This is a genomic window from Pseudomonas sp. WS 5078, assembly GCF_012985745.1.
Taxonomy (GTDB): Bacteria; Pseudomonadota; Gammaproteobacteria; order Pseudomonadales; family Pseudomonadaceae; genus Aquipseudomonas; species Aquipseudomonas lundensis_A.
Map to the genome: position 1 here is coordinate 457,644 of NZ_JAAQWX010000001.1, position 57,671 is coordinate 515,314.

General features: G+C 56.4%; 47 protein-coding genes and 3 pseudogenes (2 of these 50 cut by a window edge). 20 read left to right on the plus strand and 30 right to left on the minus strand.

The features are described 5' to 3' along the window. Nucleotides 1–895 carry the start of a DNA helicase Rep gene (gene rep / locus HBN68_RS02170; protein WP_094991836.1) on the minus strand. The gene continues 1,115 nt to the left of window position 1, outside the view, so only the first 895 of its 2,010 coding nucleotides appear in the window; its start codon is at nucleotides 893–895; the stop codon falls past the left edge of the window. A gap of 263 nt (nucleotides 896–1,158) precedes the next feature. Between rep and HBN68_RS02175 the strand changes: the two genes are divergently transcribed. Beyond that, nucleotides 1,159–2,826, plus strand: coding sequence for a bifunctional diguanylate cyclase/phosphodiesterase (locus HBN68_RS02175; RefSeq protein WP_094991837.1), 1,668 nt, complete (start codon nucleotides 1,159–1,161; stop codon nucleotides 2,824–2,826). Nucleotides 2,827–2,847: 21 nt separating this feature from the next. On the opposite strand, the gene HBN68_RS02180 is transcribed toward HBN68_RS02175, so the two are convergent. Beyond that, the gene (locus tag HBN68_RS02180; protein WP_094991838.1) at nucleotides 2,848–4,233 is read right to left on the minus strand and encodes a NorM family multidrug efflux MATE transporter; all 1,386 of its coding nucleotides are present in this window, start codon (nucleotides 4,231–4,233) and stop codon (nucleotides 2,848–2,850) included. 152 nt (nucleotides 4,234–4,385) lie between these two features. On the opposite strand from HBN68_RS02180, the gene HBN68_RS02185 reads away from it, so the two are divergent. Further along, the gene (locus HBN68_RS02185; RefSeq protein ID WP_094991839.1) at nucleotides 4,386–5,306 is read left to right on the plus strand and encodes a LysR substrate-binding domain-containing protein; all 921 of its coding nucleotides are present in this window, start codon (nucleotides 4,386–4,388) and stop codon (nucleotides 5,304–5,306) included. Nucleotides 5,307–5,338: 32 nt separating this feature from the next. Here the strand turns inward: HBN68_RS02185 and HBN68_RS02190 are convergent, their stop codons facing one another. From HBN68_RS02190 to HBN68_RS02245, 12 genes and pseudogenes are all read right to left on the minus strand, one after another. Next, complete coding sequence (locus tag HBN68_RS02190; RefSeq protein WP_169962382.1) at nucleotides 5,339–6,571, minus strand: VWA domain-containing protein; 1,233 nt, start codon at nucleotides 6,569–6,571, stop codon at nucleotides 5,339–5,341. Nucleotides 6,572–6,634: 63 nt separating this feature from the next. Further along, nucleotides 6,635–7,138: a hypothetical protein gene (locus tag HBN68_RS02195; protein ID WP_169962384.1), complete on the minus strand. Its 504-nt coding sequence runs from the start codon at nucleotides 7,136–7,138 to the stop codon at nucleotides 6,635–6,637. A 4-nt stretch (nucleotides 7,139–7,142) separates the two neighbouring features. Continuing rightward, nucleotides 7,143–7,877: a hypothetical protein gene (locus HBN68_RS02200; protein WP_169962386.1), complete on the minus strand. Its 735-nt coding sequence runs from the start codon at nucleotides 7,875–7,877 to the stop codon at nucleotides 7,143–7,145. Between the two features lie 33 nt (nucleotides 7,878–7,910). Further along, nucleotides 7,911–9,458 (minus strand): SUMF1/EgtB/PvdO family nonheme iron enzyme, encoded by a 1,548-nt coding sequence (locus tag HBN68_RS02205; RefSeq protein ID WP_169962397.1) that lies wholly within the window; start codon nucleotides 9,456–9,458, stop codon nucleotides 7,911–7,913. Then, a complete protein-coding gene (locus tag HBN68_RS02210) occupies nucleotides 9,448–10,671 on the minus strand; it encodes an ABC transporter permease (RefSeq protein ID WP_094991844.1) in 1,224 nt (407 codons plus the stop codon). The genes HBN68_RS02205 and HBN68_RS02210 overlap by 11 nt, the downstream gene beginning before the upstream one ends. Beyond that, nucleotides 10,655–11,359 (minus strand): ABC transporter ATP-binding protein, encoded by a 705-nt coding sequence (locus HBN68_RS02215; protein ID WP_169962399.1) that lies wholly within the window; start codon nucleotides 11,357–11,359, stop codon nucleotides 10,655–10,657. The genes HBN68_RS02210 and HBN68_RS02215 overlap by 17 nt, the downstream gene beginning before the upstream one ends. A 10-nt stretch (nucleotides 11,360–11,369) precedes the next feature. Then, a complete protein-coding gene (locus HBN68_RS02220; RefSeq protein ID WP_169962561.1) occupies nucleotides 11,370–13,313 on the minus strand; it encodes a vWA domain-containing protein in 1,944 nt (647 codons plus the stop codon). 41 nt (nucleotides 13,314–13,354) lie between these two features. Beyond that, a complete protein-coding gene (locus HBN68_RS02225) occupies nucleotides 13,355–14,410 on the minus strand; it encodes a hypothetical protein (protein WP_169962401.1) in 1,056 nt (351 codons plus the stop codon). 3 nt (nucleotides 14,411–14,413) lie between these two features. After that, nucleotides 14,414–17,122, minus strand: coding sequence for a virulence factor SrfC family protein (locus tag HBN68_RS02230; RefSeq protein ID WP_169962403.1), 2,709 nt, complete (start codon nucleotides 17,120–17,122; stop codon nucleotides 14,414–14,416). Continuing rightward, nucleotides 17,119–20,190 carry a virulence factor SrfB gene (locus HBN68_RS02235; RefSeq protein ID WP_094991848.1) on the minus strand — a complete coding sequence of 1,024 codons (3,072 nt, stop codon included), beginning with the start codon at nucleotides 20,188–20,190 and terminating at the stop codon, nucleotides 17,119–17,121. Before HBN68_RS02235 ends, HBN68_RS02230 begins: the two co-directional genes overlap by 4 nt. Before the next feature lie 18 nt (nucleotides 20,191–20,208). Beyond that, entirely contained in the window at nucleotides 20,209–21,618 is a 1,410-nt protein-coding gene (locus tag HBN68_RS02240) for an SrfA family protein (protein WP_169962405.1), read from the minus strand. Between the two features lie 226 nt (nucleotides 21,619–21,844). Next, nucleotides 21,845–23,140 (minus strand): annotated as a pseudogene (locus HBN68_RS02245) (YifB family Mg chelatase-like AAA ATPase); the annotation flags it as partial. 511 nt (nucleotides 23,141–23,651) lie between these two features. Here HBN68_RS02245 and HBN68_RS02250 point away from each other — a divergent pair. From HBN68_RS02250 to HBN68_RS22085, 5 genes and pseudogenes are all read left to right on the plus strand, one after another. Next, nucleotides 23,652–24,983: a tyrosine-type recombinase/integrase gene (locus HBN68_RS02250; protein WP_169962407.1), complete on the plus strand. Its 1,332-nt coding sequence runs from the start codon at nucleotides 23,652–23,654 to the stop codon at nucleotides 24,981–24,983. Next, a complete protein-coding gene (locus HBN68_RS02255; protein ID WP_038451990.1) occupies nucleotides 24,980–26,614 on the plus strand; it encodes a hypothetical protein in 1,635 nt (544 codons plus the stop codon). The genes HBN68_RS02250 and HBN68_RS02255 overlap by 4 nt, the downstream gene beginning before the upstream one ends. Further along, nucleotides 26,611–28,692 carry a hypothetical protein gene (locus HBN68_RS02260; RefSeq protein WP_156030416.1) on the plus strand — a complete coding sequence of 694 codons (2,082 nt, stop codon included), beginning with the start codon at nucleotides 26,611–26,613 and terminating at the stop codon, nucleotides 28,690–28,692. The genes HBN68_RS02255 and HBN68_RS02260 overlap by 4 nt, the downstream gene beginning before the upstream one ends. Further along, on the plus strand, nucleotides 28,685–29,143 hold the full coding sequence (locus HBN68_RS02265) for a hypothetical protein (RefSeq protein WP_051661125.1): 459 nt from the start codon (nucleotides 28,685–28,687) through the stop codon (nucleotides 29,141–29,143). The genes HBN68_RS02260 and HBN68_RS02265 overlap by 8 nt, the downstream gene beginning before the upstream one ends. Before the next feature lie 2 nt (nucleotides 29,144–29,145). Then, nucleotides 29,146–29,217, plus strand: a pseudogene (locus HBN68_RS22085) (CopG family transcriptional regulator); the annotation flags it as partial. Between the two features lie 583 nt (nucleotides 29,218–29,800). On the opposite strand, the gene HBN68_RS02270 reads toward HBN68_RS22085, so the two are convergent. Then, on the minus strand, nucleotides 29,801–30,214 hold the full coding sequence (locus HBN68_RS02270; RefSeq protein ID WP_038451984.1) for a hypothetical protein: 414 nt from the start codon (nucleotides 30,212–30,214) through the stop codon (nucleotides 29,801–29,803). A gap of 393 nt (nucleotides 30,215–30,607) precedes the next feature. Between HBN68_RS02270 and HBN68_RS02275 the strand changes: the two genes are divergently transcribed. Then, nucleotides 30,608–31,108: a hypothetical protein gene (locus HBN68_RS02275; RefSeq protein WP_169962410.1), complete on the plus strand. Its 501-nt coding sequence runs from the start codon at nucleotides 30,608–30,610 to the stop codon at nucleotides 31,106–31,108. 303 nt (nucleotides 31,109–31,411) lie between these two features. On the opposite strand, the gene HBN68_RS02280 is transcribed toward HBN68_RS02275, so the two are convergent. Together HBN68_RS02280 and HBN68_RS02285 are read right to left on the minus strand one after the other, a co-directional pair. Further along, nucleotides 31,412–31,957: a hypothetical protein gene (locus HBN68_RS02280; RefSeq protein ID WP_038451980.1), complete on the minus strand. Its 546-nt coding sequence runs from the start codon at nucleotides 31,955–31,957 to the stop codon at nucleotides 31,412–31,414. A 582-nt stretch (nucleotides 31,958–32,539) separates the two neighbouring features. Next, the gene (locus HBN68_RS02285; RefSeq protein WP_038451978.1) at nucleotides 32,540–32,998 is read right to left on the minus strand and encodes a transcriptional regulator; all 459 of its coding nucleotides are present in this window, start codon (nucleotides 32,996–32,998) and stop codon (nucleotides 32,540–32,542) included. Between the two features lie 480 nt (nucleotides 32,999–33,478). Here HBN68_RS02285 and HBN68_RS02290 point away from each other — a divergent pair, with 480 nt between their 5' ends. The 6 genes from HBN68_RS02290 to HBN68_RS02315 all read left to right on the plus strand — a co-directional run bounded on the left by HBN68_RS02290 (nucleotide 33,479) and on the right by HBN68_RS02315 (nucleotide 36,670). Further along, a complete protein-coding gene (locus HBN68_RS02290) occupies nucleotides 33,479–33,802 on the plus strand; it encodes a hypothetical protein (protein WP_169962412.1) in 324 nt (107 codons plus the stop codon). A gap of 111 nt (nucleotides 33,803–33,913) precedes the next feature. After that, nucleotides 33,914–34,324 (plus strand): hypothetical protein, encoded by a 411-nt coding sequence (locus HBN68_RS02295; protein WP_038451976.1) that lies wholly within the window; start codon nucleotides 33,914–33,916, stop codon nucleotides 34,322–34,324. A gap of 51 nt (nucleotides 34,325–34,375) precedes the next feature. Continuing rightward, nucleotides 34,376–35,113: a metallophosphoesterase gene (locus HBN68_RS02300; protein ID WP_038451975.1), complete on the plus strand. Its 738-nt coding sequence runs from the start codon at nucleotides 34,376–34,378 to the stop codon at nucleotides 35,111–35,113. Between the two features lie 34 nt (nucleotides 35,114–35,147). After that, nucleotides 35,148–35,480 (plus strand): hypothetical protein, encoded by a 333-nt coding sequence (locus HBN68_RS02305; protein ID WP_038451973.1) that lies wholly within the window; start codon nucleotides 35,148–35,150, stop codon nucleotides 35,478–35,480. Nucleotides 35,481–35,482: 2 nt separating this feature from the next. Beyond that, on the plus strand, nucleotides 35,483–35,875 hold the full coding sequence (locus HBN68_RS02310) for a hypothetical protein (RefSeq protein WP_038451971.1): 393 nt from the start codon (nucleotides 35,483–35,485) through the stop codon (nucleotides 35,873–35,875). Nucleotides 35,876–35,932: 57 nt separating this feature from the next. Then, a complete protein-coding gene (locus tag HBN68_RS02315) occupies nucleotides 35,933–36,670 on the plus strand; it encodes an HAD family hydrolase (RefSeq protein WP_163001094.1) in 738 nt (245 codons plus the stop codon). A gap of 156 nt (nucleotides 36,671–36,826) precedes the next feature. Here the strand turns inward: HBN68_RS02315 and HBN68_RS02320 are convergent, their stop codons facing one another. Then, the gene (locus tag HBN68_RS02320; protein ID WP_038451969.1) at nucleotides 36,827–39,679 is read right to left on the minus strand and encodes an AAA family ATPase; all 2,853 of its coding nucleotides are present in this window, start codon (nucleotides 39,677–39,679) and stop codon (nucleotides 36,827–36,829) included. 253 nt (nucleotides 39,680–39,932) lie between these two features. Here HBN68_RS02320 and HBN68_RS02325 point away from each other — a divergent pair, with 253 nt between their 5' ends. The 3 genes from HBN68_RS02325 (at nucleotide 39,933) to HBN68_RS02335 (ending at nucleotide 43,851) form a co-directional block, all read left to right on the plus strand. After that, on the plus strand, nucleotides 39,933–40,445 hold the full coding sequence (locus HBN68_RS02325) for a hypothetical protein (protein WP_038451967.1): 513 nt from the start codon (nucleotides 39,933–39,935) through the stop codon (nucleotides 40,443–40,445). Between the two features lie 899 nt (nucleotides 40,446–41,344). Beyond that, entirely contained in the window at nucleotides 41,345–42,601 is a 1,257-nt protein-coding gene (locus HBN68_RS02330) for an HAD family hydrolase (RefSeq protein ID WP_038451965.1), read from the plus strand. Continuing rightward, nucleotides 42,598–43,851: a DNA-processing protein DprA gene (locus tag HBN68_RS02335; protein ID WP_169962413.1), complete on the plus strand. Its 1,254-nt coding sequence runs from the start codon at nucleotides 42,598–42,600 to the stop codon at nucleotides 43,849–43,851. The genes HBN68_RS02330 and HBN68_RS02335 overlap by 4 nt, the downstream gene beginning before the upstream one ends. Before the next feature lie 255 nt (nucleotides 43,852–44,106). Here the strand turns inward: HBN68_RS02335 and HBN68_RS02340 are convergent, their stop codons facing one another. The 7 genes and pseudogenes from HBN68_RS02340 to HBN68_RS02370 all read right to left on the minus strand — a co-directional run bounded on the left by HBN68_RS02340 (nucleotide 44,107) and on the right by HBN68_RS02370 (nucleotide 51,289). Beyond that, nucleotides 44,107–45,009 (minus strand): FRG domain-containing protein, encoded by a 903-nt coding sequence (locus HBN68_RS02340; RefSeq protein WP_169962415.1) that lies wholly within the window; start codon nucleotides 45,007–45,009, stop codon nucleotides 44,107–44,109. A 128-nt stretch (nucleotides 45,010–45,137) separates the two neighbouring features. Then, nucleotides 45,138–46,220: a hypothetical protein gene (locus HBN68_RS02345; RefSeq protein WP_038451961.1), complete on the minus strand. Its 1,083-nt coding sequence runs from the start codon at nucleotides 46,218–46,220 to the stop codon at nucleotides 45,138–45,140. Further along, nucleotides 46,210–47,148 carry a hypothetical protein gene (locus tag HBN68_RS02350; RefSeq protein WP_038451958.1) on the minus strand — a complete coding sequence of 313 codons (939 nt, stop codon included), beginning with the start codon at nucleotides 47,146–47,148 and terminating at the stop codon, nucleotides 46,210–46,212. The genes HBN68_RS02345 and HBN68_RS02350 overlap by 11 nt, the downstream gene beginning before the upstream one ends. Continuing rightward, on the minus strand, nucleotides 47,145–49,016 hold the full coding sequence (locus HBN68_RS02355) for a hypothetical protein (RefSeq protein ID WP_169962417.1): 1,872 nt from the start codon (nucleotides 49,014–49,016) through the stop codon (nucleotides 47,145–47,147). The genes HBN68_RS02350 and HBN68_RS02355 overlap by 4 nt, the downstream gene beginning before the upstream one ends. After that, nucleotides 49,003–49,899 (minus strand): hypothetical protein, encoded by an 897-nt coding sequence (locus HBN68_RS02360; RefSeq protein ID WP_038451954.1) that lies wholly within the window; start codon nucleotides 49,897–49,899, stop codon nucleotides 49,003–49,005. The genes HBN68_RS02355 and HBN68_RS02360 overlap by 14 nt, the downstream gene beginning before the upstream one ends. 822 nt (nucleotides 49,900–50,721) lie before the next feature. Next, a pseudogene (locus HBN68_RS02365) lies at nucleotides 50,722–50,928 on the minus strand (magnesium chelatase domain-containing protein); the annotation flags it as partial. 100 nt (nucleotides 50,929–51,028) lie between these two features. Beyond that, on the minus strand, nucleotides 51,029–51,289 hold the full coding sequence (locus HBN68_RS02370) for an accessory factor UbiK family protein (protein WP_094991851.1): 261 nt from the start codon (nucleotides 51,287–51,289) through the stop codon (nucleotides 51,029–51,031). A gap of 415 nt (nucleotides 51,290–51,704) precedes the next feature. Between HBN68_RS02370 and glnK the strand changes: the two genes are divergently transcribed. From glnK to sutA, 3 genes are all read left to right on the plus strand, one after another. Then, entirely contained in the window at nucleotides 51,705–52,043 is a 339-nt protein-coding gene (gene glnK / locus HBN68_RS02375) for a P-II family nitrogen regulator (RefSeq protein WP_002555808.1), read from the plus strand. 34 nt (nucleotides 52,044–52,077) lie between these two features. Further along, nucleotides 52,078–53,415 (plus strand): ammonium transporter, encoded by a 1,338-nt coding sequence (locus tag HBN68_RS02380; RefSeq protein ID WP_094991852.1) that lies wholly within the window; start codon nucleotides 52,078–52,080, stop codon nucleotides 53,413–53,415. Between the two features lie 469 nt (nucleotides 53,416–53,884). Further along, nucleotides 53,885–54,211 (plus strand): transcriptional regulator SutA, encoded by a 327-nt coding sequence (gene sutA / locus HBN68_RS02385; RefSeq protein ID WP_047278851.1) that lies wholly within the window; start codon nucleotides 53,885–53,887, stop codon nucleotides 54,209–54,211. A gap of 122 nt (nucleotides 54,212–54,333) precedes the next feature. Here sutA and HBN68_RS02390 read toward each other — a convergent pair whose 3' ends face one another. The 5 genes in view from HBN68_RS02390 to lysA are tightly spaced (at most 13 nt apart) and all read right to left on the minus strand, a layout consistent with a single transcriptional unit that may run on beyond the window. Next, on the minus strand, nucleotides 54,334–55,023 hold the full coding sequence (locus HBN68_RS02390) for an HAD family hydrolase (protein ID WP_094991853.1): 690 nt from the start codon (nucleotides 55,021–55,023) through the stop codon (nucleotides 54,334–54,336). Further along, nucleotides 55,020–55,916 (minus strand): tyrosine recombinase XerC, encoded by an 897-nt coding sequence (gene xerC / locus HBN68_RS02395; protein ID WP_169962419.1) that lies wholly within the window; start codon nucleotides 55,914–55,916, stop codon nucleotides 55,020–55,022. The genes HBN68_RS02390 and xerC overlap by 4 nt, the downstream gene beginning before the upstream one ends. Before the next feature lie 2 nt (nucleotides 55,917–55,918). Further along, nucleotides 55,919–56,635: a DUF484 family protein gene (locus HBN68_RS02400; RefSeq protein WP_094991855.1), complete on the minus strand. Its 717-nt coding sequence runs from the start codon at nucleotides 56,633–56,635 to the stop codon at nucleotides 55,919–55,921. A gap of 13 nt (nucleotides 56,636–56,648) precedes the next feature. After that, nucleotides 56,649–57,479 carry a diaminopimelate epimerase gene (gene dapF / locus HBN68_RS02405; RefSeq protein WP_094991856.1) on the minus strand — a complete coding sequence of 277 codons (831 nt, stop codon included), beginning with the start codon at nucleotides 57,477–57,479 and terminating at the stop codon, nucleotides 56,649–56,651. Between the two features lie 4 nt (nucleotides 57,480–57,483). Next, nucleotides 57,484–57,671: the 3' end of a diaminopimelate decarboxylase gene (gene lysA, locus HBN68_RS02410; RefSeq protein ID WP_094991857.1), read on the minus strand. It continues 1,060 nt past the right edge of the window; only the last 188 of its 1,248 coding nucleotides appear in the window; its start codon lies beyond the right edge, outside the window; the stop codon is at nucleotides 57,484–57,486.

Here is a 57,671-nt window from a genome sequence, read left to right on the forward strand (position 1 = left end):
CGAACGCGTGCGGGTTGTTGGAAATGAGCACGTTGGCACAACGCAGGATACGGCTGGTGGAGCGATAGTTTTGCTCCAGCATCACCACTTTCAGGGACGGGTAATCGTCCTTGAGCAGCATCAGGTTTTCCGGGCGGGCGCCGCGCCAGGCGTAAATCGACTGGTCGTCATCGCCCACCACGGTGAACTGGTTGCGCGTGCCGATCAGGTACTTGACCAACAAGTACTGGCTGGCGTTGGTGTCCTGGTATTCGTCCACCAACAGGTAACGGACCTTGTTCTGCCACTTTTCGAGGATGTCGGCGTGTTCTTCGAACAGCTTCACTGGCAACAGGATCAGGTCGTCAAAGTCCACTGCGTTGTACGCCTTGAGCGTGCGCTGGTAGTGGGTGTAGACGATAGCCGCCGTCTGCTCTTTGGGGTTGCGGGCGTCTTCAAGGGCTTTGGCGGGCAGGATCAGGTCGTTTTTCCACGAGCCGATCATGTTCTTGATTTCATCGACCCCGTCGTCGCCCGCGTACTCCTTCTGCATGATGTCGGTCATCAACGCTTTGACGTCCGCTTCATCAAAGATCGAAAAACCCGGCTTGTAGCCCAGCCGCGCATGCTCCTTGCGGATGATATTGAGCCCCAGGTTGTGGAACGTACTCACCGTCAGGCCTCGGCCCTCGCCCTTTTTGAGCAATGTGCCGACCCGCTCCTTCATCTCGCGCGCCGCCTTATTGGTAAAGGTCATAGCGACGATGTACTGGGCGCGGATGCCACAGTTCTGGATCAAGTGCGCGATTTTGCGGGTAATCACGCTGGTTTTGCCCGAGCCCGCGCCGGCGAGCACCAAAAGAGGGCCGCCGACGTAGCTCACGGCTTCTTGCTGCCGGGGATTGAGTCGGGACATGACGAGTCAGGGGGTCGTATCTGAAAAGGGCGGGCATTTTAACAGGCTGAGCAAATATTGCTGCCACTCTGCGACAGTGTGACGTAGCACTCTGTCTAAATTTGCTGCTTTTGTTACTTTCGCGCAGGATGCCGGGCGAATTTGCGGCTAACGTTCGATGTAGGCCGCCAACCTGTATTTGATAACCAATGTCATTTGCCAATGATCGTTGGCGCGTCATAATGCCCACCGCCTGAAATTACTGCAGAGTCTAGGGAGCCAGCTTGTCTACGCCTGTCGAACCCTTGCGTTTGCTGCTATTGGCCGAAGAGCCTTCTTGGGCAGCGTTGTTGCGCGAGTGTCTGGCGCCCATAAAAACCGTTGCTGTTCTTGTGTGCGCGCCAAATTGGGAGTCGGTCAGTTATCTGTTCGAAAACGACCGCAATGCATTGCTGCTCACAACCCCGGGTCTACAACCCGCACCCGGCCGCTGCCGACTCGCGACGATCCTGCTGCTGGAGGCTGAACCTGACGTCTCGCCGCAAGGTGTCAGCGACTGGTTCGTCGCGCCCAACCTGACGACCGATGTCGTGAGGCGCAGCCTGCGCCATGTGCGCGAGCGCGGTGTGCTCGAACACACCTTGCAGCGCCTGGCCGAAGAAGACCCGCTGACCGGCATCGCCAACCGCCAGGGCTTTCAGACCTTGCTGGCCGTGCGCCTGGCCGAAAGCGAAGGCCGCGGCATCGCCCTCGGGCATCTGGACCTGGACAACTTTCGCCACGCCAATGACGCCCTCGGCCATCAAGCGGGGGATCGCCTGATCCTGCAAGTGGTGGCCCGGCTCAAAAGTCAGCTGGAAGCGGGCGATCAGTTGGCCAGACTGGGCAGCGATGAGTTCGCCTTGTTGATCGATACCCGCCGCGCACCCGAGCGGGCCGAGCAGATCGCTGAACGTATTACCGAAGCGCTGGCCGAGCCTTACTGGATTGACGGCGAAAGCCTGTTGATCGGTTGCAGCCTCGGCATCGCCCATGCGCGGGCCAACGCGGGGGCCGATCCGTTGATGTGGCATGCGCATATCGCCATGCAACAGGCCAAGAGCACGCAAGGCTGTACGTTTCACCTGTTCAATGAACGTATCAACCGCAACGCCCGCAGCCTCGCAGACCTTGAAAGCGAGTTACGCCGCGCCCTGCGCCGCGACGAGCTGGAGCTGCATTATCAGCCGCGCCTGGACTTGGGCACCCGGCAGATTGTCGGCCTTGAAGCGCTGGTGCGCTGGCGTCACGGTGAACGCGGCCTGTTGGCCCCCAGCGAGTTTGTGCCGCTGGCCGAGCAAAGCGGGTTGATCGTGCCCTTGGGCTATTGGGTGATTTCCCGGGCGCTGCGCGACATGCAAGCCCTGCGCGAGCACGGGTTTGCGCCGCTGCACATGGCGGTCAACCTGTCGTTTCGGCAATTTCAGGACAGCCAGTTGCTCTCCACCCTCAGCCGTTTGATTAGCGAGCGCGGGGTGGAGGCGCAGTGGCTGGAATTCGAACTGACGGAGACCGCCGTGATGCGGCGCAGCGACCTGGTCAAGCAGACGATGGATGCGCTGGGGCGGCTCGGCGTGAGGTTCTCGCTGGACGATTTTGGTACTGGTTTCTCTTCCTTCGTGCACCTCAACAGCCTGCCGATTGCTTTGTTGAAGATCGACAAAAGCTTTGTCGGGGGCATGGAAAGTCGCGAAGAGAACCGCAAGCTGGTGCCAGCCATGATCAACCTGGCGCACAACCTCAAGCTGGAAGTGGTCGCTGAAGGGGTCGAAACCCCCGAGCAACTGGCACTGCTGCGCAGCTTTGGCTGCGATCAGGTGCAGGGCTACTACATCAGCAAGCCCTTACCGCTACCTGAACTGGTGACGTTCCTGACCCACGACACGGACAAGAGCCAAGTGGCCTCGCAGTAACATCGCGGGCCACACCCACCCTTACCATTTGATCGCAGCAGATTGCGCACGCCTGAGCATGCGCCGCATCTTCCACTCAAACGCCAGGGTCAGGCTGATGGCGGCGCACGCCAAGCCCAACGCCAGGCCCCACCACACACCTGCCGGGCCCCAGTCGAAGGTGAACGCAAGCAACCAGGCCAGCGGCGCGCCAATTGCCCAGTAGCAAAACAGGCCGACCAGAAAGGTCGTACGGGCGTCTTTCAGTCCGCGAATCGCGCCCATGGCGATGGTTTGCGCCCCGTCGAACAGCTCAAACCACGCGGCCACCGCCAGCAGGCTCATCGCCAGTTCGAACACCGGGCGGAACGCCAGGTTGTCGTAGTCCAGCAACAAGCCGACCAATTCCTTGGGCCAGAACCAGAACACCACCGAAAAACACAGCATGGTCACGGCCCCGGAGCCAATCCCGACACGGCCCGCCAGCCGCGCACGCAACAAATCCCCTGCGCCGTAATGCTGGCCGATACGCATAGTGATCGCGTAAGACATGCCTGCCGGAACCATGAACGCGGCAGACACAATTTGCAGTGCAATTTGGTGTGCGGCCAGTTGCGTACTGCCCATGGTGCCCATGCACAAGGCCGCAAAAGCGAACAGCCCGACTTCCACCGCGTAGGTACCGCCAATCGGTAAACCCAGGCGCCACAGTTCGCGCAGGTACGTCATATTAAGCCGCGACAAGCCCTTGCGCAGCGGGTAGGCGTCATAAGCGGGGTGCCGGCGAATATGCCAGGCAAGCCCCAGTGCCATGCCCGTGGCCACAATCGCCGTAACCAGGCCGATGCCCATCAAGCCCAGTTTGGGCAGGCCGAACATGCCGGTAATCAGCGCATAGTTGAGCAGGAAGTTGGCCACAGTGCCGATCACGCTGATGACCATGACCGGCACCGGCCGGCCCATGGCGCTGGTAAAACCGCGCAAGGCCATAAAAGTCATGTAACCGGGCAGCGCAAAGGGCAGCAATAGCAGGAACTGGCCAGCCATTTCGACGTTGCTCGGGGTTTGCCCGAACAGCAACAACACCGGCTTGATGTTCCACAGGATCAGCGCAGCCCCCAACGCCAGCGCCCACGCCAGCCAGACGCCTGCCTGCGTGAGGCGGGTAGCACCTTCGATGTCACCCGCGCCCTGACGGATCGACACCAGCGTGCCCACGGAGGCAATTACCCCCAGGCAGAAGATCGACACGAACGAATAGCTGGCTGCCCCCAGACTGCCGCCGGCAAGCGCTTCAGGGCTCAGGCGCGCCATCATCAGGGTGTCGGTGAGGACCATCAGCATGTGCGCCAACTGCGAAGCAATCAGCGGCCCAGCCAACCGCATGATGGCCCGGAGTTCGATACGTGCAGAATGCTGTTTGGTCATCGGCTTGAATTCTTAAGATACGTTGAAAGGCTGGATTCTCGGCGCCTTCAGTGATTTAAGCAAAGGGATAAAAACGATCCATGGCATGATTAAAACTCATGCCAAATACCTTTTTGTCAGTCTGATCCTGTCGCATACATGGAATCCTCCTCATGTCTCGTAGTTTGCCTGCGCTCTATGCCTTGCGCGCCTTTGAAGCGGCCGCGCGTCACAGCTCATTCACCCGTGCAGCGGATGAGCTGTCGATCACCCAAAGCGCCGTCAGCCGTCACATCAAAACATTGGAGGCGCACTTCGCCTGCCGCTTGTTCCAGCGCAACGGCCGCACGCTGCAACTGACCGAAGCTGCACGTTTGCTGGTGCCGGGCGTGCGCGAAGGGTTCCTCGCACTGGAACGCGCCTGCACCACCTTGCGCGCTGAAGATGACATCTTGCGCATGAAGGCCCCGTCGACCCTGACCATGCGCTGGCTGCTGTCCCGGCTCAGCCGCTTCCGTCATTTGCAGGCCGGTAACGAAGTGCAACTGACCAGTGCCTGGATGGACATCGACCACGTGAACTTCAATCAGGAGCCGTTTGACTGCGCGGTTTTATTGAGCAACGGCCACTTCCCGCAGGATTGGGAAGCCACCTTATTGTTCCCGGAGATGCTGATTCCAGTGGGCGCCGCCAACCTGATCGACGACCGGCCCTGGGACGTTCAGCGGTTGGCAGGCACGGAATTACTGCACCCCACGCCTGACCGCCGAGACTGGCGCCGCTGGCTGGACTGCCAGGGGCTGACCGGCCAGGTATCGCTCAAGGGCGGCCAGGTGTTCGACACCCTTGAACTGGGGATGATTGCGGCGGCACGCGGGTATGGCATTTCGATGGGGGATCTGCTGATGGTGGCCGAGGACGTGGCACAAGGGCGATTGAGCCTGCCGTTCCCAACCGCCGTGGCCAGCGGCGAGAACTACTACTTGGTGTGGCCAAAAACCCGGCCCGGCGGCGAGCGCTTACGCCGTCTGAGTGACTTCTTGCAGCAAGAAGTCGAGGCCATGGCGCTGCCCGACGTACAGCGGCTGGCGTGAGGCAGGCGCTCGCAGCCGCGTCTACAACAAGGTCATTGGCATTCTGAAACGGCTTGGGTGGCGTTTTTCAAAGCGTTGACCAGGTCACTGGCGTTACGGCTGGAGTAGATGCTGCCGCCCGTATTTTCCGCAATGCAATTGGACAACGAGCTGTCACCGATATTGACCACATTCACCCGCAGCCGTGGTTGTTCGACAGCAATGCGTTGCGCCACTTTGCAGACGTTTTCATTACAGCCGTCGTCGCCGTCCACAAACATCACGATGACCGCATCGCGGTCCCGGCCATTGACCTGGCGGGCTGCCTTTTTCAGGCTGGAGGCCAGCGGCGTGCCTTCGTTGGCGTGCAGCCCCTGAATCCCGGCGATCAATTGCGGACGTTGTGCCGCACTGAAGACCCCGTGGTCCGGCTGGCGGGCACATCCGGCAAAGGTCATCAGCCGCGTGTCGATATCAGGGTGCAAGTTGTTGATGATCCCGGTCAGCGAGGTTTTCGCTACGTCTAGCCGCGTTTGCGGGGCGAAGATTTTCACGGTCCGCGGGTCGTCATCTTCCGGCTGGGGACGGCTCTTGAAGTACCAGTCCTCATCGTCCTTGGTCGCGTTGATGTTGAGGTTCATCGAGCCGGACGTGTCGAGGATCACCACAAACTCGGGCGGCAACTCGTTGCCTGCCGGGGTTTTCGCACGGCACACAGGATGGCTCTGCACCGACAACAGGTTCATCGGCGGCAAGCGCCAATGCCACAACGCCCACAGCAACAGGCCCAGCAGCAGTAACAGTGCCAGCAGCAGCCACGGCCAGAGACGCCGCGTGCGCTGCACCACAACGGGAGCCGCCACCGGGGCAGGGGGCGGGGTCGCCACCGCAGGTTGTGGCTGCAAACCCCAGCGCACCACCACCGGATCGCCGTTGATGCTGTAGAGGTTATTGACGTCGGGCGCACCTATCAGCGTGCGCAAGCTGGCAGCCTGTTCAGGCTGGCCCCGGGTGACCAGCTCGTCGGCCAGTAACCCAAGGGTTTCCTGCCGTTGGCGATAACGTTCCAGCAGCGCCGCTTGCTGCTCTTCGCTCACGTCATGAAAGCGCATGGGCTGGCCGCCCAGTTCGGTCCACCACTCCACCACGTCACCGCTGCCGATGCGCGGGATCGCGTAGACACTCGCCACCGAGGGCGGAAAGTGCTTGAGGATCAGGGCGATTTTGGCTTTTAGCGCGTCCAGTCCTTGTGGCGTGGCGTGCTCGTCCCGGGTAATGCGCTGCATGCGGTGAATTCCTGAAAAAGACGTCGGCAGCCCTTGGCTGCCGACCGGGTGAACCAGAAGGGCTTATTCGTAACCGAGGCTGAATTGCAGCTGGTTGACCTTCTTTTGCAGAGCCTTGAGCTCTTCCTGCTTGGCGGCCAGTTGCTTGGCGTTGCCTGTGCTGGCGGGCTTGGCTTTCGCGGCGTTGAGCTGTTGCTCAAGTGAGGCGATCTGTTGCTGCACCTGCGCTTTGTTGCCGCTGCGGGTCTTGAGCGAAGCCAGCAGTTGACTCAGGGACTGGTTGAGCGCCGCCTGGGACTTCTGCTGCGCCAACAGATCGGTACGTGACACCGCCTGCTGCGCGGCAATGTCCTGGTACACCTGATGGAACATCGCGTTTTCTTGTTGGGATTTGGCCAGCGCCGCCTCGTTCTGGCGGATTTGCTCGCTGTAGCCGCCGCCCGCGTCGCAGTTCACCTTGGTGAACAGGCTCGCATCGCGGTTTGAGGCATCGCATTCACCCGGCTGGGTGGCGCAACCGGACATCACCAGCAACGCGCCAACCCCTAGCATCAATCGTACGTTCATGGTTTCAACCCAAGGTGATCGCGGAACGCTGGCTGTACAAGCCATCGACTTCTTTTTGCAGGCTGGCCACTTTCTCGTTCATCTTCGAAATATTGGCGTCGATCTGCTTCAATTCGGGGGCATTACCCTGGGCACGCTCGACTTTCACCACGTCGCTGTAGCCGGCGACTTTGGTCTGCATATTTTTGACTTCGCTGCGCAGCTGATCAATGTTGCTGTCGATCGCGGCAATCTGCTTTTGCGCCTGAGCCTTGTCGATTTTTTTGCTCGCCAGGTCGCGCTTGATCTGGGCGATTTGCGCCTTGTCATCGTTGATGACTTGTTGAGCCGTTGCGGTGCGCGTGACGACCTTTTGCGTGTCCAGCTGCACGTCGCTGTTGTACTTCTGCAAGCGCTGGGTGGTGTTGGCGTATTCGCTACGACGTTGATCGACGTAATAGTTGGCCCCCATCGCCACCCCACACGCCGCCACGCCTGCAGCGATCATGCACACTGCTTTATTCCCGGAGTTGGTCAACGCACAGGTCAACACCGCAGCCCCCGCGCCCATGGCGCAGGCCTGATAGCCGGACTTGCTGAAAAACTCGGCATCAGTGCCCTGGGTCAGGCGCGGATCGGGTGCCGGGGCGCCCGCCCCCAACATGCCACTGCCGGTGCTGGCGCAACCGGTCAGCAGCAAGCTGCCCGTGAGCATAAAACTGACCAGTAATTTGGAAGAGGACCACAGGCTGCGCATCATCGTTTTTCTCCTTGTTGAAGCGGTTTTCAGGGCTTATTGGGTGACGGACTTGCAGCTGCTCAGCCAGGCGTCAGTGTCGATCTTCTGCTTTTGCAGGTAGGTCTTCTGATTGGCCCAGTGGGTGCGCAGGTACGGCTTGAGTTCTTGCAGCTGTTTGTTCTGGTTGATGATTTCTTCCATCACCGGCACTTGCGGCTCAAGCAGCGGCTGGCCGTACAAGGACGCGGACTCCACCAGGCTGCTGGCGTAGTAGCGGCTGAGCTTGTGCAGACGGTCCTTTTGCTCGTCGAGCTTGCCCTTGCGCATGTCGCAGCTCGGGTCTTTGTCGTCGGATTCGCAATTGAGCGCGTAGTTTTTCTGCAAGAAGTCCAGGTAACGGCCGTCATCAAGCATCTTGGTGCACAGGAACGCGCCAAGGTTGAGGCTGGCGCGAATGGCTTGGTCGCGGGTTTCTTCCTGCTGCTGATTGCTGGCGCGCAACTGGTTTTCCAGCGCTTGCAGCTTCTCTTTGAGGGCTTTGTCTTCCACGGCGGAGGCGAGGCTGTTCAATTCCTGAACCGTGCCTTTGTCCTGCGATTTGTCCCCTTCCTGGGCGCCGGTGCCGAGCTTTTTCCAACTCTTCTCGATGCTGCCCACGCGCTCGCGGGAGGTCAGGGTCGGTGACACCAGCACCAGCCGCAGGCCGGTGGTTTTGTTTTTTACCTGGCCGTCGGCGTTGTAGTAAGGCTCTTCCTTACGCAGCGCCGTGCGCAGGTCCGCCTGTGGCGTCAGGTAGTTGCCACCGCGCACCACGTAGCCACCGGCCTGACCGTGCTGGCGGTCCAGTTTGTTCAGGCGGAACGGTTCAAACATCATTTCGTCGGCGTTGCCGAGCATGTCGTGCAGGCCCAACGGGTTGGGCTTTTGCAGCCCCGTAAGTTGCAGCTTGCCGTTGGACGACTGCGCGCCGCCAAACCATTCGTAGGCGTTCAGGCCGTCAGGCATCGGGTAGCGCGTGTCGCTAAACTCGGCCGCGCCAACCTCCAACCCGCCACGGGCTGCGAATTCCCATTCGGTTTCGGTAGGCACGCGCAGGAAGCCCAGCGCGCCATCTTCTTTCGGGAGTTTGTCGGCGGCATTTTTACGCAACCACAGGTTGTATTGGTCAGCGGCGTCGATCGCCTGCACCCAACTCACCGAAACGTGCGGCAGGCGCAGTTTGTTCGACGGGGCCGGGCAGGTCTCGGCGGTCAGCGCCTGATACTGCAACTGGCTCATCTCGTACTTGGCCATCAAGTAGTAACGCGACTTGTCGCTCTTGCCGCCGGTGAAGCTGCCAGCAATGAATGCCGGTCGCTTCTGCTCGACATACCCCCAGTCCGGGCTGTCCTGACCAATATTGATCGGGTAATCGTCCAGCGGGCCGGTGACCGGGATGAACACCTTGCGAAACACCATCGAGCCGTCGCACGGCATCGGCAAGACCACGTCACTGGCGTCGGGCGCAGGGTTGAAATACTTCTCGTCCCAGCCTGCCGCCGAAGCATCAAGCAGGTAACCGAAGCTCAGGGATGCGAGCAACACAACACGTTTATAGCTCACGCAAACTCTCCGCAGGTTGGATGCTGATGGCCCGCAGCGCACCGATCACGGCGACCAGTGCAGCGACCAACAGTGCAATCAGCAGGGCAGCCAGCCCGTGCCAGACAGTGATGTGACAAACAAAGGTGCCCGTGGCCTGGCTGCTGCCGAGCAGGTGGTCGAACAGCACGCTGCCGATGCCATAAAAAGCCAGGCCACCGGCATAACCCACAAGGCTCAACAGCAGCGCCTGGACGATGACAAACCCCGCCACCGCCGGGCTGCTGAAGCCGAGCAACCGCAGCACGGCGAGGCTTTTGCGCTTGCGGTCGATGTTGGCCAGAAACGCGCCAATCATCGAGGCAATGCAGCCGATCAGCGCCGCCCCGGCGATCACACCGAAAATCAGCCCCAGTACGTGGTTGATGGCTTTGACGTTGTCGATATCGGCCAGACGGCTGGCGGTTTCGATGTTCTGCCCGTTCAACCAGCGCTCCAGCGGCGCAACGCCATCCACGTCGCGGGCGTACACCCGGGCCCTGGCGTACAGCGGTTGCAGGTTGCCTTGCGGTTTGCCGGTGTCGAGGCCGAACGCGGGCACCTGATAACCGTCGCGAAAACGCTCCAGCGCCAGCAGCAGGGGCGGCGCGACAAACCCTGCGGCCCGGCCGAAGCGGGCAGCATCGAGCACCGCGACCACCTGCAAAGTCAGTTCGCCACGTTCATTGATACCGTCCAGACGACGGGTTGCGCGCAAACGCACGCTGTCACCGACCTTGGCCTGCAAGCGTTGCGCGGCGCGATCGCTGAGGATTACTTGCTGCCCGCCAAGGCTGATCTGCGGCACGTTGAGCAATGGGTCTGCGGCCTCACTGGGGATGATCTCCGCGTTTTCGACAAACCGCTGCATGCCCATCAGCAAGTCGGCCTGCGTATTAAGCGAACGGGTCTGGCCGATGGCAAAGCCGACCTCGGGCTGCTGGCGCAAACGCTCGATCCAGGCCGTGTCGTAGTTGCCACTGCTGAGCATTTTCACTTCGAGGTTGCGCGGGTCGCTGAGCAGTTCGTTCTGCAACTGGCTGACCACGCCATGCTTGAGGCCGAACAACAGCAACAGCGGCGCAATCACCGCCACCAGCGAGGCGGCGATGCAGAACGACACTTTGCGGTCATGCCAGAGGTCGTCGACCGCTAGCTTGCCGAGCAGGCCGAGACGGCTAATCCATAGCTTCAAACAGCGTTTCTCCCTGACGGCTGATCGCGCCCAGATGCGGCAAGCCGAAGTCGCGCACCAGCGCCCAATCGTGGGACACCACCAGCGCGCTCAAGCCCAGTTCGTTGACCAGACTCAGCAACAATTCAAACAAGCGCCGGGCGCTGTGGGGGTCGAGCGCAGCGGTCGGTTCGTCAGCCAGCAACACCTGCGGCTCATGGGCGATGGCCCGCACGCACGCCACACGCTGGCGCTCGCCGATGGACAAGGCCTGCGGCAGTTTGTCGAGCAAGCCGTTAAGGCGCAGCGCCTGCACGGCACGGTCCACCTGCGCGCTCTCAGCAGGCATGCCGAGCAGGCGGCGGGGCAGGCTGATGTTGTCGCGCACGCTCAAGAACGGCAGCAAGCCGCCGCTTTGCAGGATGAAACCCAAGTGCCGCGAGCGCACGGCCGCCAGGCGGGACTGATCATTCGCGGCTAGCATCTGCGCGATGTCCAGTGAAGCCGTCGCCGGGCCGAGGTGAAAGCGGCCCAGTTCCACGGGTTGCAACAGCAAGCCGATGGCTTCCAGCAAGGTGCTTTTGCCGCAACCGCTTTCGCCGGTGATGGCCAGAATGTCGCCGGGCTTGACCTGCAATGTCGGCAAACGCACGTTGTGCGCCTGTGCGCCGCTGCCACGGCGCACCCACATGTTCTGAATATCGAGCATGGGCGCCCCGTTAAGGCATCATTTCCAGCGGCACCGGGTACACGTTGTCCCGCGCATCGCTGTCTTTGGCCAAGGCTACCCAGCGGTCCACGTCCGCGTTGTAACGCTGGTAGTGGCGCAGCTTGGTGCTCAAGTTACGAATGAAGCGTTCTTGCGCCAGACCGTCCCAGCTCTTCCAGGTTTCTTCGTCCAGGTTGAGCACTTCGCTCTGGTACGGCAGATCTTCGAGGTACTCACCGAGTACGCCCATGTCCGCCAGTTTGGCGGTGCCGTTCTGTTTGAGCTGGTTGGGGTCGGCGCCCATGGTCGCGGCCACTGAACGCAGGCGATCGAACATGTCCGTTGGCGAGATCAGCCCCTCGTTGGCCGCGTCCAGAATCTGCTTCATCACGTCGCTCAAATCGCTGAGCTGGGCTTTGGTCAGCAACACCCGCACATCGGTGGTAGGGATGTTTTGCTTGATCAGGTCACGATCCGTGATCCACGCCTGAAACACGGGCGGCGCCTGGCTATTGGTTTTTTCACCCAGATACGCCAGTTGCATGGCATGGCCAATCAAGGCCGCGTCATCAAGCATTTGCTGTTCGGCCGGGTCTTTCTGAGCCGTCACATCCTGTTTGGCATTCAACGCGCTGCCAATGGCGTCTTCACCCATGTAGGCGGCCTTGACCTGCGCGGTGATGGCACCGGCGAGGGCATCGACCTTCTGGCCAAACGCCTGCACATCACCGGCATTGACCGGGTAGTACAGCGACGTATTGGTACCGGGGTAGGTCGACAAGTTCTGGTACTGCGCCTCGGCCTTGCCGTGATCTTTGATCCCGGCCGGGGTTTTCAGGTGCAAGGTGTAAATCGCCACGCCGGGGTTGGCCGCTTCAAGGCGAACTTGATCGGCACTGAGCCCGGTGCTGCTGAGTTTGTCATCACCCTCGAGTGCACCCGCATCGGTAATCAACACCACATAACGTGCGCCGAACTGCGACCAGTCGACTTGCTCGATGCTGTGCATCACGCCTGCATACGCGTCTTCGTCGAAGCTTTTGCTGGAAACCTTAGCCTGTTTGAGGTCAGCGACCTTGGCCAAAAAGTCTTCACTGCCGGTGACCTTGTTTGGGTCGGCGTACATTTTGGTGACGTACTCCAGCCCCGGCACCGCTTTGGTGTTGGAGCGAAACGCCACCAGACCGAATTTGACCTGGTTGCCCAGGTTTTCGCTTTCGATCTGTTTGTACACCTTGCGAATCGCTTCGCGGGTGCGGTCGATGTAGGGGTCCATCGAGATGGTGGAGTCGATCACAAACACCACGGCCGCGCTGAACTCTTTCAACTGGCTGGCTTTCGCTGCGCCCGCCTCGGCGGCGTTGGCCGCAGCGGCTTGCACCGGCTTGTCTTCGGCCTTGCTCACCGACGCCACGTTGAGCAACCGCGTGCGGAAGCCTTCTTCGGTCATCACTTCCTCGCCGCTCAACACGGGCAGCAGGTAGAACTGCTTGTGCAGGTCGACGAAGTATTCAGGCTCTTGGGCCAGCACACCCGGCGCCAGCGTGCCCTGTTTGAGCTTGGCCCGCAGCGGCGCCACTTTGCTTACCGGATCCGGCGCATCGAGGATGCCCTCAAGCATGGCGCGGTCTTTGAAAAACATCAGGCGGTCACGGTTGGCCGGGTTGGTGAAGGCCAGCGTGAGCTGCATTTTCCAGTCGGTGGTGCAACTGGCTGGTAGCCAGCCGATGGTTTTGCCATAGCTGTCAGGGCCGACCTTGAGCCACTCTGCGTTGGCAGCCTGCGCACGCTCGTACACGTAAAAACGACTGAACGTGGGCTGCGCGGCGCCTGCTTGACCTCCCGCGCTGCTGCTGAGGGTGCAGCCCGGGGTGGTCAGTACGCGCTGGAACAGGGTTTTCTTGCCTTCCTGAATCAGCGGCTTGTCATCGGCGTGGGCCAGCGAGCTGCCCATGCACAGGGCCAGCAGGGCGCTGGCGGCCAAAGCAAAACGGCTCACGGCTTCAACTCCTCAAAGCGCGCCTTGGCGTCGGCATTGTCCGGGTCCTGGCTGAGAATGGTTTCGTACCAGTACGCCGCCGTGGCTTTGTCCGGCTCAGCAAAGCAGGTGCTGGCCTGATGGAATTTCGGGTCGTACTCGTGGGCATAGGCCGTGGCGATTTGCAGATCACCGGCCTGAGCACGGTTGGCGTACAGCCGCTGGGCCACGCCGCAGTGGTTATTGGCCTTGGCGACGTTGATGATTTCCAGCAGCTCAGCGCTGCCTGGCGCTTTTTTGATACACGTTTGCACAAACGTCAGCTCGGGCAAGGTGCTCATGCTGTCCAGCGTGCACGCTTCGGCGCCGGGGGGTACAGGTGCGGGTTCAGGCGTTTGCACCACGGGTTTGTCACCAGTCGGTGCTTCGGCCGCAGGGGTTTTGTTCAACCACCACCAGGCGCCCACCGCAATGGCTGCCAGCACCACCAGGGCGATGATCAAAGGCAGCACCCAGGCTTTCTTGCGAGGCGCAGCAGGTGCAGGCGGTACCGGAGCAGGCTCTGGCTCGGGCTCCGGTGTAACAGGCTCAACCACCGGTTCCGGTTCCGGCTCGGCCGCTGGCACCGGCTCTGCAGGGACTGCCGGTGCCCGTGGAGCGGCCAGTTCGCCGGTGTCTTTGTGCTCAGGCAGTTTTTCTTCGGTGTTCGCGGAGGACGGTTGCAAACCGACGGCCGGTTTAAGTACCCCACGGTCGCTGTACCCGCCGCCGCCCTGCTCGCGCAGTTCGATCATGAACTGGGCATTGGCCCCGCCTTCAAGTACCGGGTCGATCAGTTGCGGGCCGACCACGGTTTCCAAGTCTTCTTCGCTGGCACCCACGCTAAAGTGCGCGACCTTGAACCAGTACGGGCTGTTGCTCCAGTGCTGGTCGCCCTGAAGGAAGTGGCCGTCCTGATTGCGCTGGATGGAAAACTCCAGGCACTCATGGCCGCCTTGCCATTTTTTGACCGACAGACAGCCCTGGCCAGCGATATGGGGTTGCAGCTTGAACAAGTCGACTCGAATTGGCATTGCTTATCTCGCAGGGAAAGTCTTGAGCACGTGGCCCAAACGTTCATTTTGTTCTGGAGTGATTTCATTACCGGAGCCATGCCCGGCGTTTTCCATCGTGATGTAGGCCACACCGCTCAGCCAGTCGCCCAAAAATTGCTGCGCCTGATTCGCCGGTTGCGCCGGCAGAATTGGCAGTTGGTCCGGGGCCACGTCGCCGTAAAACGCAAACAGCGCATCACGATTGCCCGCATGGCTTTTCGGGCGCTCAGCCAGGGGCTTTTGGGTGTAACCGAACCAGGCCACGAAGTCGCTCAATACGCGTTGCACTTCCAGCACCTGGCGTTCAACCATCTGATCGCGGCGCGACCCGCTTTGCGCCCGCTTGAGCACAGCGTCGCGCAGCTGACCCGGCAAATCGAGGCGATAGCCGCTGGTGATGAGTTCGTCCACCAGCGCCTCAATCGACGGTTTGTCGAGTTGCAGCACATCCATCAAGCCCTGACGGCCGGGAATCGCACGCAGGTAGGCAATCCAGTCTTTGAACACCGCACGGGCGAACTTGTGCTCGTTGCTCTGCAGCTCTGGCGCCTTGTTGCCCTCGGTGGCCGCCGCAACGGGCGCATCGAAGTCCACCGACAGATCACCAAAGCTGTCGCCAAAATCAAAGTCGCTGCTCGGCGCGTAAATCTGCGGTTTTTTCTCAACCACTTCGGCGTCATCTTCGGCGTGTTCGCTGTCGTCTTCGTCATACACGCCGTTGAGGTACAGCTCGCGGATGTCTTCGCTGGGCAGTTGCAAGGTGTTGATCAGCTCACCCAACACCGGACCACGGCGCTTGAGCTGGGCCAGAATCATCTGCGCCTGTTCGCGCTTGGCAGCACTGGCGTCGTCGCCATCGGCCCGGTACAAGCGGCTCAAGGCCTTGAGCGTGTCGCCGTTGAGGGTCTGGTCCAGTTGTTCGCGAATGCGGCTGAGCTTGAACTCAAGCCCTGCCAGTTCGCTGAAGCTTTCACTGAAACGGGTGATGCCGCCATCGTTGAGGGTCAGCATCGCGTCCCACGCCTGATCGACGTCTTTGACGTGCTTGCTCACCAGCTCCGCCTTGGCGAAGGTCTTGCGCATCAGCGTCAACTGCTCGCCGCAGCTGTCGGAGAATTGCTGCTCGTCCTTGCCCACAAGGTTGATAAACGGCGTCGGCATACGCGGTTTACGCACCAGATAGGTGTTGTTGAACGCCTGGTCGTTCTTCCAGTTGGCCATCCACGGGAAGCTCTTGAAGCGCTCCAGCATGGTGCGCGTCATCATGCCTTCCCACTCTTCGTCTAACTGAAGCGCGGATTTTTGCAGGGACTGGGCGATGCACTTGTCGAACATGGTCAGGGCCCAGATCAGGCCGGTCGCACGGCCCGCACGCTCCTGCGCGGTCTTGCCCTGAGTGACTTCAATCCAGCGGCTGAGCACCGGGCCTACGTCATTCACGTCGCTCTGGTTGGTGGAACCGGTACACACCACCAGCGCGTTCATTTCCTGATCGTCGGTGTAGCGTTCGAACAGGTAGGCCACCTTGCCCCGCAGGATCAATTGCGAGACCGAGTTTTCCTGACCGTTTTCGCTGGAGATGCTGCTGATCTGACGTCGCCCGCGGTAGCCGGGGAAGTCGAGCAGGTCGACTTGTTCAACGATTTTCGCGTTCGGGGTTTCAACCAGCCGAAAGGTCATTTCCGCCGTCAGCGCCGCCAGTTGGGCGATCGGCAGGGAGTTGGGGTTCTGCAGGCGGCCGTCGGTGAACGGACGCACTTCGACCGGCAGATCCTGCGGGCTGCCGAAGCGTTCCAGGATGTCGACGCTCATGATGCTGTTGCGGCGGCTATATTCCTCGCCCTGACGCTCCACCAGCACCGACAGCGGCGCGAACACGGTGGCGGGCATGCCCAGGCGGTTCAGTGAACCCGCCAATTGCTGATACACACGGGTCAGCGCGCTTTGCTCGCCCCACAGGATCGAAAACAGCTCGCCACGCTCCTGGAAGTTCAGGCGCGGGGCCAGCTTGATCACTTTGGGCCAGTAGTGATGGGTCAGGGCCTTGAGGGATTTTTCGAAACTCTTGTTCAGGTAATCGAGCAACGAGACCACGTCGTCAGCGTGTACACCCGGCTGCAAAGGCCCGGTTTCACGGCCTTCGAAGGGCTTGAGCGCTTTGCGGATGCACTCTTCGTCGATGACGTAATTGACCTTTTCCTGATCAAAATCCTTGAACCAGGTGTTGGCCAGAATTTTCGCCAGCTCGATTTCGTTGAACAGTTTGAGTTCGACCGGGAAGTTATCGTCTTCGCTCTTTTTCGCCAGACGGCTGAAACGCGTGACCAGCCCGGTGGCTTCTTTACCGCCGCCGCCGGGGTTCACGTGCTCGATGAAGTCCATGCGCTGAGGGCCGAAGTCGGTTTCCAGCGTGCCTTTGGGGCCTGCGGCGAGTGCCGAAATCAGAAAGGACTTGCCCGCCTGCGACAAGCCGAAAAAACCGGCAGTCATCGGCGTGGTGGCCACGCGGCTCAAGCTCTTGGCCTGATTGCGCGCCTTGTGCAGTTCCAGGCTCAGCTTGTCGGCTTCGCTGTCCAGACGCGGAGCGGTGACGCGGGTTTTCTCCACCCAGTCCAGCGCCTGACCGGCACCTTCATACACCGCTGCCCAGCTGTCTCGCAGGGCTTGTTGCTCAGGGGTCAGAATGCTCATTTGCGTTTTACGCTCCCGCTGTCCAGCCAATACTTGTTGTCACTCAAGCCCGCTACCAGCAACGTGTTGAGTTGCAGCACCAGATCGGTCTTGCGGAACGATTTGTCGGTGTTGGATTCCACCAGGTCGATGCTCAGCAGGTCGCTGAGTTGTTCCTGACGCTTCATCTGTGCGGTCGGCTCAAGCACTTTGAAGGTGACGTTGACCACCGGCATCTCGCCTGCAACCAAAGGCCGCGCTTCGGAGAACCGCTGACGCCCCGACGGCGTGAAGCTCAGGGTGTACAGCGGCGAAGCGGACCAGCGCTCGGCCGCCAGTTGGCGGAAACCCAAACGCATGTCACCGCGCATTGCCAACGCGGGCGTACGGGCGTCGAGGCCCTCACCGATTTCAGGTAGCACGATGCGCCCGTCCGCCGATTTCAGGTCGCGGTACAGCACGTCGGCGTCGGTGATGATGTTGCTCAGGTCGATCACGCCCATGTGCTTGATCGTCGAGTAGGGCTTGAGCGCCGAAGAGCGGAAGTAGAAGTTCGGCACGCTGTGGTTGGCGCACAGCAGGCACAGCATGGCGCCCACCGAGGCGGTGCTTTTCGGGTCGTCGATCAGGCCGTTCTTGTGGAACGGGTACCAGCCGCCGGTGCGGTAGTTTTGCAGCGCGAGGATACGGCCCGGTGGCAGCGGCAGCATTTTACGGATAAACGCCTGAATGCCCGGCAAGCGGGACGGGCGACCGGTCAACAGCAACATGTCGCACGGGTAGTGGGCGATCACTTCACACAGCGCACCGAGGATTTTGGTGATGTTGATCTTGCCGTTGAGGAACGCGCCATGCATTACCTGCAGGTCAAAGGTGATGGGGGTTTTGAGCAGGTCGAAATCGGTCTGGCCCCCCAGCTCACGGCGAACCGCGCTGTTCACGTAATCGAGCACGCTCTGGCTGATGGCGTCTTTGCCGAGCAGTTGCAAGTAGGTGTGGGTGCTGGCAACGACCGGGAACTCCGGGTTGTAGAGCTCGTAGTGACGCAGCAGCTCCAGCCCCAACGGGGTGAACACCTGCAGGTTCAGTTGCTGGCGCAGCACCATGTCTTGCGCACTGCCGGACTCGGCGCCGCACAGGCGCGACATGAGCGAAGCCGGGGCTTTCACGCCAGCGTCCTGCAAGGCTTTCTCGAAGCTGGGCAGGATGAACTCCTGGATCACGTCGAGCAGGATGTCGTCGCCCGCCACCTTGAAGCCATCACGGAAACGCTGTTCCGGCACGATGTGCACGTTACTGCCGCTGGTGGCGTTGCCCGCCCGGTCCAGCCGGTAGTCGGTAATGACCAGATCCGTGGTGCCGCCTCCGATGTCGATGGTGGCCAGCGTGATGCGCTCGCGATCTGTCTTGCCTGGGCGCGAGATGGCGTCGAAAAACTCTTCGGGGTGGCCCGCAAAGTTTTCGTTCACTTCGGTGTAGAGGTACACCAGTTGACCGCACGAGGCCTCGTCCCATTCCACGCGTACCTTGGGCAGCGGCGTAGTAGACGGCGCGGCGTCCTGATCGTAGGGGTCCAGTTCATCGGTCTGCCAGTTCAGGCTCTTCCACACCAGGCCGATGGCGTGGCGCATGCGTTTCTCAAGGATGCTGCGCTCAGCCTGCGGCATGCCCGGCGGCACGGTCAGGGTGATGCTGTTCAGACGACGAGGCACGCGGGTATGGCCCTGACGCGAGCGCTGGGCAGGGCTGTTGATTTGCATCAGCGCCTGCGCCAGCACTTCGGCCAGCATGAAGGTCATCAGCGAGCTGCGCGAATAACGCGGCATGAACACAGGCAGTTGCTCGTCAGGGTTGAGGCTGTACAACGCGTCGCCGGTTTCGTTAATCAAGTGCGAAAACGGGGAGGCCGTGGCGAACGGTTCCTTGTCGGTCTTGACGTAGGCACAGTTGAAGCGCCAGCCGTGGTCGTAGGTGTTCTCATCCCACAGATAGCGCTTGGGGCTCGACAGCCCGGTCGACCCTTCAGTGCCACGGCGGCGGCTGGCCAGGCGCCCGGCCTCCTTGCCGACGCGGGCGATGGTGGCCCACTGGAACGCATCGTGACGGCCGCTTTTGACTGAGCAATGGTCCTTGCCGAACGACGCTTGCGCGAACTCGACGCGGCTTTCGAAGGCGTCGTTGTAGGTGTGCTCAGGGGTAATCAGGTCGCGCAGCTCAAGCACATAGTTGTCCTTGAGGCCCGAGCCGGTCTGGCCGTGGTCTTCGATGAGAATCCCGCAGGTGCGCGAATTGCCGACGTCGAGTACCAGGTCCACCGGAATCGGCGGCGTGACACCGCTGCCGTGGCTCGCCACAACCTTGAGCTCCGGCACATTGACCTGCGGCGGCGGGGTGTTGTTGTCACGGGTGGTGCACGGCTCCATGAACAAGCTGAGCAGGTTCAGGTAGTGCGCTTCGGGCCAACCGTCCTTGATGTCTTTTTCCAGCTCGTCGCGCGGGGTTTTCGGGTTGCCTTCCTTGAACACTTCCAGCAGCCATTCCTTGACCCAGATCTGATCGAGGAACCAGCGCGCCTGCTGCGGCTTGCACGCCAGCTTGAAAGTGACGCCCGAACTGGCGTCGTCCTTGTTCGGGCCCAAATAGAGGCTGCCGTCGTGCTTGTCCATGGTGCGGGTGTCGAATGCCAGCGTCAGGCGATGGGTGTTGCCATCGACATCCGGCTCGGCCAGACGCACCAGACGCATGCGCGACCAGTTGGTCGGGCCTTGGTCAAAGGTGAACGGCGGGCGATGACGGAACACAGGAATCGGCAGCCAAAGCCCGTCGTAGAGCTGCAGGCTGCTGTCCATGCTGATGTTCAGGGTGCTGCGCGCTTCGACGGTCTTACCCGGCTCGCTCTCGTAAAAGTAGCTGGTCATGCCGTTGCGCTCGCCTTCTTCAAGGCGGCACAGCAAACCATTGGTCAGCGGCGCGAAGTCACCGGACGGCAGTTTTTTCGGGTCCAGTCGCAGGGCGAAATCCATGAACTGGACGCCGGTGTCACCCACGAGGATGACGGTGTCTTCAAATTGGGTAACTTGAGGCAGCATGTCAGAGTCTTCCGGTCATTATTCGCCCGTCTGGCGCATGGAGATGGGGAATTTCTTGTCTTCGTAAACGCCGGTGCAATCGGCAATGCTCTGGGCACCCTGACGGCAATCGACTTGCGGCATTTCGTAACTGCTGCCGTCACTGCACGCCGCCTGGCCCTGGCTATTGATCGCCAGGCTGCCACCTTGCATCGCTGCCGACACAGGGCCGGTGCAGTTGATGCCGTTGGCCTTGCGCACAATCACCTCGCCCTTGCCATCTTTGAACTGGTATTCAAGGCGCAGTGGCTTGCCGGTATTTTTGTCTTGAATGCCTGCACCTGCACGGTAATGGCCGTTGAGGAAGTCCGCGTTACCATCGGGGCTGTCGGCCGGAATGGTCAGCGGTTCGCCGGGGACACTCGGGGTTGTCGGCGCTTGCGGATCTTCAGGGATCTGCGGCGGGGCCGGCGGCGTTTGATCGGCCGGTTCGGTCGCATCCGGCGCCGATGGCTCGTCTGCGTTGGCAGGCGGCGCGGTGTCAGGCTCAGGTTCAGGTTGCGGCTGCGCTTGCTCAGGCAGGGGCTCAGCAGGGCGCTGCGCATCCGGTGCGACGGGCAGCTCACCCTTGGGTAACGAAGGCCCCTGGCCTGCGCCCGGCACGGTGGCGCCGTCACTGGACAGCGACAGGTCGGCGTTGGTGTCAGGCTGGGGCAGCGTTACATCAGGACGGTCAAGGCTCGGCAATGTTGGCCAGGTCGGCACGGGCAAACCCAACTGGGGCGCGCAGCCGCGCAGGCCAAACAACAGTAGCAACAACAGCAACAGCAACAGCAGTGGCAACAGCCACCACCAGCGACGCCACCACGGCCGCGCCACGACGGGCAGCGGGGCCGGGGCAGGCACGGGCTCGGCAATCGGCGGCACCACGGGCGCAGGCGTGACTAGCGGTGCAGCCTGCGGGCGCAAACAGTGCAACGGGTCCATGTGGTGATCGGCACCGGGGCGACGGAATCCCCAAAACGTCAGCACCGGTTTGCCATTAACCAGGTACACGTAGTTTTCGTCAGGGAACGGCAGCACATGCCCCAGCAGTTTGCCGAACACGGTGCGGTCGACTGAAGGCTTGATCTCGCTGTGAGGATCAAGATAAGTGGCACTGAGCTGATTGAGAAACGCCTGGAGCTTTTCCAGCTCACCCACGGCATGTACGCGCTCATCAGGGGTGGCGCTGCTCCAGGGAATCACATCGCCGGGCAGCTCGCTGTACCAGTCAATGTTGTCACCCAGTTCATCGCTTTGCGGGATGGCCAGATGCTGAGCCATTTCGGGATTCTTGCGGCGAATGGCTTCGCGTAATTGCAGTGCTGCCCGGTAAACCGGTTGTCCGGTTTCGCCAAGGGCTGTGAAATCACCGCTTTTACCACTGCGTAGAAGTGCGCCGCGCATCCGAGCTCCATCTTTAAAATTCGCGCGGTTGAACCCGGACGAGTGCCCGAACCGCTTCCTTGATTAAGCGCGAGACAGTAATGGCTAATCGACATCGGAGTCAATTAGCCATTAGCTGACAGCTATCATTTTCCGGGTTAGCGGCAGCGTTTACTGAGGATGTGAGCCGTAACTTCAGCCAAGGAAGGGATGAACAGAACGCTTTAAGCCAGTGCGCAGTGACGCTTCACCCGCTGGCCGGTCGGTATTGCAACGCTTCTGCCAAATGCCTGCGCTCGATGGACTCAACGCCTTCCAGATCCGCCAGCGTACGCGCCACTTTCAATAAACGATGTGCGGCCCGTAGCGATAACGTCATGCGCTCGCAGGCGTTTTCCAACCAGGTGTTATCTGTATCGCTCAAGCGGCAGTGGCTGCGCACGCCGGGCAAGTCGAGAAACGCATTGGCGCACCCTTGGCGTCGAACTTGCCGCTCACGGGCCGCCGCCACTGACGCGGCGGCTGTCGCGGTGTTGTCTCCCGAGGACGGGAGCGGATTGAGCGAGGTGGTTTCACGGGCCACGGTCAGGTGCAGGTCGATACGGTCCAGCAGTGGGCCGGACAGCTTATTGCGATAACGCTGGATCTGCTCCGGGGTACAGCGGCATCGTCCCGTCGGCTCCCCGAGATACCCGCACGGGCACGGGTTCATGGCCGCCACCAGTTGAAAGCGCGCCGGAAAACGCATCCGGTCTCGCGCCCGCGCAATCACAATAAAACCCGACTCCATAGGCTCTCGCAAAACCTCCAGTACCTTGCGATCGAACTCAGGCAGTTCGTCAAGGAACAAGACCCCATGATGGGCCAGCGTGATTTCACCGGGCTGTGGCTTAGAGCCGCCACCGACCAAGGCTGGCCCGGACGCCGAATGATGGGGCTGACGAAACGGGCGTTGGGGCCAACTGCTCAGCGGTACATGACTGGCCACCGACTGGATGGCTGCGACCTCCAGCGCTTCGGGCTCATCAAGCGGCGGCAATAAGCCGGGCAAGCGACTGGCCAGCAAGGTTTTACCGGTGCCGGGCGGGCCTGTGAACAGCAGGTTATGACTGCCTGCAGCCGCGACCAGCAAGGCGCGCTTGGCCGACAACTGGCCTTGTACGTCACTCAGGTCGGGATACGGCTTGCTCACCTGCAGCAGGCCGCTGGCGCTGTAAGGTTCCATCACGGCACGGCCTGCAAAGTGCGCGACCACTTGCAACAAATGCTCGACCGCAATCACCGTCAGCCCTGAGGCCAGGCACGCTTCCTCGGCATTGGCCAGGGGCACCACCAGCGCACGCCCCGCGGCCCGCGCAGCCAGTGCAGCAGGCAGCACGCCTTGCACCGGACGAATCGCACCCGACAGGGCCAACTCGCCTAAAAACTCGACGCGTTCCAGCGCCGTGGCGGGCAGTTGCCCACTGGCGGCCAAAATGCCCAGCGCAATGGCCACATCAAAACGCCCGCCGTCCTTGGGCAGGTCGGCGGGCGCGAGGTTTACAGGTCAATACCGGGGCATGGACATCTAAAGTACAAATGTCCATATGGACGCCCTCCAACCCAGCCCCAACTAAGCAATAACGTCTCGATGATCCAAAGGGATCCCCAGTGACCCAACTGAAGTGCTGTCCGCTGCGATAGCTGGCAGCTTTTGCTGGAACTGAGGAGCGAGCTTACCCAGCAAGCATGTCTAAGAAACTCTGTAGATGGGCTGTGGGTGAGGAGGGCAAATACCGTCAGGGTCGACGAACTGCCTAGCGAAATTCGAGTGCCTGAGTTCTCAATGGCTACCACATGAAGGCAGCGAGGCGGTGGGAGCGTGGTGAAAATGCGTATTGGCGTATCAGGCTTTTCTCAAGCCAAACCCTTGATTCTAATATAGAAGTGGTGGGAATTAGAAGATTGACGAGAAGTGAATCTGGCGTAAAATACACGTTTTTTAGGTCGATAAAAAATCTCCGGAATCGACCAGATATTTCAATCATACGGTAGGGGTGTGGCGTTGTCAATATATGGCTAAAGGATCGAAATACATTGCTTTCGTGGAGCTCATTACCCTCACCCTTTTTCACATCACTGTGGCTCCAGGTGTCGCCTCCTACGCCCTTCCATTCGCGCACGACCTGAAGCGTCAGAGGAAGTACGTCGTCATAGGGTTCCCGATCCTCCGCTGGTCGACAGGCGCGTTATGGGATGAAGCGAATATTTGGCTAGGTGCTCTAGCCCAAAGCATCCCTACCCAAGACATCCGAATAAAGTCTATAAGGTTTTTGGCCTACGCCCTGCTTACTTTTATGCGATTTGTAGAGAGTGAAGGACGCGCATGGAATTATCTTCCGTTGATTCCTGCAGATAGAATAATAAACAGGTACAGAAAGCATCTGATCGACGCCAGAGAGAACGGTGAATTAGCAGCATCAACTGTCTCTGCAAAAATGTCCGTCGTGCTGCGATTGTTTAGATGGGCTCAGATAAATAAGATCATCAGCTCAGTTGCTTTTGAAGTAACCGGCGTTAAGGTGGTTAAGGTTCCTGACCGATATGGTCGTGAGTTGGCTGTGAGTGTGAGCTTTTCGAACCTGGCCATTCCTAATCGCAAAGCCTCGACAGATCGAGTTGAAGGCGGGCTTATGCCAGTTTCTATAGACTATAGAAATGAACTGATTGACTTTGCGCGCGATCATTTAAGTTATGAGCTATATCTAATGCTTAGAATTGCATTCGAATCTGGCCTACGAATTGATTCGATATGCGATTTAAAAGTCAACACTATCCATTGGGCCACTCCGGATTTTTTTGATGCGGGGCTGTCTTGGTTACAGGTGGGGCCCAAAGTAGACGGTGCGCCTGTTACAACCAAATTCGGGGTGCAGGGGGTCGTGATGATTGGCACAGCGCTTTTAGATGAGCTGAAAGAATATTGCAAATCCATACGACGTATCACTAGAGAAAATCGAGCGCCTGAGAATTGTCAGGCGTTGTTATTCATAACAAAAAGTGGCAGTTCCTATGGCCGTCGGTTAAATGCTGACGGCAGCGCCATAAACTCCCTTATTTATGCGGCAAAAGAAAAGGCGAGGAAGATGGGTTTGAGCTTCGATGATTTTCACTTCCATCGAGCCCGTGCAACTTTCGGTGTTGCGATAGTCCAGTGTGGGATGGAGTGCATACCTAGCATACCGTTGTCAGACGTCCTTAGCTTCGCCAGGGACTGTCTTCTGCACAAAGACATCGAAACCACGATGACATACGTTAGGTTTTTGCAAAATTCGAAAATCAAAGCCAAATATGCCAATGAATACACTGCTGTAATGATGGGCAGACATGCTGAGCGCAGTAAATGATTGATGATCTTGAGTTTGACGGGGTGATTTATGGGGAAGAGCGAGTCCCACTGACGTTGAAGTCTTGTCTTTACGTGAATGGGGCTGGCTGCAATACAAAAAAATTTGAGGGGCTCCGTGTGGGTAATGCCCTTGGACACGTGGTGACTGCACGCCTCCCGCTAGTCTACGCCCTGCACTCGGAATTGAACGGGATTGTTTCATCAGGGGGTAGTAACAAAACTTTGGAAGGCGGTGTATCTCGTGTCCGGGCTTTTTATACGTACAGTGACGAGCTAGGTATTGACCCGACCAAGGAAAATGCTTGCGGCCTATATTGTGGATGGGTAAAAAGCCTCTATGAAAACGTTAATAGTGGGGATGCTAAAGAGAGCGGCTGTTACGGAAAAGCTAGTGGCATGGCATCGTTGCTCGGAAAAGCTACAGGTCTGGGCCGAGATTTTTTTGTATTAAATGCTGGGCTAACGGCCCCTAGCAAAAAAAATGCATTCCCCGAAGTTGATAAGCAAAATCTTGGTGATGCGAAGCGTTTTATCGGTGACCTGATGGATATTCGCAACTGCTTAGGAATCGAAGCATTTCAGCGACCTCTGCCAGTGCAGCTCAAGATGTCAGACGGTCAGGAGATATGGCTGTACAGCGGCCTAACTCAGTATGAGAAGGTACTGCCACATAAGCTTGCAGATGTTAGTTTAAGAGTGCGATACGCTTTATACAATGTTCGAGCAGAAACTGAATTGATGTTATTCATAAGCCAAACGTCCATGAACTTGTCAGATGCTGCCAAACTCCAATTTCAGGAGCTAAAGTTCTACACGGTTGGTGACAGTTTTGAAGCTCGCGCTTACAAAGGCCGAAAGCAAGGCGAAGTTATATTCACGGCTTACGGTGAGTATAAACCTTATTTTTTGGATTTTCTTGCCTTCAGGAAAACCCTGAATATCAGCGACCATACCAGCCTGCTATTCGGTAAGTTGCCACAGGCCGGTAGATCTGTGAGCGACAATCCTAACCCTCGCTCTCTAACTAGTTTAATGAAGAGGTTGGGGCGTCCTTTAATAATAGCGGGAGAGCTACGGAAAACCCGGCAAAACTGGTTAGCCCGCAAAGCAGGGGACTCTTCCCTTGCCGCCGAGATAGGCCAGCATGATTTGGAAACATTCGGTAGGTATTATGAGCGCCCAAACCACCAGACAGCGGCCACTGAGTGGTCGAACTACTACAGAAATAGTGCAAAGGCTAAGCGCGCTGCACTCGTGGGAGAGTGTACTGGTCAGCCTATTCCCGTAAAAGAGTTGCCAGCGGGTTTTGAGAAGCCCAATTGCGTTAATCCGAATCTTTGTATTTTCTGTATTAGCTACAAGGGGATAAAAACGTATTCGTATATATGGTCTATTGTTTCTTATAAGATTTTGCGCGAGCGTGAAAAGTTGGTTTCTCTGCGCAGTAATGCGGATGTTTCCGGGCTGGACTCTACAATAAGTCGCCTTGATCAAATCATCGGCGCGTTTGAGACCGCTGGAAAGAAATGTGCGGCATGGTTGGCAAAAGCTACGCAGCAGACTCAGATCGGAAATTACCACCCTCGGTGGAGCGGCTTTATTCATTTGCTAGAAGTGGCCAGTATATGAGTGCGTTAGATCTTGAACTGTTCAATGAGGAAAGTCTGGAAACCCGAGAAGCCTTGGAAACCTTGGAGAAACTGGAAGCCCCAGAAACCCTTGAAGCTCTGCAAGGCATCGATATAGGGCCCAAATTTCCGCTGGATGATGACTATCCTATTTTGGTAAAAAAGGATGAGTCCACCGGACTGGATCAGGTGCTTGTTACTTATAGTCAAAACCGATGGGATTTTTCAAGTGTCTCTGGGACAATTAAAAATTTCTATTTTTATAGGGTTTCAAATTCAGCGAAGGGAGACATTTCAGCTGCAGGATGGAAAGCATTTAAGATGGTAATGGCCTACTTGTGGATTAACCGTGGGCGCTCAATTTCGATTGAGACTTTCAGCTACTACTACAAGCAGTTTCGTGCCCTATTCGTCATTATGACTGCGCATAACGTGGATGTGCTTGAAGCCCCAATGAATGAGGATCAGGCCTGCAAGGTGTTTGGGCTTCACCGTCGCGCTAGCGTGATGCTTCAGCTCATTGCCGTTTTGTATGTTGGACGTAGTCGCTTAGGCTTTTATTTTTTGCCACCTTGGGAGAGCACCTTGGTGCAGCGAATGCTTGAGCCAGTAGAGTTTCAACAAACGCCATGTATTCCATGGCGGATTTGGGAATACCAGAAGGATCGGCTCAAGTTGTTCATGGATGATTTCATCTCAGCATCCGACCGGCTGGGTAGGCTGCAGAACCGTTTGATCGAGCTTTATGAAGAGTCTGATTACACTCGAAAGCGAGTTAAGGGGCGCGTCACCAGCGACACCCATAATATCAATCCACTGGGTAAGGATCGTCATAGGTATTTAACCTTTCACCACTATGCTACTTTTTATCGATTGTCTCCGCTGTTGAAAAAGTGGATGGTGCCGCCTGGCAGAGATCTTAATATGATTATCTCCCAAGATGGGGCGAGAATTTTTTCATCGTATTTGACCGCCGTTTCTTATGTGGGCTTAATCTATCTGGCAAACCATTCCGGCATGCGAAGAGGCGAGCTCTCAAAGCTGAGGGCCAATTGTTTTGTTACAGATGATGATGATGTTTTAGGTAAAGCGTGCTTTCTTTGTAGCGGTACATCAAAAACAATCGATGATCCCAATGCTCTTTGGGTAACTGACGAATATAGCGGTGAGGTCGTAAAGGCGCTGGGTGCCGTTTCAGCAATGAGATTGAAGTGTGCAAAAATTTTTAATCGTGGCGATGTCGCAGGCGCCGATATGCTTAACCCTCTGCTGCTATTACGTGCTTATGAGCCTTGGGGCCGTGCTAGGGGTGAGGCATTAGATAAGAGTGTCGAACTCTGTAAAGATCTTTCCTACAGTAACTGGCAGGGGGTGTGCCCTAACCTTTTTGACACAAAGGTTCTCACGATCACTGAAGAAGACTTCCTGCTGGCCAAAAAGTATACCCCGTCATTGGACGCACAAGAATTTGCCGTTGGCAATATCTGGCCTTTTGCTCTTCATCAGCTGAGACGTACGCTTTTAATAGATGCCACTGAATCTGGAGTAAGTAGATTATCAGCTCAATATCAAGCGAAACATCGGAGCATATCGATGACTCGCTATTATATCTCAAATTTTCAGAGCAATCTTAGTGTTGAAATGCGCAAAGGCCTAATGGCTGAAGTCGTTGCCACTCTATCAAGAACCGCTGTGGGTCTTAAGGCAAACCATTTTGTTTCTGTCTATGGTCAGGAACATAAAGCGAAGCTCATCGAATTCGTAGATGTGACCGACATCAAAAACTTGGACGGTGCTGCCGACGCAAAGTCTTTTTCGATCCGAGAAACCTTCTTCGGCATATGTTTGAAAAAAGGCTTTTGTTCATCAGGTGGGATTAGTTTTGTAGGCGATTGTGGAACCTGTGCAGAGGGGCTGGGGGATAAACGTAAAGCTCCTGTTTTGGTCGCTCTTAAAGATGATCTAACTTCTCGCCTCGTTGATTTCAAGCCAGGCGATTTGGATTACATTTCTATGGAATTCCAAATTAAAGCTATTGGTGCGGCTCTCGAAACTCTTAGGACTGATGATAATGAGTAAGGCGGAGCTTGACTTTAGTGCAGCCTTTGAGAGGCTCAAGAGTGGAAACGCCTTGATCCTTCCACCTGGCAGTCCTGTCTCTCAGAATAACGTTGCCAAGGAGGCCGGGAAAGACCCTTCTGCGTTGAGGAAGTCTCGATACCCTAAGCTTATCGCGGATATCCAAGCTTGGATTGCATCGGACGCATCTACCAAGACTGGCGCGTCTACAAACACGGGCGCCTTCACAAAGACCAGCACGCCCACAAAGGTGGTGATTGCGAAGGCTAAGGATCCATATCTTGAATCTCAGCTAGCGGATGCAACGCTCCAACTGGACTCGCTTCGAGAAGAACGTGACCTGCTGCTGTCCAAGCTTTTGATGGCAAATGAAAGAATCCTCCTTCTGACATCAAAAATCAAAGAAGACGACAATGCAGGCAAAGGGTCTGCTCCCATTGTGTTCACTTAGGTGATGATGAACGCAACCGCCTGCCCCCCGACGCCCTGGCCGATGTGGATGCTGGCCGTGTAATCAATCATTAGGCCGTCCAGACATGGGCGGACAGCCTCAGAACCGACACCGCGTTGCCGGTGCTCATCATTAGACCTCCAGACTACCGTCCAGCAGATCCTGAATGGCAACGTCTGTTACGACGGTCGCGGTGGGATGGCAGCTACCTGTCGCCCCGCACAGATCGGTACGTGCTGAACTTCCATAATCTAGGGATTCTGAAGGTGTGTTTGGCAGACGCTTACGAAGCAAAAGCCTATGTTATCGCTGGATCGGCGTCCGATCAGATAATGCCAACCCTGGGCTTCGTCCATAGCCACGGCCACGGGGTACCATACTGCCTCTGGTTTTTTTGCCTTGCCCAAACGTATCTGAGCTGCCAGCTCATCCCATGAAAAACTCAAACCCTGCTCGTTGCGCTTACCGACTAGGCTCGCTGAGTGGTATCAGATAGCCGCCCGGATCCATTCAACTGCCGCCCGAAAGAGGCGCAGAGGATTTCGGAGCAAGGCCAGCTGACGGCGCTTGTGAGCGTCAGGTCTGATTCTATCTGCCTCAGCCCTCCGAGCTTCCTGCCATACCCGACAGGAAGCTTTTCTGGATCAACTCAGAGGGTCAAGCAGGCAGCGCCATCTGTACCAGCCAGACAAGAGCTTCCAGGGCTTGTGTGTGGTAGTAGGCGAGGATCAGCAATGCCGCGCCGTTCAAATATCTGCCAGCCGCGATGCCTGCCTTCCATGTCGGTTTCACTTTGATGCCGTGCTCCCGCTTCAGTCGCTTAATCAGCTGCATCTGGGGCCGCTTTGACAAGGCAGCCAAACGCGAAAGCCCCAAGAACACCACCGCGAGCAACTGCATGTGGTCGCTCAAGTAGCGTTCGCCGGCGCCGAAGCCCTCAGGCAGGAAAGGCTGGGGCCCCGAGAAGGTGGCTGCAACCGCGAGGGCCGCGATCAGCACCCAAAACAGGGCCAGGGTTCGTTTGGACTGCAGGGCCGGGTATTTGGCAACGACAAGGGAGTGCGTTGTCATCAGACTCTCCGATTTGGTAGTGGACTTGGGATGAATGAGTTCAAACAAAATTTCCCAGAAAAGTCACCGCAACGCTACTCAACTCACTGCTTTTACTTACTGCATCACTCGCCCTTGGCGTGCTGTCGCTGGTCTCCTGTCTGGCGATGACGGGGGGCATTCACTGATGTGGCAGTACTGGTCGATCTCACTGGCCTTTTGCCTGGCCGCCCACGCGCATAGCGACAACCCTTATCGCCAGGACGGCAGGCTGGTGCGAGCAGTCCAACATACTTAGGCACACGTCCGGATTGAAGCACGCGCCTGCAACTGATCAAATGCTCTAAACTGCCGCTTTTAGTGGGTCTCTATCGGTGGAGAACGCCTCCACCAAGACATCGAGCGAGGACAGGCATGACGGCTATCATCACGGTTGCAATTGCAGTTTTCGTGGCGCTCATGGCCCGCGAGTTGAAAATCTCTGAATTTCGACAAGCCTGGATTAACGGGCTTCGGGATGAAATCTCTGACTTCACAAGCAAAGCGCATGAATGGATGCAGGTATACCTTGATACCAATGGTGCCGACCAAGACATCAAACAGGAAGCGTATCCCAAGCTAAACACTCTCAAGTTCGATTCGTACCGGCTCCTGCGCAAGATCCAAATGAGGTTCCACCCCAACGATCATGCGGCCAATAAGCTGCTGGCTTCGCTGGAGAACCTGCTTGACCCAGGCAAATTGGCGGTTGATCCGGGAACGCTCCCCGTCGACAACCGCTACGGCGTATGGCGAACGATGGCTGATCAGTCGATCCTGGAAGCTCGTCATCTGCTGAAGGAGGAATGGGAGACTACCAAGAATCCACTGAGGCGATTCCGGCGCACGCTCAGCCGCCTGCGTGGCACTAAGTAACAAGCATCTTTCCGGTACCCAAACCAGCATCACACATGATGCTAGTTAGTGCTGCAATCGAAGAAAAAACGAGGAGGGCTCCCGCGGCAGTGGCAGAGATGCGCAGCTGTCTCTGGGGCAGCGCCCTTAGAAGAAATCAATATCCCTTCTCCAGTTCGCCAAGGGCTACACCGGGGCAGGCTGATCGTGATCACGCGCCCACTCCAATGTCCCTGAACAGCGGAAAGTGAACGACTGGCCAAGTAAGCACACTGCCTTTCAATACTTGCGCCCTTAGAGCCTGCCAGTGCTAGTCCACCAGGGTCAGCCCGCCTTGGCAGCCTGACTTGTAGGAATGGCCCATGACGTCTGAGCGAAGCCGTTGTCGTCGGCCAGTATGAGATTCATTTTTGCGCTGTACTTCTTCCCGTGCAGGTCTTTGTATTTGATCTTTAGCGGGATTTTCGCACCGCTTAGCCAAGCTCCGGGATTTTTGCCCAAATGGCCAAAGGCGTTGGTGACTGCCTTGCCGTTAGCGAGTACTGGTATCTCCTTATCCTTGAAGAAGCAGCTCTGTGCGTCACCGGGTATCTGCGCTCCGGAAGGCTCGGCTAACGCCGCCAATACCGCCTTTTGTCTGGCGAACAGCTTGATGTCTTGAGCCGGTCGATTCCCAGTATTTTCCACAACTAGATTCAAGGCAATGCCTTCATTACCACCTGCAACAGTGGCGATTCTGGCAGTCAGCATAGGACGATTTGTTCTCCACCAGTGCCGAGAGCTAAGCCACATCCCGAGGGCACCAATGCAGACACTGGCCAAGGAGGGCAGTGATAGCGCCCTCTCAACGATCTCGTATACGTCCGACATACCGATACTCCTTAGCAGATGATCCGCTAGGCATCCAATCCGGCACCAAGCGTATGATGGTAGAGCAACGGAAGTCATCTCAACATGTTCGCACCTTGCCTGCCACACCTATTGTCGTCACAAGCCTAAAGCTCCGTTGGTCATACCAGCCGGGGTGTAATGCTCGAACCTGCGTTATCACCATGCCCACCCGCATCCCCATGAAGGAACTGACATGCTGATCAAGCTGTAGTTGAACCACAATGATGCGAAGGTTTCTGCGCCACTGCACAGACTGCCAGCCTGACTAAGAAGACTTTCGAGAAAACGTCAGGCCGCGATCACAGTAGGTTCGTTTGGATCCTAGGGCAGGTTATTACGCGCCATTCAGCCGAGTGCTTTCACTGCACCTCTCCGGTTTCCACGTGTTCTAGCGGTTTTGCATCCGTCACCGGTGTGCACCGTGTGCCCAGAACTCCAGGCGCGATCAGGGGTGATCGTCCACCTTTCGGCAGGCTCGCCAGCCTCGTGCAAATTCACGCAGCTCAGGCCACCCAAGGTGAGCTCAGGCGAACGCTCCAAGCTTTGGCACGACCCCGCCCCCTAGGCTAAAGGGCGGTTCCAATGCCGTCTTACTGTTGGCTCAGAGACGCCCAGCATGCGGGCAACCTCAGCACGAGTGTGTCCTGCATTTTTGAGATCTTGTACCGCCCGTGTGACCTTTTCAGCGTCTGCAACTCGCGGGTGAGGCTTTTTTACAGGGGCGGGCTTCACGGGCGTGTGGAGCAACGCCATCTTCGCCAAATCGGCATGAGCGGTTGCGATGACGTCAGCAGCGGATTGCTGTTCCTGCGCGGCATACACCAGCGCCAAGAACGCCACTGGATGCAACTGAAGGGATTTGCAGAGCTCATCGAGGGAGTCGGTCGTCAGCGACGTCTTGCCGTTCTCAACAGCACTCACATGCGATTTGGTGATATGGACGCCCAGGTCTTGCTGAGACATTCCGCGCTCCGTTCTCAGGAGCTGCGTCACCGACGCCAATGCGTTACGCAGAGACATTGCGGGGCCTACCTTCAAAATCGATGGTATGCCGCGTTTGCTTTGCGTCTCTCAACTCTATATATTTGATCGAGTGACGATGCTGCTCCCGGCTGAGTTTCAACTGTGGGACGATCCGTATCGCTTTTGATCAGTGCGTGGATATCAATATATAGCTAAAGCGACTCCGTGCAGACATGGCCTTGCGCCACAGCAAACCGTCCTTCGTAAGTCAGACAGGCCGGCCAGTTGAGACAAACGGGTCAATTGACGGGAAATTCGAGTTGGGGTGCGTGTGCGAATTGGGAGTCTCAACCGCGAGGTATTGCTACTAGGGTCAAGAATCGCCTTCGGCAAGTGTCAAGCTCGACTGTGGGGATTTCCTTGGATGGCCGCGTTTAAGTCAAAGGACTTCGGGATCCGGTGGGGGATTGCGGCCAATGGCATTTTACAACTGAGTATAGACGCCCTTCCACGATGTCCGGTGATGATGGCCAGAACATGTTGAACAGCGAAGTCCTTCACCCTACTCAAGCGCTAGATGGCATACCGAAGATTGTCGCTAAGGCAATGCAGGTTGATTTCGACGCTCAGATCTCTGGATACCTTATCTGTGCAATCCCAGATCCGCAGGGGATGATTGGGGTGATTTACGTAGATGATCGAGGGCGCTTTGCAAATGGCAGCAGCATTCGCACCTCACGGGTGGTTGCTTCATCAATTATTAAGGGCTATGTGGTCGTTGAAACGCTGAACAGCCTCTATGTGATTTGCAGCTGGTCGGGCTGCAAGCAATACCTTTACCCCTCGCGGGCGCGCCATTGAATACCGTTTGCACGAGCACGGAACTCCAGGTGATTAATTTGCTGGTGAGGAGTGGGTTCCAGCGGCAAGACGCACAGTAGCAACCGAAAGCTGAACATGGCTAGGAGTCCTATGAGTGACGTTTTAAAAGACGTTGTAGAGCTGTTGAACGGAGATGGCGATTCACTGACAGGCTTTGAGGGTGATGCTGACGAAGCTGTAGCGATGGCGATCCGTCGTCCGTCCTGGAAACCGTACTGCATCGTCAAAGAGTGGACGCTCATCGAGATCCAGGTGACAGAAGAGTTTCGAGAATCGCTCGCCAGCGACGGTTTGCAGCCCGTTGTCCTGTATGCGTCGACTGTGTTGAGCCATAGCTTTAATAAGCGCTTGGCTGGCGATTGGGTTCGATCTACTTACCAGCGCGCGTTCACTGAGGGGGTCGTGTTTGAAACGCGTAACACCATCTACATCTTGATGGGAAAAGGGCTGCGAAAAAAGGCCAGCATTCAGACTGTCATGGCGATTGTTGAGCTCTACTAATGCCGTGGCCATGCGGGTGCACCTCAACATTTCACTCGGACGGTAAATGTCATGCGATTCCTCGTAATGTCAGATCTTCATGTCGAGTTCCAGCCTATTGAGCTGCCCGACCCTGCCCTGTACGACGTCGCAATCCTGGCTGGGGACATCAACATTAAGGGCCGAAGCGCACACTGGGCCGGCGAGCATTTTTCGAAGGACACAATTCTCGTGGCCGGCAACCATGAGTTTTACAAGTCGAGCTGGAACAAAACGCTCGACCAACTGAATAACTGCCAGCTTCCCCACGTCCATTTCCTGGAACAGCGCACGCTCGTCCGAGATGGGATTCGCATCCTAGGATGCACCGGCTGGTCGGATTTCGAAGGTACGGGCAACGCGCCGCTCGCCCTGCTTGAGGCCAGAGCTCTGATGAATGACTACAAGCTCATCCGAATGGAGCCGGAGTACCGAAAGCTGGTGCCCCAACAAACCCGCAAAGTCGCGCAAGAGTCTCGTGAGTGGCTGCGCCGCGAGGTTGGGCAACCGTTCCAAGGGAAAACCATCATCGTGACTCACTTCCCGCCCTTGATGCACTTCGTGCCTGACTACAGTAAGCATCCGCATCTTCGCGCGGCCTACGGCAACAACTGGCAGGAATTTCTGGATATGGAAATCGACCTCTGGGTCTTTGGGCACACTCATTTTCCGGTTGATGAAACCATCAACGGAACCCGATTTTTGAGCAATCCCAGAGGTTATCCAGGGGAAGAGGTCTACTTCAACAAGCAATGTGTGGTCACGCTTTGAACCGCCAAACGAGTGCGAGTAGGGGATTTGTTAAGTGTATTTTCCAGCTTCATTGATCGAGGCCACGAAGCTCACCTTTGAGAAGAAAATCAGCGGATATTTGCTCGATGCCCGCCCCGTCGGTACGGGGTTCAAAGCTGCCATCTTCTTCGACATCCACAACCACTCAGATAACGGCGACACGATTGTCACTGACGATGTGGGGGCGATGGAAGAGGAGCATGGCTATTCCCTTGCAATCACCGCTAGCGGCGACCGATACGTGATTGTGAGCTTTTTAATGTTCATGCTGGAAGAGGTCGACGGGATCGAGCAGACCGTAATTCTGTCCATGACCCGAGATAACGCCAGGATGGATGAGGAGTAGCTATGCCATACCAGGAGATCGAGCAGCTCATTGGCCCGAGTGTGTTAATGCAGGGTGTTGATATCGAGCTTGAAGAAGCCATTCGGATGACTCAGTCACGGTTCCCTGGTAGGGCGTTTTGCATCGTGGACGCGTGGGTCTGGCTTGACTTCAGCGCCCCAGACTTGGTCGTCCAGGAGCTGGCTGCTGAGGGTAAAAAGCAGGTCATGCTGCTGTTGCTCAACGTCGTGTTTGACAGCGTCACCCAGACCGACAGCGGCCTCTGGCTTCGATCGTCGCCGCTGATTGATTTCAGCGAGGGAATGTTTTTTCAAACGCAAAACCAAGTGTACGTGTTGCTCGGAAATGGTAGACGGAAGTCGATGCCGCTCTCGACTCTGGTTCGCTATTTTTGAGGCTGACGGCACGGTGCGGGATGATCAAATTCGGTTCGATTTGGGGAGGCAGGTAAAGTGATCAGTGCGATTATTTTCGATGTTTTTGGGACAATCGCCCATATCGGTCGGCGGACAAATCCTTATCGGGAATTAGTGCGCGAAGGTCGCCGACAGGGGCTGACCCGGACGTCAGAAATCATGCAGCTGGCGATGACGACAAACGAGCCTCTGGAAACGCTCGCCTCGAAGGCCGGGATATCCCTGACGCTTTCAAAACGCCAGGAGCTAAGCCTTGCGCTAGAAACGGAGCTGTCGTCTATCCGACCTTACCCTGATGCGATGGAAGCAATGACGACACTACGTCGAGCCGGCCTGAAAATTGCGCTCTGTTCGAATCTTGCCTATCCCTATGGCCCGGTCGTCAAAAGGCTTTTTCCTGACGTGACCGCATATGCTTTCAGCTATGAGCTAGGGTGCCTGAAGCCTGATCCTGTCGTTTATCAATCGGCCTGCAATCAAATGGCTGTGCGGCCAGGCCATTGCTTTGACGACGGCGTCGGGAAGGTACTGATGATCGGTGATTCAATAAAATGTGACCGGGACGGCCCGCGAGCTGCAGGGATCTTGGGATTACATCTAGAGCGCGGGCCTCAGGGGCGGATTAGAGACCTGGTTCAGTTTGCCAGGTTGGTGCTTGACCCTGAGCAGACCCAAGGTGAGCAATGGCGAAATGAAAATCAACAGGCGATAGCGGCGTACAACAATCATGTTGCGGCTAACGGTCTTTTTGGCGATGGCTTGAAAAGGTTTTGACGAGCTCAGTCCTTTTGACTGAGGCAGCCTCTAGGCTGCCATAGCACTACAGCCCCGCTGCATACGAAGACGCTTCCCGATGGCCTGGGGGGAAGTCGTGGGTGTACGAGCATTCAGATCGTGATCTGTCACTGGCGGTGCTAGGCAGGCGGCAACTCAGCCGGCTGCCTCTTCGGCTCTCTGCCGATTGGCCACACTCGCAACGCAGCGCTCGATGAACTGAAGCTCCTGGTTCAAGTCGATGGCGCGCTTCTCCAATGCTTTCAGCGCGGCTTGGTGCTCGTTTTGCACCTGCTGTGGTGCCTTGGCAAGCCCCGCCAGCTTCCTGCGTCGCTTATCGATTTCGCCATTGATATCGGCAAGGTACCTCTCGCCGGATTGCTTCTTTCTGTCCATGAAGAGCTGGCATTCCAGGAAGCGGATGGCATCGTAGATTTTGATGACTTCTCCGCTGGTTTTGGAATGCACAAAATTCAGGCTTCCTTCATCAAACGCATGATGCTCCTGGTTTTGACCGCCCCAGTTGACCAGATCATTTTTGATGAAATTGAAATGCGACATGTCATAGTCAATGTATGGCTCCACCAGCTTGAAGGTGTGTTCCAGGCTTACCTGCAGGTACATGCTTTTCTTGAGCTGGGATTTGTTGAAGCTCGCCGTGACCTTGACGCCCTTTTCAATGCAAAACTCCAGCACCATGGACTCGAACCAGATCCGACAGTAGAGCAGCGCTTGCCGAACGTCGAAGACCGAAAGGGCCACGTGCACCTTTTTCTGAAAACCGCCCGCGTGGTCAATGACCACGATGCCTTTATTCGTATAGCTCAGCACATGATTGGCGTGTTGATCGGACTGCGGATGACGGTCGGCGATGATGCAGAAGCGCTCCCAGAAGAGACGGTCATGGGTCGTCACCACCATTTGGATCTGTCGCAGGTACTCGTCATTGAAGAACAGATCGATGATGTTTGAGCGGTGATCCGTGTCGATCGCATTGACGACGTCATCAAAGACGATAAGTGGAAAATTATTCTTCTGCGCCATTGCCAGAAGGATCGACAAGCCTAATGCCCTGAGGTGTCCCTCGCTGAGCACCGCAAACGCATCTAACTGAGATCCGTCTACATTGGTGATCTTGACCCGGTAGCTTTCCGAGAGCTTCTCAAAGGCCAGGGCCTCAATTTGCTCATGATCACCGTCATGGTTATTGATCGCCCGGTAGTACTCGGCAGCCTTAGCCTCGATCCCTGTAATTCGAGCCTTTTCGAGTTCAAGCTTGTAGTTCAGCAGATCGCCATACAGTGTCCGGTATTCAACCTCAAGATCGGTCAGCAGCTGGTTGAAATGGCTGTTATCCACCGCATTGTTGAGCAAACCGGTTCGCTGCTCTATCAGTGCAAGCATGCTGTTATTGGCGGTTTTGAACTCGGTTGCCGCACGAATTTTGGTGTCGAACTGCCTCTTCAGCGATTCATCAACTTCTTTGAGGTGCCCGATGAGTTCATCAAGGCGGGCCGCCTGAGCTTCGGCCTGGTCAACCTCTCGTCGCTTACGCTCACAGGTGCGCAGGTAGGCCTCGATCTGCTCTGTACTCTCCGCGCAGAGTGCGATGAAGGCGTGGAGGACTGACGCCGCCACTGTCGAGCGATCAGTAGCCCTGTGGAATTCTGCGAGCACCGCCTCCAGGCTGTCCATTGCGAGAGGGCAGGAAACGTCCGCCAAGGTATTGCCCTTCACCGCGTTGATGCCGGAAGCGATCCGTGAAGCCCAGAGGACAACTTGAGCGTCATTTCGCAGCTTGGATTGTTTCAGTGACTCCAATGCCCCCAGCGCTTTGATCTGATCACGGGCCCTCTCAAAGGGGTTCACGGTGACCTTGTCGAGCGGGGTCAGACATGCGGGACAGGCTTGCTCAGACTGCTGTTCAATGGCCTCCAGTGCCTCAAAAACCGCGCGAAAGTTAACTTCACTGGCCTTCTGTAGAAGCACCGTCTCAATCTTTGTTTTTCGTTGGATCAGCCGTTTAGCAATGGCAAGGGTACGTACAACGTGCTTCAGCGCGATGGCAGTGGGCGCTTTGGCTGCTCGTAGCCGTTCGGCCCCCCGGATATGCATGTCTATGGCTTTGCGCAGCCGCTGTACCTTTGGACGTATTTCGGAATCCTGGTCGGGGCGTAGCCCTAAAAGCTGGCAGATCCGCGTTATCGAGGCCTGAAGATCTGCTCTGTGTTTGCTTCGCTGTTCAGCCAGTTCTGTTCGAGCACGTTCAAGGTTGGCCAGCGCCTCGGTCTGGTCGGTACGCCTGAAGTTTTTGAGTGTGAAGCTCTCGGGGCGGACGAAACGAGAAATGACGTCCTGGAGCTCCTCAAGGCCGAACAGAGTGGCCAGGACGTCGCTTTCGACACTACCTGTGTCCTTGGAGCCCAGGAGCGAAAATTCCTGAAGCCGATTCCGATCAATGAAGCAGCTTGACCAACTAATGCTGGGCGTGACGGCGAGTTTGTCTGTTCCCAAGAGCTCCAGCTGAGGCTTGGCGTCTCCGCGTGCAGTGTACTGTTTGAGCTTAGTCTTGCGCCTGGCTGCTTCTTTGATACTGCCAGTGGTGCAGATTTCAAGGGCTTCGCAGAGGGATGACTTGCCGCCACCGTTGGGTGCGTAGAAAATATTTTTCAGTCTGCTGAAGCGAATGAGTGTCCCTTTGTCGTCGGAGCCAAACTCCCCAAAGCCACGGAAATTCTTAACGCGAAGGCATTCCAGCGCACCCAGGCCCGATGGTGGTACTCGATCCAGCTCTGGCCTTTTATCGAGCACCTTCTTGAAGCGTGAGGCGATGCGTTGGTAGTCGCGCCCGAGCAGTTCATCAGTCGCTGTCGTGATGTGTGATTTAATGTGGTCGGAGTAGCGGCCTTTGCTTTGCTTAGCTTGGTACATGCACCAGAGAAGCACGAGGTACGCGTCAGTACGCCCCTCAAGGTTCTGTCTCGCAAAACTTAAAAGGTACTGACTCATCGCGCTTCCTCCCTGGTGCACGGCAGCGTAACCGGACTGGAATCAGGATGCCATTCCCATGCGTTATCGACGGGCCCTGATTCAATACTTTACAAGCCAGTTGGTCTGTAGCTTTGCCAGTGCCGTGGGTGAGAGGCTGTAAGGCACTGGCTGCGACCGACCTCTGCTGCCCCGCCCAGCCCCTGTGTGTTAGTTTGGGCCCATGTGTCCGCTCAAATCGGCTGTTGTCGGCCAAGGTTTCCAAGGAGGATGGGTGGAAAGGTATAAATTCCTGTACGAGCTCTCCAAGAAGGCTTTGGATGATGAGCTCGACCGTTACAAAAAGCTCGACGAAAAAGCGAGTCGTTTTTTGAGCATTTTGAGCGTGGGTATCGTTGCCTACAGTGCCCTCATAAACGCTGCTTCGCCCAGAACGCTTTTGATGAATCATGCTGGCTGGGGTACCACCGTGTTCATGATTCTGGCTGGTCTAACCCTGACCGCGCTGATCTCCGCTTGGTACAAGATATTTGCCACCATACGGTTATCCAACGTCCCGAGGGTAGAGATCGGGGAGGATGTGAACATGCTCGCCGAGGAGGAAGAGCTCATCACGATGTACTACCAAGTCGCGATGACCTGCCAGGAGTCCGCGAGCCAAGCTCAGGCGCTGCTGGAAGATAAGCTTAGAAACTTGCGAGTGGCGTACAAAGAGATACAGTTTTCAACAGGTTCACTGGTCGCGTCGCTGCTGGCCTATCTATTCCTCACTCCGCCGATTACCTAGGTCGATCTCATGAACGATTCAAAAAAAACACCCCAAGAGCAGGCTCCAGAAAAGAAGCCCGCAGACCGGGCGCAACCGAATAAAAACTCTAGACGTGTCCCTGTTGCGGTAAGCCTCGAAAACTATCAGCCACCCGAGAAGAAATGATCGTAGCGCCATTCAGATCGGTTGCTGATGGCGAGGGCCGTGTGGCGGCTTCTGTACTTTTTTGCCTGCCAAGGTGGGGGTGCAGGCAAAAGGGCCTATGGGAGAGCTACGTAACTCTACCAGGCGCGCTCTGACTGGCCTGGTGGTAGTTGCGTGGGATGACCAAGCGCAGCGTCCGGTCGGTAGGATCAGTTCGCTTCATCCGCCCACTAGCTGTGCAGCTAATTTGCAATTACCCTGCCTCGGATGCCCTGGCCTGCCGTTAAAGTCGATAGGAGCACGGAATGACGATATCGAATTTGGAGAAGTTCCGGAAAGATCTGGACTCGCTCATTGATTAGGCGCCTGGGCTGAGCAATCCTTACGCGCCATGATCATCGGCAAGGAAAAACTGCTCAGAAGATCTGACCAAGGCAGCGAAAGGTGACGAGAAATCCGTCGAGGAATTCCGGAAGAAAATCAAGCCATTCGCGCCCGCTTATCAAGCTTGATACTCGGAAGCTGTCACGCTCGTTAGACAGATGATGCCAGACCGTATGGCAGACTTAGTTGGTATGTATGAAAGACCTAAGACTCGCAAAGAGTTGGTCGTCGTTACCTAACTAGAGCGTTAACAAGCGCGCCCAGGGCGTTTCCTTTTCTGGAGAGCTCTCCGAAATTATGAAGAGGACTACCTGGTGGCAAATTGATGTTGCCGACATTTTTTTTTCGTGCTAGTTGTCTTGAAATCGCAACGTATCAAGGACGACAGCATGGCGGTACAGCTTTTGATTTTCGATCTGGATGACACGCTCATCCGCACCGGTGACCTGGAGCAGAGATTCCGTGGTCAGCAGTTTCTGGGCAGGCAGTCGCAGCAGTATGTGGATGATCTCCGTGCCGCTTACCGTCAAGATCCTGGCCGATGTGTCTATTCTGCTTTCGCCATCATAATCCTGCGTGCCAGATACCCTGGCGTCCGGATTGGTGTTTTTACGAGATCGCCAAGGCATTACGCCGAAACCCTGCTGGATCTAGCCTATCCCGGGCTGGCTTGGGACTTCCTCCTGGCGTTCGAGGACACTCCTCAACCCAAGCCAAGCGGAGAGGGTATTCGTAGGGTTATGGCAAGGTTCAATATTCCCGATCCCAGTAATGTTTGGATGGTGGGGGATTCACCCGTGGATATACGAGCCGCCTACGATTCAGGTTGCCAAGTCATTCTTGACACCACCACTTGGCCAAGAACGCCAGCCCCACGTCGCAGAGATGATTGGAAGGCTTTGGAAAGAATGCCTGACGCAATCATTAGTAGCGCTGCCGATTTACAGACCACGCTAGATTCCCACATGTCTTACCTGCCCGTGGCAGAGAGGCTGCAGCAGACCGCGTGTGCCCCCATTCCGAACCGCCATCCTTTCGCGCGCATCGAGAAATTCGGCGCTTTCGATCACGAGCGACTGAAGCATGATATCCATTATCTAGGTCGGCATTTCTCCACGCAGGCGCAAAACCGTGCGGTTTGGCACCAAGTCACCAACGATATCCATGCCATGAAGAATGCCTTGGTCGTTCCTGATTATTGGGTAGTGGCCATAGGCGCTTTCCTCCAGAATTTGGTGCGGAGAAATCCGCATCTCACCTTCGGTAACTCCCTCGTAGTGACCGTTGTACCCGCAAAGCCGGGCAGAACCAGGCGCTTGGAGGCCATGCTAACCCAGCTATCGACTGCCCATGCTCAGAGAGCACTTGTGAATGCTGGGGTGTCGTTCACTCCTGACCTCATGCGATATCGCGAGGGAGTGCTCTCTCACCACGGCGAGGGCTTGAACAAGGAGCAGAGGATTGAGAACGTTAGGAATCATCTAGAGGTCATAGCAGGATCTGGCTACGAGAATAAGCATGTGATAGTTATTGATGACGTCGCCACCACAGGGGCTTCACTCATTTACGCTAGGAAATATTTAATGGCAGCCGGGGCCAGGCAGGTTACGTGCCTTTCACTGACAAAGGCCATTAATACCCAATGATCACGATTTCGCCTTCAACCCAAAAAATGCTCGCCTTATCCATGTTGTCCGGGGTGGGCCCTGCAACCCTTCGACGGGTTGTATCTCATGGCTTGGTGTCTGCTCCAATCATTGAGCTATCGCAGAGAATACCTGCGATAGCCAAGGCGGTTGCTGTCCCCAGTGCATGGGAACTAGCTCAAGAGCTTGCGCAGAAGCAGCGCGACGCGGCTGAGAAGGCAGGTGCGTACATCATCAGTGCTCTGGATGAAGGCTATCCAGCGTTGCTTTCCGCCACCAAGGACGATCCCTTTATCCTTTTCGTCAAAGGCGCTCTATTCAAAACCCCTGAAAAGTCCGTAGCGATCATTGGCACCCGACAGCCTACGAAACATGGCGAGATGATCACTCGCCGAATCACCGATTTCTTTTGCGGCCAGCATTGGAGCGTGGTGAGTGGGCTGGCTCTGGGATGCGACGGGATAGCTCATCGAGCTGCCATCGAGGCTGGTGGACACACCGTCGCAGTGCTGGCTCACGGATTGCAAACCGTTGCTCCGTCGCAGCACCGAAAGCTGGCTGAAGAGATACTGAACAGTGGAGGCGCTTTAGTTTCCGAGTACCGCTTTGGACAGGGAGCTTTGCCCGCCCAGTTCGTGAAGCGCGATCGCATACAAGCAGGGCTCTCTCAAGGCGTCGTGATGATCCAATCTGACCTAAAGGGAGGCAGCCTCCACGCCTCCAGAGCTGCGCTGGATTACGAGCGTTGGTTGGCTGTGCCGTACCCAACCACTGCAGACGAACTGGCTAATGAGCCGAAGATCCAGGCGAATCTGATGATTGCGAATTCGGACGCGGACATCGATCGCGCCAACTTGCTTAAGTGTCATATCAGTAGGCTTTCGAAAGTAATCGTGTTGCGGGCAAAGGAAGACTATCCCCGACTGGTCTACGCACCTGTAAGCGTGCTTGAGGATTTGGAAGAGGAAATGCCCCTTGATGACGATGAGGGAAGAGAGCAAGCATCCTCGATGCTTAAGGGCGATGGCCTTTCCAAAAGCAGTCTTGATAACCTGCATTCATGTGCTGCGCCGGCTGAAGGAATCCGTCACGATCAATCCGACTCTCAAAGCGAAGACGATGGAGGAAGGTCTGAGCCAGGTAGCTCCGATCAGATAGGTCAAACGCAAGAGGCTTCCGGCAGTACATGCAAGGCCGACACTACCTCTGACCCTAAAGCAGACCTGACCGTCCAGCAGAAGCTATTGTAGGGCTGGCTCAATATCGCGTCTTTTTACTCGTCGAAAAATGGTCTTCGAGTGGCGCCTCCATATATGCCATGGTTGACTGATCATATCAGTGCAGATTTGGGGCGCTGACGCACAGATCGTGCGGTTTCGCCGATACATTCATATCGTTATGTATTACGTAGAGGCGCTGCCGGCGATTACAGGAGACCATACTTTGAGAGTACTGTCCGGAAGGCGCGTCAGAATACAGCGCCAGTACCTACCGCAGACTCAGGTTCAACGAGCGGGACGTCTATCAGACTTTCTGCTTCGTGCGTTAGCGTAGGTCAGATTGGCTGCCTTGGTGATGTCGTTGGCAACCGAATCAAGACTAGGATAGATGAAGCTTTCGTTGATGCCTAATTTCGCCAAGCTGGTCAGGATTGCTTTGGTTGACGTGTAGGGAATGAAAATCTTTGAGATGAGATCCTGTAAATCGTTGTAGTAGTCAAGTGCTGCGATCTGTGCACCATGAAGGGTGAATGTGCCACTCTGGGCCCTAATTCGGGTTGTCATGTGGGGGGCGGTGATGCATATCGGTAGCGTAGTTATATCTTTTTCAAAAGGATTGATGTACCTGTCCCAAAATTCGGCATCTGACGCGATATCAATCGTCTTGGGCAGCAAAATCGTTTTCTCATTGATCTTCGTCGGTTCTATAGCAAAAACCGCGAAGCCTTCCTCACTGAAGTTGTCTTCTTCAAAACGCTGGCATTCAGCAGTGCCATCGCCGTCGCGCACTTTAGCGCCTTGGGCGGCAAAATACAGTGCCACTAGGGCGTTGGTAGACCAGTCGAGCAGCCTCGTCGGCAAGCCGTGATGCTGAGCAATGAACATCCACTCAAACTCATTCGTGGGTTGCTGCTCCAGGAATGGCCTGCCTAGTTGCTTGAAGTCCTGCAGCATTTTTTCGGAATTAGGGCCAGAGAAGACGCCTCCACTGCTTATTCTCACTGCGGTGTCATCAATTTCGCGGCCAAGGTGGTCGTGAGACTGGTGGATATTCCGAAGCGCTCCAGGTATTAGCTGGTAACTGGCATCTGATTGGCCGCGAAACCACAGTGAGTTGGGTTCTTCAGATTTCAAGCTATCAATGATGCCGACGAAATCTACGAGCGTTCTAGCTGTGTAGGTTTTCAAATTAGCCTCTAAATACTTCGATTCTTGAAAGCGCCATCTGAAGTTTCACGAGCAGCTTGATAGCGCGCTTGACTGCTATCAATACGAAACCAAAGATTCTTGGGGGCATGAGCCCGTCACCAACCCCCTCATGTGCAACTCTCTTTGCCGATCGGCTGAGCTTCCACACCAATCATTGAAAGCCATAAGCTCAATCTGGCCATGGTGGTATACCGTGCGCCTGTTCCTCGATAGAGTTCTCGGAGCTCTGTCCACCGAGAGCGAACTCTGGTTTGAGCCATCAAGGCGTTCGCTTTAGTAGAGAACTTCAAAGCTATCACGCAATCGGAAAGCTGCACTTCCTCTGGGAGTTTAACTACAGTTATCATCTGGGCCTCCGGAAGGCCCACTCTGGGAATAAGAATGACCCAGCCCTTTATCCGACCTTTTCCCAACTTAGAAGTCTTGGTGAGATGTTGCACGCTCCCACCGGTTGCCACTTGGCGCAAGTCAGTTGAGTGAATAAATGGCACTCCAGCAGGATCGAAATTTCGTAAATGAACTGGGAGGCTGCCTCGGACAAGAGAAGCATGAATAACTCCATTGTTACGAACGATACTTACCTGCTGAAGGCACTGTGGGCCGGGGCTGATCTGCACGACCGATGCTTGCACTCGGGCGCCTCGAAATGTGCAGCGTTGTAAATCTGCGATTTTTTCGATCCGATAGCTCTCTTCGAGCGTCTGCCGGGCGAGCTGATCTGTCTCAGAGTATAGGAGTGATTCAGGTGCAACTACGACGGCTCCGAGCTTAGGCCTGAAAATCTCAAAGCTGCGTAGGACATGCGCCATGGCGATGCTCCCAGTCATCTCCTTGCCAGCGAATTGGATGTCGACGAATTTCCTTTTTCCGTGGCTAAACGGGGGGTTAAGAACAAGGAGATCAATCGCCTGCCGCTCACGGGCTACATCGATACTCTCATGACACAGCAAGTCCGCGACCGACAACTGCCAATCCGGTCTTCTCAAGCGTAATTGCGAAATTGCTTCTACATCCCGGTCTATTCCTATAGACCGCACGGAGCCGAAGACGGTATTGGCTGCATCAAGCAGCCTGCCCGATCCGCATGTGGAGTCCGCGCAGACCATTGGTGTCGAGAGGAAGCTCCCCCGCTCCAAAGCTTGGATCGCGACGTTCTCCGGGGTGTAGTACCTATCCATATCAATAGGCATGAAAGTCCTCAAAATCGTACACATGGACGATACCAATGCCGGAGGTTCGTCCGCTTTTCTTCACCGGGTAGTCGAACATTATCTCTGTAGTATCGGCATGTTTGATAGCAAACAGGATGGAGCCTATGGCATGCGGCTTGGTGCCGACCAAGGCTAAGTAAATGTAGTGATCTGGGTAGTCCCGATGGATTTCGGTCAGTGCTTTGAATGCCTCGAAGGGACAGCTGGCCCGTGCATATCTTACCTCAGAGTGGGCTCTGTATTCGTCTAAAAACATCCTGTTGCATCCGACGGTAAATGCAGGATATTCGAGTTGGAAACCTGGCACTCCGACGACTGGAATGACTTTGGGCCTAGGTTCTAGCTGTGCGGCTAAATGCTCCGGGCGATTACCCTCGAAGCCCAGCATCGCGATGAACAGGCAGCGGTCTTCGTCATCCGGGCCTGACAACTGTACGAAGCCGGGCAGAGGCGCCAGACCTTCAAAGGTGACGCTTAGGTCAAAAAAAGCCGAAGAAGCGGGGCTGGGATGAGGTGTATACGATTCAGGCTCGGCGTAGAGGACTCTAGTCCTGACTCCATGGATATATGCGCTCTTTAACAATGGAGCCCATATATTATGCGTTAGGCCAGTAACATCGATCAGGATTTCTTTTGAGAAAAGTATTTTTTCTAAAGCCTCTTCATCCCTCAAAGAGACAGAAGTTTGTGTGCCGTTGTGGTTGACCAAAATGCATTCTTTGTCAACGCCCTTGATTGAGATGATGCGCTCGGGATTAGACAGTTGAAGCTCTTCCCACAGTTTGAGCCTGTCTCTATTTTCTCCAGAGTCTGCCGCCGAAATTATCAATTCATTCGGGCGAATGTCAGCTAAAGTTATATCTCTAAATCTTTTCGTGTGAAGCGGGGGCATGGGCATGCTGATCATTTTGGCTGACCTTCTTCATAGAAGGCAGAGAAAAGAGCAAGCTGCTCGGGAAGTTCTTCTTCCGTAGTTTGTGGCCTCTCGTCCAGTAGAGAAGAAATGGCACGGGCAGGGCGATCCTCCAATACGCTCAGTAGTGTAGATGCCTCTATTGTCATCCGCCGCTTCTTGCGATGTGATATTTCGAAGAATGCACTGAAAATTCGATGTAATCGATACTCGTCGTCTCGTAGTTCTACGCTACTAGTAGACTTGGTTCGAGGGTCGGACTCAAATGCTAAATGCCCTACGCCTTCTTGAAGCAAGCTGTCGATTTTTGAGGAATCGGCTTGGCTTCCGGACAGAACAAATGAAGTCACTTCTGGTGTTTTACCGCTAGGGGAACGAGCTAATTCAAAGAACACCTTACCTATAGCCAGCACGATTCTTTTGAGTTGGACGCCATGGTCTGCCAGGCCTTCAAGTTGGTTGAGCCTTCTCTTGCCAACCTCGCGGGCTGCCAGCGTTTGCGATTTAGCAGATATTTTAAGGCTGGCACCTTTGGTCGGCTGATCATCTAATTGGTATCCGATAGCAGTATCGATCAGCTCCAAAAAATACCTGATGTTACCCGCCGCCAAGGACAGCATTGTCCTTTCGCCGCAGTAGTATTTTCGAATTCTCGCTCCTTTCCGACCCTTTGATAGCCAAAAAAGACTCGCATAACCATGATTGCCTAACCGGGTTTTCCACTCGGTTTCATTGTCAAACCATTCTGTTGCTAAATCTTGTATCGATCCGCCTTCACTTTCTTGCCAATATTTAAGGAAATAAAGCTCGCCAGGAGATTTCTGCTTCAAAAAATCTAAGTGTTTATGACCGGCGAGCTCTGCCAGCGCGTTTGACGCTATACGGTCGGCTCCTAATACGATGGCTTCTTCAGAAATTGATAGCTCCTCAAGGAATTCCCGTAGGTTAGCAGATACGTTCACCCCAACGCTCTGAGCGTACCTCAGCCTAAGCTCAGCTACAGCCTTAGCAAAAAAATCGAATCCTTCGTCAGCTATCTCAATTTCGAGGCAATCGTCAGGTACGCGTAGAACGTCCTGGCCATCAAGAGTCTGTCGATTTCGCAGCCCGTTCTTCCTAACTCCAACTTTATATGACAGGGGAGGTTCTGCGTGCTTGATGTACGTGTTTAATATCGCCTGCTGGTAGTCCAGCAAATTTTCGTATTCGTCGATACAGCAGAATACGACTCTCTCACCCAACAACCCTTCTGTTCTCAGAGTCTCCGCGAACGTACGGAGAGGAGATTCAGCTATGGATAATATAATCCCCATATCCTTGGCCGGATTGTTAACTTGGAGCTGAAGCGTGGAAATGGCCTTTTTGATCGAGCTCTTTAGCTCATCTAGGGTCTCGCAATCGGCGAGGCCTAGTTCGTTCGAAATGATGCTTAGGCTCTCCGCAGAGATTTTCGAGAGTAACCTAAGCTCTAGCCAGGACGCTAGATTTGCTAGCTCGCTGCATGCTACCAAATTAAAGTAATGAGCAAAGAATTTTGACCACATTTCTTCACTCAGGCCGCTACCTATGAACGCGCGAACCCTGTTCTTGTTCATCCGAACTAGGACGCCTAAATATTCTTGGTCTGCGAACGTCTGCCCGTCATCTTCAATTCGCTCCAGCATTGAATCGTAACGGAGCGATTGAAGTGCAGTAGTCTTGCCGGTGCCACGACCACCTACCAGAAAGCATGGGCGCATGACTTCCAGCTTGCCTAAATATGTTGGCGTGACAAATAGCTGTTTGAAGTTGGCCGATGGCCATTCGGCTCGATTGTCCCCGAACAGCTGCTGCAAAACCGAATTTGGATTAAGATCGTTCAATTAGTGGCTCCCAGCTGTCTTGTCCTGGTGCCCAAAATATTGGCAGTGTGGCGTCAGGTATGGAGTGCTCGAAGCCAAACATAAGGCCTCTATTCTTGTAGCCAAACATGAGGTAATTTTGGCAGTTGGCTATGTATTGCTCGGCTGGATTTAGTTTTGAAGAGTATTTTGCCAAAAACTTCAGGATAGGAGATCGCATATTAGGGTTGGATTCGAGGACACCCTCTAGCGTTGATCGCTTGTCAAGCACGTGAGTCGCGCAAACCGCGACGGTAGGTGCATTGTCATGAATGTTTTTTAATCCAAAGTCAGTAGTGACCAGGGTGACGTATATGGCGGTGAACTGCGAAATGGAATTAGCTTTCGCAAATGACCGTCCAGAGCTATCCTCGGTTTTCCATGTCGTCAAGAACTGATCGCCGGAACCAACGAAGTCGTCAAGGAAAACAACGGTTTTTCCGTCATAGGCGTGCTGGATGGCTATGTCTGTATCTTGGATAAAAGTGTCGTTCAGCCTTAAAAGCTGCCGAGCTTTACGACATACAAGATAGCCAGAGTCAGTGGGGTTAGGATGTTCACCCTTTACTGGGGTGATAATGGCGGTATCGAGGCTAGCCACTAGATCCATGCTACTGGGAGAGGCAGGCCCTTTTGGCATGCCGTCTCCGATTGATTGGTAGGACGCCACCAACAATGCATCGGTCAGCGTTCTGTTGTAGAAAGTAAACTTGTCTAAGAGGAACGCCGCGATGTAAATGTCGGGCTCTTCAAAATTCTCAAGCCATGCTCTTGGGCGTAGGACTGGTTCTGACGGCCAAAGGGTAGCGCGCTTGAGGATGTCGCATTTCGCGAGAATCTCTTGAATTTGGGTGTCGGCACGCAACGTTGATCTCCCTTTCTCCTCGCTGCAGTTCGAGGTGCTCTGATTTTTGTGCCGGTGCCCGTATCGTGCCCCTGAAGCGGGCCTACTCTCCAGATGCCTGCGTGCATAGACGATCCCTGAAAGTGCGCCATAACCGGACATCTCGGATGTGCGTCGAGGCTAACAAAATGCCACTGAAGCGTCCATGAGCCTTATTGAGGGGCGTGCTCTGGCGCTCTCTCCAGTGCCGGGCAGATCGTCCGCGACAAGCGTTAAGTTATTTGCGGCTCGCATCGCCAACGAACCGTATCGAGCGCCTAGCCAGTACACCCGGTACCAGACGTTTTTTCGCGCGCCCGTCATTGGGCTTTCAGGAGGAGCAACATTTATCTCGGATATTCGGTAAGGGGCTTATCAAATGTCGTGGTGAAAGGAAACAGAAAACGGGATTGTGGATCATGTGCAGCTCATCCGCTCGACATTCGATCTTACATCGTGTCGCCGCAAAATGGACGTCTCTATGCAGGCAGCGCTGGCTTGGGAGCATGCACCGACAGAGCTTTAGGATCAGTGGCTACCCTTTTCCAATATTGCGAGACTGCTGTAGGTGACAGCGGACACCCCTGCATGTACGGCTCATGCGCATCGGGCACAGCTCACTGTTCGTCTCGAAGTTCTATCTAGCACTCGGCGACGTCGCCGGACGCGATGCGGATAGGCTATTTCAATACTACAGAAATCAGCGTGGACATCGTCGTAGCTATGGACGTCCATACCTCCGATGGTTAGGGCCGCTACGTACGGACTCCAGACCGTGTCCATACCCCTTATCGTTGACCTTTAGACGTTAAGCGTGATACGGCGAGCCGGAAAGTCAAAGCCGGAATTGAGGATCGCACTGCGCACCCGGTCCTTGCTTTCCTTGACGGCGGTTTCGGGTAAACCGACCAGCGTCAACGCGGGCAAGCCATTGGCCAGATGCGCTTCGACGGTAACGACAGGCGCCTCGACGCCGACTTGGGCACGGCTGTGAACAATCGCCAGAGACATGACTCGTTCCTTGAGTGGGCAAAAAGCGCATCCTGCGCGAATTGACGATCAAGGGGAGGGACTCAATGGATACGGGATGTGAATGCGCGTAGCGACTCACTTACTCCGCAGGCGGCAGCAAACGGGCTTCCATCTCGGCCACTTTGGCTTCCAGCGTTTCAAGGCGGGCACGGGTGCGCGCCAGTACCACCATCTGGCTGTCGAACTCTTCGCGACTGACCAGATCCAGCTTGCTGAAGCCGCTTTGCAACAGGGCTTTGAACTGGCTTTCGATTTCGTTACGCGGCAAAGCCGTGTCGCCACTGAACAAACGTGAAGCCTGGCCACTCAGGGCATCGAGAAAATCTTTGGGCGCGAGCATGGGATTGGTCCTTAAAACTGATGGCGGCGAGTGTATCACGGGGTTTCACCCCTTACGGCGACGGGGGCATTGCACATTTGTTGAGCATGCCATCCACCTCCTGCGCACTGTTTTCGTGCACAAATTCCGCGCTTAATCCGGCCCTCTTTCCTGTACGCGCGATAACCCTCTGTAATTGCTGGATTTTCCAGACATGGCAAGGTTTCTGCTTAGACGGTGATGACTCATGCACTGATGCAGTCGCTGTGACGAAGGCAGTGCGGCAGGTGGTTCAAGGATGTTTTCGTCACCCGCGGTTAACTCAAGTTGAACGGCCTGATGAGGGCTGACGACGCGTTACAAAGCCAGACACTGCGCTTAGACTTGGGCCGGGTTTGTTTTCCTGGGGCAAGTCCACCAATTCGGGAGAAGTTTCATGAAGCTAGTCACCGCCATTATCAAGCCGTTCAAGTTAGACGACGTGCGCGAGTCGCTGTCCGAGATCGGCGTGCAGGGCATTACCGTTACTGAGGTCAAAGGCTTCGGCCGGCAGAAAGGCCATACCGAGCTGTACCGCGGCGCGGAATACGTGGTCGATTTTCTGCCAAAGGTGAAGATTGATGTCGCCATCGACGACAAAGATCTTGATCGGGTTATCGAGGCGATAACCAAGGCTGCCAACACCGGCAAGATCGGTGACGGCAAGATATTTGTGGTCAATCTGGAACAGGCGATTCGCATCCGTACCGGCGAAACCGATACCGACGCCATCTAAGCCGCCAAACCCCAACGCCCCAGGAGAAAACACTATGACTCTGCGTAAATTCGCAGGGCTCGGAGCCCTGTTGTCTGTCGTAATGCCCGGCCTGGCCGTGGCGGCAGACGAAGTGGCAGCTCCAGTCCTCAATTCCGGCGATACCGCCTGGATGCTGACCGCAACGGCTTTGGTGCTGTTTATGACCATTCCCGGCCTGGCGCTGTTCTACGGCGGCATGGTGCGCTCCAAAAACCTTCTTTCTGTGATGATGCAGTGCTTCGCCATTACGGGTCTGATCAGCATTCTGTGGGTCATTTATGGCTACAGCATCACGTTCGACACCACGGGCATGGAGCAGGGCGTCACCAATTTCAACTCGTTCATCGGCGGCTTTGGCAAAGCGTTCCTCGCAGGTGTCACGCCAGACAGCCTGACGTCGTCTACGGCGCTGTTCCCGGAAGCTGTTTTCATCACCTTCCAGATGACCTTCGCCATCATCACTCCGGCGCTGATCGTCGGCGCTTTCGCTGAACGCATGAAGTTCTCGGCCATGCTGATCTTCATGGGCGTGTGGTTCACCCTGGTGTATGCGCCCATCGCGCACATGGTGTGGAGCGGCAACGGCGGTCTGATGTGGGACTGGGGCGTGCTCGATTTCGCCGGCGGCACTGTGGTGCATATCAACGCCGGTATCGCGGGCCTGGTGGCGTGCATTGTGCTCGGCAAGCGTAAAGGCTACCCGACCACCCCCATGGCACCGCATAACCTGGGTTACACCCTGGTCGGCGCAGCCATGCTGTGGATCGGCTGGTTCGGCTTTAACGCAGGCTCTGCGGCAGCCGCTAACGGCACAGCGGGCATGGCGATGCTGGTGACACAGATTGCAACCGCTGCCGCTGCACTGGGCTGGATGTTTGCCGAATGGATTACCCATGGCAAGCCGAGTGCGCTGGGCATTGCGTCGGGCGTGGTCGCCGGGCTGGTGGCCATTACCCCCGCAGCAGGCACCGTAGGCCCAATGGGCTCGATCGTGATTGGTCTGGCGTCGGGCGTGATCTGCTTCTTCTGCGCCACCAGCCTCAAGCGCAAGCTGGGCTATGACGATTCGCTGGACGCCTTTGGCGTGCACGGCGTGGGCGGTATTGTCGGCGCCATCCTTACCGGCGTGTTTGCAGCCCCGGCTCTGGGCGGTTTTGGCACCGTGACTGACGTCGCTGCACAAGTCTGGATTCAATGCAAAGGCGTGGCATTTACCGTCATCTACACCGCAATAGTGACCTTCATCATTCTCAAAGTACTGGATGCCGTGATGGGCCTGCGTGTGACGGAGGAAGAGGAAGCAGTCGGCCTCGACCTGGCGCAACACAACGAGCGAGGCTATAACTTGTAGACCGCCTCACGAAAAAAATACCCGGCCTGCCGGGTATTTTTTTGTCCGTAATGTGGCGCTATTCGCATCAAGAGAATGATTTTTCCTACACCTTTATGCAGTTATCAGATCTACGATGAAATGTAAGACGAACACTTACATCACAACTCGACTATTAGCTGCTTTGCTTTTTTCTTCAGCACGCTAGAATGCGCGCCGAAGGGCGGAGTTAAGCGCCCGGGAGTCACGAAGGCACGGATCATCTCCTCATGCTTTCAAGGTCAGCGTACCGAGCCCCGTGCTAGGCACCTGGCAAGCGTTTATTTAATGAGCGAATGCCCTTAACAGGCACTCGTAAAGTCCTACCGCCTTCAAGGGCGAAGAGGCGTAAGCCGCGGGTAATCCGGGGCTACTTTTTCACCAGCGGCGGTCCACTGTGGGCGTAGCTGGTCTATAACTAATCTGCTTTACGTAAGTCATGGGGTAGAACATGAGCGACGATGATCTGGAAAATGATGACCTCGAAGTAGGTGACGAAGACGAAACCGAAGAAGGTCTTGAAGCGGCCGCCGATGACGTGGCTGACGACGACGGTGGCGACGATGTGCCGGTCCCTGTGGCCAAAGGCAAATCCAAGGCAGCGGTGTCGGTAGATGACCTGCCCAGCGTAGAAGCCAAAAACAAGGAGCGTGACGCTCTGGCTCGCGCCATGGAAGAGTTTCTTTCCCGTGGCGGCAAGGTGCAGGAAGTCGAGGCCAATGTGGTGGCAGATCCACCCAAGAAGCCTGACAACAAGTACGGCAGCCGTCCTATCTAAGGTCTGTTGTTTGCTTGAAAAGAAAGCCCGCCGTCGCTGCGGGCTTTTTTGTGCGAGCGCTATTGTGATTTCAGCGCAAAGTTGCTGCCCAGGCACAAGCCTGCGTAGGGGTACGAGTAGCTTCAGCCAAGGTGTTTGAGCACATTGGGCAATTCGCTCAGGCACCCGATTTCGGCATCCGGACGCTTATCGCCCTCCCAGATTTTGCCACCTGGGTTAAACCACACGGCGCGCAAGCCTGCCTGCTGGGCGCCGGCAATGTCGTCGCCCGGATGATCGCCAACATGCACCGCAGCATTGGCCTTCACGCCGCCCCGCGACAAAGCCTCGTGGAACAAACGTGCGTCCGGCTTGGCGATGCCAATGTCTTCGGCACACAGCACGAATTTGAAGTGATGCCCCAAACCGATGCGTCGTACGTCGGCATTGCCATTGGTCACGACCCCCAGCGCGTAATTGTCCGCCAGTTCAGTCAACGTGGGCTCGACTTGCGCAAAAACCTCCAGCGCGTGACGCGCCTCTAGAAATACCTCAAACGCCGCGTCTGCCAAGGCTTGCGCGTTAGCGTATTGCGCATCCCGCAATGCGTGGAATAGCACGTGCCGACGCAGCGCACTGATTCGGTGCTTCAGGTGCGGGTTTTCACTTAAAACCCGCTCACGAATCGCTTGAAATGTTGCTAACTCAATCACGCCCACATCCGGTGCGTTTTCAGCCAGCCACTGCCGCAAGGTGTCTTCGGCCCGGGCGATCACCGGGCCGGTAGTCCACAGCGTGTCATCAAGATCGAAAGTAATCAGTTCAATCGTCATTCACTGCCCTTACTGCGTTTGGCCCGTGGGTGGGCGCTGTCGTAGACCGATGCCAGATGCTGGAAGTCCAGATGGGTATAGATTTGCGTGGTTTTGATATCTGAATGCCCGAGTAACTCTTGCACCGCGCGCAAATCCTGGGAGGACTCTAGCAAATGGCTGGCAAACGAATGGCGCAGCATGTGCGGGTGCAGGTTTTGCCCCAACTCACGCTCGCCCGCTGCCTTCACGCGCAGTTGAATAGCTCGCGGTCCAAGGCGGCGCCCACGCTGGCTGACAAACACAGCGTCGTCTTCAGGGTTGGCCAGCGCCCGTAAAGGCAGCCAGACCAGCAGGGCGTCACGGGCCTTTTGCCCGACCGGCAGCACGCGCGTCTTGCTGCCTTTACCCAGCACTTGCACCAGCCCGGCAGCCAGGTCCAGTTGATCCAGATTCAAACCCGTCAGTTCCGACAGACGCAGCCCGGAGGAGTAAAACAATTCAAGAATCGCCTGATCGCGCTGCGCCAGAAAATCTTCTTCCACCGCACCTTCCAGCAGTTGCAAGGCGCGGTCGGTGTCGAGGGTTTTGGGCAGGCGGCGTTCGCCTTTGGGGGGTGCCAGACCGTTGGCGGGGTCGTGATCGCACAGGCCTTCACGGTTGAGGTAGTGGTACAACCCGCGCACGGCAGACAACAGCCGCGCAATGCTGCGCGAAGACTGACCCTGGTGATGCAGGCGCGCCACCAACTGACGCAGGTGCTGAATATCCAGGGCCGACCAGCTGGAGATTGATGCTTGGCCGCAAAACGCCAGCACTTTGCCAAGGTCACGGCGATAAGCTTCCAGCGTGTGCGGCGACACTTGGCGCTCACTGCGCAGGTGTATGCAGTAAGCGTCCAGATGCCGTTCCATGCCTAGCGCACCGAGCGCAGGGCGTTGGTGAAGCGCGGCAAGACACGTCCCAGCACTTCAGCGATGTAACTGAGGAACAAGGTGCCCACCGAGCTTTTGTAGTGCTGCGGGTCGCGGCTGGCGACGGCCAGAACCCCGTGCAAGCCGAGGTGGTTAAGGGCGACCACGGCGGTCGAGCCGATTTGCTTGCGCTGTTCTTCACCGAACAGAAAGTCCAGCTCATGCTCACGCAGGCTGCCGCTGACGGCCTTGCCTTCTGCCAGCAGACCACCGAGGGCGCGTTGGGCGTCCGCGCTGTTGACCCAGCGCCCTACCGGCATCGGGTTATCACCAAACAACACCAGGCTAACGAAGGGCACCTGAAAGTCCTGTCGCAGGCTGTCTTCAACGGCGATCACCAGCTCTTCAAGACTGGTGGCGTCCATCAGGGCCAGGTTCAAACGGCGGGTTTTCTCAAACAGGCGATCGTTGTCACGGGCCACATCCATCAGTTGTGACAGACGATGGCGCATCTCGATATTGCGCCCACGCAACAGCTCAAGCTGACGCTCCACCAACGAGACTGTATCGCCGCGCTGGTGAGGAATGCGCTGGGTCAACAGCAGCTCCTCGCGCTGGCTGAAGAAGTCCGGGTGCGCTTGGAGGTAGGCCGCCACGGCCGCAGCCTCGGGGCTTTGATCGTGAACATCGAGGTCTGCAGACTGTGGCTGGTCGGTCATCGTGTGCGCTCGCTCATAAACGGACTTGTCCTTCGTAAACACGCATCGCCGGGCCGGTCATAATCACTGAATGACCCGGACCTTCCCATTCGATGGTCAAACGACCGCCGGGCAGGTCCAGCGTCACCGGGGAGTGCATCCAGCCCTGACTGATGGCCGCCACCGCCGCCGCACACGCGCCGGTGCCGCAGGCCTGGGTTTCTCCGGCGCCGCGTTCCCACACTCGCAGTTGCGCGCGGTGACGGTCGATCACGTGCAAAAAGCCCACGTTGACCCGGGCCGGGAAGCGCGGGTGATGTTCAATTTTCGGGCCCAACTCATGAACCGGCGCCGCGTTGATGTCGTCGACACGCAACACTGCATGCGGATTGCCCATCGATATGGCGGCCAACTGGACAGTCTGGCCATCGACGTCGACTTCATAGCTCAGCGCCTGTTCATCCGCCACAAACGGAATTTCGGCCGGCACCAGACGCGGCGGGCCCATGTCAACGCTGATCTGACCGTCGCTGCGCACGTTCAGCTCAATGATGCCGCTTTTGGTTTCGACTTTGATCTGGCGCTTGGTGGTCAAGCGCTTGTCGAGCACAAAGCGGGCAAAACAGCGGGCTCCGTTGCCGCACTGTTCAACCTCGGACCCGTCGGCGTTGAAGATCCGGTAACGGAAATCCACCTCGGGATTGCTCGGTGCTTCAACGATCAATAATTGATCGAAGCCAACGCCCGTGTGCCGGTCGCCCCATTGCTTGGCGTGCTTGGGCAGGATGTGCGCGTGCTGGCTGACCAGGTCGAGAACCATGAAGTCATTGCCCAGGCCGTGCATTTTTGTAAAACGCAGCAACATGGGCTCACTCCGGCAGCAGGCTTTCGCCAGCAAACAGCTCGGCAACCGTCTCACGACGACGCACTTCGAACGCCTGATCGCCGTCCACCAGAATTTCGGCCGCACGGCCGCGGGTGTTGTAGTTCGAGCTCATGACAAAGCCATAGGCACCGGCCGAATGCACCGCCAACAGATCACCCTCAGCCAGCGCCA

Bases quoted from the DNA above. Each gene is read 5' to 3' on its own strand.
- HBN68_RS02350 (WP_038451958.1), bottom strand. From the start codon at position 47,148: ATGATCAGCATGCCCATGCCCCCGCTTCACACGAAAAGATTTAGAGAT.
- HBN68_RS02265 (WP_051661125.1), top strand. From the start codon at position 28,685: ATGAGTAAGGCGGAGCTTGACTTTAGTGCAGCCTTTGAGAGGCTCAAG.
- HBN68_RS02195 (WP_169962384.1), bottom strand. From the start codon at position 7,138: ATGAACGTACGATTGATGCTAGGGGTTGGCGCGTTGCTGGTGATGTCC.
- HBN68_RS02370 (WP_094991851.1), bottom strand. From the start codon at position 51,289: ATGCTCGCGCCCAAAGATTTTCTCGATGCCCTGAGTGGCCAGGCTTCA.
- HBN68_RS02390 (WP_094991853.1), bottom strand. From the start codon at position 55,023: ATGACGATTGAACTGATTACTTTCGATCTTGATGACACGCTGTGGACT.
- HBN68_RS02235 (WP_094991848.1), bottom strand. From the start codon at position 20,190: ATGCTGCCTCAAGTTACCCAATTTGAAGACACCGTCATCCTCGTGGGT.
- HBN68_RS02275 (WP_169962410.1), top strand. From the start codon at position 30,608: ATGACGGCTATCATCACGGTTGCAATTGCAGTTTTCGTGGCGCTCATG.
- HBN68_RS02180 (WP_094991838.1), bottom strand. From the start codon at position 4,233: ATGACCAAACAGCATTCTGCACGTATCGAACTCCGGGCCATCATGCGG.
- HBN68_RS02310 (WP_038451971.1), top strand. From the start codon at position 35,483: ATGCCATACCAGGAGATCGAGCAGCTCATTGGCCCGAGTGTGTTAATG.
- HBN68_RS02345 (WP_038451961.1), bottom strand. From the start codon at position 46,220: ATGCCTATTGATATGGATAGGTACTACACCCCGGAGAACGTCGCGATC.
- xerC (WP_169962419.1), bottom strand. From the start codon at position 55,916: ATGGAACGGCATCTGGACGCTTACTGCATACACCTGCGCAGTGAGCGC.
- HBN68_RS02185 (WP_094991839.1), top strand. From the start codon at position 4,386: ATGTCTCGTAGTTTGCCTGCGCTCTATGCCTTGCGCGCCTTTGAAGCG.
- HBN68_RS02400 (WP_094991855.1), bottom strand. From the start codon at position 56,635: ATGACCGACCAGCCACAGTCTGCAGACCTCGATGTTCACGATCAAAGC.
- HBN68_RS02300 (WP_038451975.1), top strand. From the start codon at position 34,376: ATGCGATTCCTCGTAATGTCAGATCTTCATGTCGAGTTCCAGCCTATT.
- HBN68_RS02255 (WP_038451990.1), top strand. From the start codon at position 24,980: ATGATTGATGATCTTGAGTTTGACGGGGTGATTTATGGGGAAGAGCGA.
- HBN68_RS02200 (WP_169962386.1), bottom strand. From the start codon at position 7,877: ATGATGCGCAGCCTGTGGTCCTCTTCCAAATTACTGGTCAGTTTTATG.
- HBN68_RS02190 (WP_169962382.1), bottom strand. From the start codon at position 6,571: ATGCAGCGCATTACCCGGGACGAGCACGCCACGCCACAAGGACTGGAC.
- HBN68_RS02220 (WP_169962561.1), bottom strand. From the start codon at position 13,313: ATGGGCAGCTCGCTGGCCCACGCCGATGACAAGCCGCTGATTCAGGAA.
- HBN68_RS02285 (WP_038451978.1), bottom strand. From the start codon at position 32,998: ATGTCTCTGCGTAACGCATTGGCGTCGGTGACGCAGCTCCTGAGAACG.
- HBN68_RS02320 (WP_038451969.1), bottom strand. From the start codon at position 39,679: ATGAGTCAGTACCTTTTAAGTTTTGCGAGACAGAACCTTGAGGGGCGT.
- HBN68_RS02250 (WP_169962407.1), top strand. From the start codon at position 23,652: ATGGCTAAAGGATCGAAATACATTGCTTTCGTGGAGCTCATTACCCTC.
- HBN68_RS02290 (WP_169962412.1), top strand. From the start codon at position 33,479: ATGTTGAACAGCGAAGTCCTTCACCCTACTCAAGCGCTAGATGGCATA.
- HBN68_RS02225 (WP_169962401.1), bottom strand. From the start codon at position 14,410: ATGCCAATTCGAGTCGACTTGTTCAAGCTGCAACCCCATATCGCTGGC.
- HBN68_RS02330 (WP_038451965.1), top strand. From the start codon at position 41,345: ATGGCGGTACAGCTTTTGATTTTCGATCTGGATGACACGCTCATCCGC.
- sutA (WP_047278851.1), top strand. From the start codon at position 53,885: ATGAGCGACGATGATCTGGAAAATGATGACCTCGAAGTAGGTGACGAA.
- HBN68_RS02230 (WP_169962403.1), bottom strand. From the start codon at position 17,122: ATGAGCATTCTGACCCCTGAGCAACAAGCCCTGCGAGACAGCTGGGCA.
- glnK (WP_002555808.1), top strand. From the start codon at position 51,705: ATGAAGCTAGTCACCGCCATTATCAAGCCGTTCAAGTTAGACGACGTG.
- HBN68_RS02335 (WP_169962413.1), top strand. From the start codon at position 42,598: ATGATCACGATTTCGCCTTCAACCCAAAAAATGCTCGCCTTATCCATG.
- dapF (WP_094991856.1), bottom strand. From the start codon at position 57,479: ATGTTGCTGCGTTTTACAAAAATGCACGGCCTGGGCAATGACTTCATG.
- HBN68_RS02260 (WP_156030416.1), top strand. From the start codon at position 26,611: ATGAGTGCGTTAGATCTTGAACTGTTCAATGAGGAAAGTCTGGAAACC.
- HBN68_RS02280 (WP_038451980.1), bottom strand. From the start codon at position 31,957: ATGTCGGACGTATACGAGATCGTTGAGAGGGCGCTATCACTGCCCTCC.
- HBN68_RS02270 (WP_038451984.1), bottom strand. From the start codon at position 30,214: ATGACAACGCACTCCCTTGTCGTTGCCAAATACCCGGCCCTGCAGTCC.
- HBN68_RS02380 (WP_094991852.1), top strand. From the start codon at position 52,078: ATGACTCTGCGTAAATTCGCAGGGCTCGGAGCCCTGTTGTCTGTCGTA.
- HBN68_RS02295 (WP_038451976.1), top strand. From the start codon at position 33,914: ATGAGTGACGTTTTAAAAGACGTTGTAGAGCTGTTGAACGGAGATGGC.
- HBN68_RS02215 (WP_169962399.1), bottom strand. From the start codon at position 11,359: ATGCTCGATATTCAGAACATGTGGGTGCGCCGTGGCAGCGGCGCACAG.
- HBN68_RS02240 (WP_169962405.1), bottom strand. From the start codon at position 21,618: ATGCGCGGCGCACTTCTACGCAGTGGTAAAAGCGGTGATTTCACAGCC.